The 57,671-nt window shown below is 34.6% G+C and carries 50 protein-coding genes (2 of these 50 running past the window's edge); 29 read left to right on the top strand and 21 right to left on the bottom strand.

What is annotated here, in order from left to right:
• The 6 genes from E0F98_RS09270 to dcm form a co-directional block, all read left to right on the top strand.
• A protein-coding gene (locus E0F98_RS09270) for a quinone-dependent dihydroorotate dehydrogenase (protein WP_132110732.1) crosses the window boundary here: on the top strand, positions 1–129 show its 3' portion. 891 nt of this gene lie to the left of the window's left edge; the window shows 129 of its 1,020 coding nt (coding positions 892–1,020); its start codon lies beyond the left edge, outside the window; it ends in the stop codon at positions 127–129.
• A 127-nt stretch (positions 130–256) separates the two neighbouring features.
• On the top strand, positions 257–1,120 hold the full coding sequence (locus tag E0F98_RS09265; protein ID WP_132110730.1) for a hydroxymethylglutaryl-CoA lyase: 864 nt from the start codon (positions 257–259) through the stop codon (positions 1,118–1,120).
• Positions 1,121–1,232: 112 nt separating this feature from the next.
• On the top strand, positions 1,233–1,784 hold the full coding sequence (locus E0F98_RS09260; protein WP_132110728.1) for a hypothetical protein: 552 nt from the start codon (positions 1,233–1,235) through the stop codon (positions 1,782–1,784).
• On the top strand, positions 1,781–3,181 hold the full coding sequence (locus E0F98_RS09255) for a DUF5723 family protein (RefSeq protein WP_132110726.1): 1,401 nt from the start codon (positions 1,781–1,783) through the stop codon (positions 3,179–3,181). Before E0F98_RS09260 ends, E0F98_RS09255 begins: the two co-directional genes overlap by 4 nt.
• Before the next feature lie 187 nt (positions 3,182–3,368).
• On the top strand, positions 3,369–4,841 hold the full coding sequence (guaB, locus tag E0F98_RS09250) for an IMP dehydrogenase (RefSeq protein ID WP_132110724.1): 1,473 nt from the start codon (positions 3,369–3,371) through the stop codon (positions 4,839–4,841).
• 455 nt (positions 4,842–5,296) lie between these two features.
• Positions 5,297–6,535, top strand: a complete 1,239-nt coding sequence (dcm, locus tag E0F98_RS09240) for a DNA (cytosine-5-)-methyltransferase (RefSeq protein WP_132110722.1) — start codon at positions 5,297–5,299, stop codon at positions 6,533–6,535.
• Here the strand turns inward: dcm and E0F98_RS09235 are convergent.
• The 4 genes from E0F98_RS09235 to E0F98_RS09220 all read right to left on the bottom strand — a co-directional run bounded on the left by E0F98_RS09235 (position 6,511) and on the right by E0F98_RS09220 (position 12,226).
• Positions 6,511–7,275 carry an Eco47II family restriction endonuclease gene (locus E0F98_RS09235; protein ID WP_132110720.1) on the bottom strand — a complete coding sequence of 255 codons (765 nt, stop codon included), beginning with the start codon at positions 7,273–7,275 and terminating at the stop codon, positions 6,511–6,513. The two genes, dcm and E0F98_RS09235, sit on opposite strands and share 25 nt — an antisense overlap.
• 259 nt (positions 7,276–7,534) lie before the next feature.
• The gene (locus E0F98_RS09230) at positions 7,535–9,775 is read right to left on the bottom strand and encodes a cation:proton antiporter (protein WP_132110718.1); all 2,241 of its coding nucleotides are present in this window, start codon (positions 9,773–9,775) and stop codon (positions 7,535–7,537) included.
• Positions 9,776–10,118: 343 nt separating this feature from the next.
• The gene (purB, locus tag E0F98_RS09225; protein WP_132110716.1) at positions 10,119–11,465 is read right to left on the bottom strand and encodes an adenylosuccinate lyase; all 1,347 of its coding nucleotides are present in this window, start codon (positions 11,463–11,465) and stop codon (positions 10,119–10,121) included.
• 68 nt (positions 11,466–11,533) lie between these two features.
• On the bottom strand, positions 11,534–12,226 hold the full coding sequence (locus E0F98_RS09220; RefSeq protein WP_132110714.1) for an SIR2 family NAD-dependent protein deacylase: 693 nt from the start codon (positions 12,224–12,226) through the stop codon (positions 11,534–11,536).
• Between the two features lie 262 nt (positions 12,227–12,488).
• On the opposite strand from E0F98_RS09220, the gene E0F98_RS09215 reads away from it, so the two are divergent.
• Positions 12,489–14,495 (top strand): ATP-binding protein, encoded by a 2,007-nt coding sequence (locus E0F98_RS09215; protein ID WP_132110712.1) that lies wholly within the window; start codon positions 12,489–12,491, stop codon positions 14,493–14,495.
• A 119-nt stretch (positions 14,496–14,614) separates the two neighbouring features.
• On the top strand, positions 14,615–15,277 hold the full coding sequence (locus E0F98_RS09210) for a TrmH family RNA methyltransferase (RefSeq protein ID WP_132110710.1): 663 nt from the start codon (positions 14,615–14,617) through the stop codon (positions 15,275–15,277).
• Between the two features lie 332 nt (positions 15,278–15,609).
• Here E0F98_RS09210 and katG read toward each other — a convergent pair whose 3' ends face one another.
• The 7 genes from katG to E0F98_RS09175 form a co-directional block, all read right to left on the bottom strand.
• Positions 15,610–17,877, bottom strand: a complete 2,268-nt coding sequence (gene katG / locus E0F98_RS09205; RefSeq protein WP_132110708.1) for a catalase/peroxidase HPI — start codon at positions 17,875–17,877, stop codon at positions 15,610–15,612.
• A gap of 439 nt (positions 17,878–18,316) precedes the next feature.
• Entirely contained in the window at positions 18,317–18,835 is a 519-nt protein-coding gene (locus E0F98_RS09200; protein ID WP_243699221.1) for a MepB family protein, read from the bottom strand.
• Between the two features lie 120 nt (positions 18,836–18,955).
• Entirely contained in the window at positions 18,956–22,300 is a 3,345-nt protein-coding gene (gene secA, locus E0F98_RS09195; protein ID WP_132110704.1) for a preprotein translocase subunit SecA, read from the bottom strand.
• 85 nt (positions 22,301–22,385) lie between these two features.
• A complete protein-coding gene (locus tag E0F98_RS09190) occupies positions 22,386–22,607 on the bottom strand; it encodes a DUF2795 domain-containing protein (RefSeq protein ID WP_007138072.1) in 222 nt (73 codons plus the stop codon).
• Between the two features lie 195 nt (positions 22,608–22,802).
• Positions 22,803–23,372 (bottom strand): cob(I)yrinic acid a,c-diamide adenosyltransferase, encoded by a 570-nt coding sequence (locus E0F98_RS09185; protein ID WP_132110702.1) that lies wholly within the window; start codon positions 23,370–23,372, stop codon positions 22,803–22,805.
• A 52-nt stretch (positions 23,373–23,424) separates the two neighbouring features.
• Entirely contained in the window at positions 23,425–24,282 is an 858-nt protein-coding gene (locus E0F98_RS09180) for an ATP-grasp domain-containing protein (RefSeq protein WP_132110700.1), read from the bottom strand.
• A gap of 160 nt (positions 24,283–24,442) precedes the next feature.
• Entirely contained in the window at positions 24,443–25,129 is a 687-nt protein-coding gene (locus tag E0F98_RS09175) for an ABC transporter ATP-binding protein (RefSeq protein ID WP_132110698.1), read from the bottom strand.
• Positions 25,130–25,540: 411 nt separating this feature from the next.
• On the opposite strand from E0F98_RS09175, the gene E0F98_RS09170 reads away from it, so the two are divergent.
• Positions 25,541–26,200 (top strand): BAR domain-containing protein, encoded by a 660-nt coding sequence (locus tag E0F98_RS09170; protein WP_132110696.1) that lies wholly within the window; start codon positions 25,541–25,543, stop codon positions 26,198–26,200.
• 59 nt (positions 26,201–26,259) lie between these two features.
• Here the strand turns inward: E0F98_RS09170 and E0F98_RS09165 are convergent, their stop codons facing one another.
• From E0F98_RS09165 to E0F98_RS09145, 5 genes are all read right to left on the bottom strand, one after another.
• Positions 26,260–27,051, bottom strand: a complete 792-nt coding sequence (locus E0F98_RS09165; RefSeq protein ID WP_132110694.1) for an O-methyltransferase — start codon at positions 27,049–27,051, stop codon at positions 26,260–26,262.
• A 128-nt stretch (positions 27,052–27,179) separates the two neighbouring features.
• Positions 27,180–27,566 carry a hypothetical protein gene (locus tag E0F98_RS09160; RefSeq protein ID WP_132110692.1) on the bottom strand — a complete coding sequence of 129 codons (387 nt, stop codon included), beginning with the start codon at positions 27,564–27,566 and terminating at the stop codon, positions 27,180–27,182.
• A 164-nt stretch (positions 27,567–27,730) separates the two neighbouring features.
• A complete protein-coding gene (locus tag E0F98_RS09155; protein WP_132110690.1) occupies positions 27,731–28,273 on the bottom strand; it encodes a GNAT family N-acetyltransferase in 543 nt (180 codons plus the stop codon).
• Positions 28,274–28,502: 229 nt separating this feature from the next.
• Complete coding sequence (locus E0F98_RS09150; RefSeq protein WP_132110688.1) at positions 28,503–30,365, bottom strand: ABC-F family ATP-binding cassette domain-containing protein; 1,863 nt, start codon at positions 30,363–30,365, stop codon at positions 28,503–28,505.
• A gap of 700 nt (positions 30,366–31,065) precedes the next feature.
• Positions 31,066–32,604, bottom strand: coding sequence for a Fic family protein (locus E0F98_RS09145; RefSeq protein WP_132110686.1), 1,539 nt, complete (start codon positions 32,602–32,604; stop codon positions 31,066–31,068).
• A gap of 335 nt (positions 32,605–32,939) precedes the next feature.
• Here E0F98_RS09145 and E0F98_RS09140 point away from each other — a divergent pair, with 335 nt between their 5' ends.
• Positions 32,940–33,095: a transposase gene (locus E0F98_RS09140; RefSeq protein ID WP_132110684.1), complete on the top strand. Its 156-nt coding sequence runs from the start codon at positions 32,940–32,942 to the stop codon at positions 33,093–33,095.
• Positions 33,096–33,308: 213 nt separating this feature from the next.
• On the opposite strand, the gene E0F98_RS09135 is transcribed toward E0F98_RS09140, so the two are convergent.
• Together E0F98_RS09135 and E0F98_RS09130 are read right to left on the bottom strand one after the other, a co-directional pair.
• Positions 33,309–34,580 (bottom strand): DUF445 domain-containing protein, encoded by a 1,272-nt coding sequence (locus tag E0F98_RS09135; RefSeq protein ID WP_132110682.1) that lies wholly within the window; start codon positions 34,578–34,580, stop codon positions 33,309–33,311.
• Between the two features lie 302 nt (positions 34,581–34,882).
• Positions 34,883–35,854, bottom strand: coding sequence for a T9SS C-terminal target domain-containing protein (locus E0F98_RS09130; RefSeq protein ID WP_243699220.1), 972 nt, complete (start codon positions 35,852–35,854; stop codon positions 34,883–34,885).
• Between the two features lie 162 nt (positions 35,855–36,016).
• On the opposite strand from E0F98_RS09130, the gene E0F98_RS09125 reads away from it, so the two are divergent.
• The 18 genes from E0F98_RS09125 (at position 36,017) to E0F98_RS09040 (ending at position 50,203) form a co-directional block, all read left to right on the top strand.
• Positions 36,017–37,180 (top strand): glycosyltransferase family 2 protein, encoded by a 1,164-nt coding sequence (locus tag E0F98_RS09125; protein ID WP_132110680.1) that lies wholly within the window; start codon positions 36,017–36,019, stop codon positions 37,178–37,180.
• An 84-nt stretch (positions 37,181–37,264) separates the two neighbouring features.
• Positions 37,265–38,575, top strand: coding sequence for a dihydrolipoamide acetyltransferase family protein (locus E0F98_RS09120; protein WP_132110678.1), 1,311 nt, complete (start codon positions 37,265–37,267; stop codon positions 38,573–38,575).
• A 175-nt stretch (positions 38,576–38,750) separates the two neighbouring features.
• Positions 38,751–39,524 carry a 3'-5' exonuclease gene (locus E0F98_RS09115; RefSeq protein ID WP_132110676.1) on the top strand — a complete coding sequence of 258 codons (774 nt, stop codon included), beginning with the start codon at positions 38,751–38,753 and terminating at the stop codon, positions 39,522–39,524.
• A gap of 69 nt (positions 39,525–39,593) precedes the next feature.
• Positions 39,594–40,205, top strand: a complete 612-nt coding sequence (locus E0F98_RS09110; RefSeq protein WP_132110674.1) for a fumarylacetoacetate hydrolase family protein — start codon at positions 39,594–39,596, stop codon at positions 40,203–40,205.
• Positions 40,205–40,549 (top strand): Hpt domain-containing protein, encoded by a 345-nt coding sequence (locus tag E0F98_RS09105; RefSeq protein WP_132110672.1) that lies wholly within the window; start codon positions 40,205–40,207, stop codon positions 40,547–40,549. Before E0F98_RS09110 ends, E0F98_RS09105 begins: the two co-directional genes overlap by 1 nt.
• A gap of 106 nt (positions 40,550–40,655) precedes the next feature.
• A complete protein-coding gene (locus E0F98_RS09100; RefSeq protein ID WP_132110670.1) occupies positions 40,656–41,909 on the top strand; it encodes a CinA family nicotinamide mononucleotide deamidase-related protein in 1,254 nt (417 codons plus the stop codon).
• 72 nt (positions 41,910–41,981) lie between these two features.
• On the top strand, positions 41,982–42,218 hold the full coding sequence (gene rpmB, locus E0F98_RS09095) for a 50S ribosomal protein L28 (RefSeq protein WP_007138096.1): 237 nt from the start codon (positions 41,982–41,984) through the stop codon (positions 42,216–42,218).
• A 30-nt stretch (positions 42,219–42,248) separates the two neighbouring features.
• Positions 42,249–42,431: a 50S ribosomal protein L33 gene (rpmG, locus tag E0F98_RS09090; protein ID WP_016988713.1), complete on the top strand. Its 183-nt coding sequence runs from the start codon at positions 42,249–42,251 to the stop codon at positions 42,429–42,431.
• Between the two features lie 77 nt (positions 42,432–42,508).
• Positions 42,509–42,661: a DUF4295 domain-containing protein gene (locus tag E0F98_RS09085; protein WP_132110668.1), complete on the top strand. Its 153-nt coding sequence runs from the start codon at positions 42,509–42,511 to the stop codon at positions 42,659–42,661.
• A 128-nt stretch (positions 42,662–42,789) separates the two neighbouring features.
• Positions 42,790–43,743: a signal recognition particle-docking protein FtsY gene (ftsY, locus tag E0F98_RS09080; protein ID WP_132110666.1), complete on the top strand. Its 954-nt coding sequence runs from the start codon at positions 42,790–42,792 to the stop codon at positions 43,741–43,743.
• Between the two features lie 282 nt (positions 43,744–44,025).
• Positions 44,026–45,126 carry a sensor histidine kinase gene (locus E0F98_RS09075; RefSeq protein ID WP_165929302.1) on the top strand — a complete coding sequence of 367 codons (1,101 nt, stop codon included), beginning with the start codon at positions 44,026–44,028 and terminating at the stop codon, positions 45,124–45,126.
• Positions 45,126–46,463 (top strand): sigma-54-dependent transcriptional regulator, encoded by a 1,338-nt coding sequence (locus tag E0F98_RS09070; protein ID WP_132110662.1) that lies wholly within the window; start codon positions 45,126–45,128, stop codon positions 46,461–46,463. Before E0F98_RS09075 ends, E0F98_RS09070 begins: the two co-directional genes overlap by 1 nt.
• A gap of 204 nt (positions 46,464–46,667) precedes the next feature.
• Positions 46,668–46,889, top strand: coding sequence for a hypothetical protein (locus E0F98_RS09065; RefSeq protein ID WP_132110660.1), 222 nt, complete (start codon positions 46,668–46,670; stop codon positions 46,887–46,889).
• 7 nt (positions 46,890–46,896) lie between these two features.
• Complete coding sequence (locus tag E0F98_RS09060) at positions 46,897–48,177, top strand: Glu/Leu/Phe/Val family dehydrogenase (RefSeq protein ID WP_132110658.1); 1,281 nt, start codon at positions 46,897–46,899, stop codon at positions 48,175–48,177.
• 90 nt (positions 48,178–48,267) lie between these two features.
• A complete protein-coding gene (locus E0F98_RS09055) occupies positions 48,268–48,684 on the top strand; it encodes a GreA/GreB family elongation factor (RefSeq protein ID WP_132110656.1) in 417 nt (138 codons plus the stop codon).
• The gene (locus E0F98_RS09050) at positions 48,681–49,100 is read left to right on the top strand and encodes a hypothetical protein (RefSeq protein WP_132110654.1); all 420 of its coding nucleotides are present in this window, start codon (positions 48,681–48,683) and stop codon (positions 49,098–49,100) included. Before E0F98_RS09055 ends, E0F98_RS09050 begins: the two co-directional genes overlap by 4 nt.
• A gap of 382 nt (positions 49,101–49,482) precedes the next feature.
• Positions 49,483–49,926, top strand: coding sequence for a hypothetical protein (locus tag E0F98_RS09045; RefSeq protein ID WP_132110652.1), 444 nt, complete (start codon positions 49,483–49,485; stop codon positions 49,924–49,926).
• Positions 49,907–50,203 carry a DUF721 domain-containing protein gene (locus E0F98_RS09040; RefSeq protein WP_132110650.1) on the top strand — a complete coding sequence of 99 codons (297 nt, stop codon included), beginning with the start codon at positions 49,907–49,909 and terminating at the stop codon, positions 50,201–50,203. The genes E0F98_RS09045 and E0F98_RS09040 overlap by 20 nt, the downstream gene beginning before the upstream one ends.
• 151 nt (positions 50,204–50,354) lie before the next feature.
• Here E0F98_RS09040 and E0F98_RS09035 read toward each other — a convergent pair whose 3' ends face one another.
• The 3 genes from E0F98_RS09035 to E0F98_RS09025 form a co-directional block, all read right to left on the bottom strand.
• Positions 50,355–50,774, bottom strand: a complete 420-nt coding sequence (locus E0F98_RS09035) for a nucleoside-diphosphate kinase (RefSeq protein WP_073021421.1) — start codon at positions 50,772–50,774, stop codon at positions 50,355–50,357.
• A gap of 88 nt (positions 50,775–50,862) precedes the next feature.
• Positions 50,863–52,452 (bottom strand): bacillithiol biosynthesis cysteine-adding enzyme BshC, encoded by a 1,590-nt coding sequence (gene bshC, locus E0F98_RS09030; protein WP_132110648.1) that lies wholly within the window; start codon positions 52,450–52,452, stop codon positions 50,863–50,865.
• An 87-nt stretch (positions 52,453–52,539) separates the two neighbouring features.
• Positions 52,540–56,601 carry a T9SS type B sorting domain-containing protein gene (locus tag E0F98_RS09025; protein ID WP_132110646.1) on the bottom strand — a complete coding sequence of 1,354 codons (4,062 nt, stop codon included), beginning with the start codon at positions 56,599–56,601 and terminating at the stop codon, positions 52,540–52,542.
• A 166-nt stretch (positions 56,602–56,767) separates the two neighbouring features.
• Here E0F98_RS09025 and E0F98_RS09020 point away from each other — a divergent pair, with 166 nt between their 5' ends.
• Positions 56,768–57,671: the 5' end (the start) of a B12-binding domain-containing radical SAM protein gene (locus E0F98_RS09020; RefSeq protein WP_132110644.1), read on the top strand. 1,286 nt of this gene lie beyond the right edge of the window; 904 of the gene's 2,190 nt are visible here — the first part of the coding sequence; its start codon is at positions 56,768–56,770; its stop codon lies off the right edge, out of view.

The raw sequence follows: 57,671 nt of genomic DNA, 5'->3' as shown, positions 1-57,671 counted from the left end.
CATTCTGCAGATGATGCAATCGAAAAGCTCGAAGCAGGTGCCAGTTTAGTACAATTGTACACTGGTTTTATTTATGAAGGCCCCGCTTTGGTGAAAGCTATAAATAAAAAAATACTAAGTCGCATGTAAAAACGATTGCTTGCAGTATTATCAAAATGCGTAATTCTCGACTGAGGATTACGCATTTTTATTTGCTATAAAATTTTATAATCATAATCTATTGCCACTTTGCAAGTTTTCTTATCTTTGAAAACCTATGGAGCCAATAAAAATTATAGAATGTCCACGTGATGCCATGCAAGGTATTAAGCCGTTCATTCCCACCGAAAGAAAAGTGGCTTACATTCAATCTTTATTGAGGGTAGGTTTTGATTCGATCGATTTTGGGAGTTTTGTTTCGCCAAAAGCGATTCCGCAAATGCAAGATACCGCCGCTGTTTTGGCGCAATTGGATTTATCACAAACAACAAGTAAATTACTGGCTATTATTGCCAATACTCGAGGAGCCGAAATGGCTTCTGAGCATGCTGAAATTCAATATTTAGGATATCCTTTCTCAATATCTGAGAATTTTCAGATGCGTAATACCCACAAAACTATTGCCGAGTCCTTAGTGACTTTGGAAGAAATCCTAGAAATTGCCGATAAAACAAATAAGGAAGTAGTTGCTTATTTATCAATGGGTTTTGGGAATCCTTACGGTGATCCTTGGAATGTAGAAATTGTTGGTGATTGGACTGAAAAGTTATCAAATATGGGAGTGAAGATTTTGTCGCTTTCGGATACTGTAGGAAGTTCTACTCCAGAAGTAATTAGTTATTTGTTCTCTAATTTGATTCCTAAATACCCTGAAATTGAGTTTGGGGCTCATTTACACACAACTCCAGATAAATGGTTTGAGAAAATTGACGCTGCTTACAAAGCGGGTTGTCGCCGGTATGATGGTGCGATTCAAGGTTTTGGAGGTTGTCCTATGGCTAAAGACGATTTAACGGGAAACATGCCTACAGAGAAGTTGTTGTCTTATTTTACTGCTACTAAAGTAAATACAAATCTAAACCCATTGAGTTTTGAGAGTGCTTATAATGAAGCTTCTAATTTGTTTGGAGAGTTTCATTAAAAATTGCTAAAGGATGAAGTTGTATTAAAAGTAAAGAAAGTAGTGATAAGTTAACAGCAATATCGTTGTTTATTACTACCAAAACTTTATTTTTGTTGCTTACACTTTTAGTATGAATCAATACCACTCGGTTAAAACCATAGGATTATTGCTAGTTACGATGCTATTTTTTTCATGTAGCAGTGATTTAGATTTTAATCAGGCCAATGATTTTAAGTTAGAACCTGTTTTTATTGCCAACCTTACCTCTTTTGATATTCCTGCCAATCAATTTATAGAGAATGGAGTGGAGCAGAATATTTCTGTGGAAGCCCAGGAATTTGATGTTTTCCGGGATTCTTTTTTTCGAAAAAATTTAAGACGAGCCGACTTCCTTTTTGAAATTAACAATACTATTAACAGGTCTTACACCTTTGATATCTTTTTTTTGGATCGAAATGACCAGGCGCTTTTCAATATTCATTTTGATGTTCCTGTTTATACTGGAACGAAAAATGAAGTAACTCGTAAAGTAGAGTTCAAAAATGCCAATCTCGATTTACTGAAAAGTACTAGAAGAATGAGTTTTGTTTTAACTATGAAAGCTGGTCCTGTTTTGGATACCAGTAGTCCGGGGAGTTTAAAATTTACTTCAAGTGCAACTGCTTATTTTTTAATCGAATGAGAAAAACACTTCTATTTTTAATGGTGTTTTTCTCTGTTGCTTGTTTGTCTCAAAACAAACAAATCTTGTACAATTTCACCTCAGTTCCGCAGTCTTTAATGACAAACCCGGGTGCTGATGTTAGCTATAAATTTTATTTTGGAGTTCCTTTACTTTCTGGAATCTCTGCGAATGTTGGTTCTAGCGGTTTTTCGGCCTATGATTTATTTGCTGATAATGGAGTAGATTATAATCAAAAACTACTCGATGTAGTGCATCAATCTTCCCGAAATGACAAACTAATTGTCAATGAACAAATAGAGTTATTCAATGGCGGATTTAAACTGGGAGACTGGTTAGAGAACAAAGGTTATGTTTCGTTTGGAATGTATCAGGAGTTTGATTTTCTAATGTATATGCCAAAGGATATTGCGATACTAGCTTTAGAAGGAAACAGAGATTACATTGGGAAATCATTTAATTTAGGAGATTTAAATCTACGAACAGAGATGCTTTCGGTGCTGCATTTGGGTTATCATAAAAATGTAACTGAAAAACTAATTCTTGGAGCTAGAGGAAAAATTTATTTGAGTTCTTTTAATGCCACTTCTACTAAGAATTCGGGATATATCTATACCGCTCCCGGGACAACTACAGCTTTCGAACAAGTCATTTCTTCCAACTTGCAATTAAACACCTCCGGAATTTCAGAATATATCGCCGAAGATTATGATGGTGATGCAGCCGCTGATTTTAGAAAAAAAGCGTTGTTTGGCGGAGACCTAGGCTTAGGATTTGATTTAGGACTTACTTATTATCCTAAAAAGAATATTCAGTTTACAGCAAGTATTCTTGATGTAGGATTTGTAAAGCACAGCAAAGATGTGGAAACATTTACCTATAAAGGCTACTATAAATATGAAGGGATAAATCCTAATTTTAATGGCACGGATGATCCTGAAGGTGCTTACACACAGTTTAGGAATGCTATCCAGCTCGACACTATTTACAACGGATACAACACTTGGAGGCCTATAAAAATCAATAGTTCGTATCAATATTCTTTTAATGATTCAAGAGGAGGGGAAGACTGTAAATGTCTTTCGACAGAATCGGGTTATAGAAATTCAGTAGGAGCACAGCTGTTTGTAATGACAACTCCTAGAACTCCTTTAATGGCATTAACGGGATATTATAGTAGGAATGTACTAGATAAATTACAAATGAAAGCCACTTATACTGTAGATTCGTTTTCATATAAAAATATAGGTTTAGGAATTTCAAGTACAATAGGGAAGTTCAATTTGTACATGATGGCCGATAATTTATTAGAATATCGGGATTTGGCGAAAGCCAATAGTGTATCCTTTCAGCTAGGTTTTAACGTTATTTTCGAAGACAGTAATGAGCCATACTAATATTGTTTTTCATTTCGAAAAAAATGCAATCTGTTTTTAATTTTTCCGTCTAAATGTTGAAATAGTACGTAAGAGGAGTAGTATAAATTAGGAATATTGAAGTCTGTTTTTCACATGCTTTGGCTATCACTTTTTTAAATTAAAATAATTTGTTATATTTGCACGCAATTCAACTACAAATTGCAACATGATAGCACATAACTCCAAGATTATCGGCGAAGGTTTAACGTACGATGATGTATTATTAGTTCCTAACTACTCTAATGTGCTTCCTCGCGAGGTAAGTATCCAAACAAAATTTTCAAGAAATATAACGCTTAATGTTCCTATTGTATCCGCAGCTATGGATACCGTTACCCAAAGTTCTATGGCAATTGCTATGGCTCAAGAAGGTGGAATAGGTGTTTTGCATAAAAACATGACAATCGAGCAACAAGCTGCCAAAGTGCGTAAAGTAAAACGTGCAGAGTCAGGTATGATTATCGATCCTGTTACTTTACCTCTTACTTCTACAGTAGCAGATGCTAAAAATGCGATGAAAGAATACGGAATTGGTGGTATTCCAATTATCGATGAAGAAAGCCGTTTGAAAGGTATCGTAACTAATAGAGATTTGCGTTTTGAAAAAAACAATGCAAGACCTATTATTGAGGTAATGACAAGTGAAAACTTAGTTACCGTTGCCGAAGGAACTTCATTAGAACAAGCCGAAGTAGTTTTACAAGGTCATAAAATTGAGAAACTTCCCGTTATTAGTAAAGATGGTAAACTTGTAGGTTTAATCACTTTTAGAGATATTACTAAATTAACTCAAAAACCAATTGCTAACAAAGATGTTTTCGGACGTTTGCGTGTAGCAGCAGCTATTGGTGTTACTGGTGATGCAGTAGAAAGAGCAACTGCTCTTGTAAATGCGGGTGTTGATGCTATTATCATTGATACGGCTCACGGGCATACTCAAGGTGTGGTGAACACATTGAAAGAAGTAAAAGCTAAATTCCCTCAAATAGATGTTATTGTAGGTAATATTGCTACTCCTGAAGCGGCAAAATTCCTAGTTGAAAATGGTGCTGATGGTGTGAAAGTAGGAATTGGACCTGGTTCAATTTGTACAACACGTATCGTTGCTGGTGTTGGTTTTCCTCAATTCTCGGCAGTGTTAGAAGTTGCAGCAGCATTAAAAGGAACCGGTGTTCCTGTAATTGCTGATGGTGGAATACGCTACACAGGTGATATTCCTAAAGCAATTGCTGCAGGTGCTGACTGTGTGATGTTAGGTTCACTTCTTGCTGGTACTAAAGAATCTCCTGGAGAAACTATTATTTTTGAAGGAAGAAAATTCAAATCATACCGTGGAATGGGTTCTGTGGAAGCAATGGAAGGTGGTTCTAAAGACCGTTATTTCCAGGATGTAGAAGATGATGTTAAGAAACTAGTTCCAGAAGGAATTGTGGGACGCGTTCCTTACAAAGGAGAGTTGAACGAAAGTATGTTACAATTCATTGGTGGTCTTCGTGCCGGAATGGGATATTGTGGTGCTAAAGACATTCCTACTTTGCAAGAAACAGGTCGTTTTGTTCGTATTACCGCTAGTGGTATCAACGAAAGTCACCCACATAACGTTACAATTACTAAAGAAGCACCAAATTATTCAAGATAATTTCTCGTTTTATTCATATAAAAAGGCTGTCTAAAGTGTTGAAACTTTATGACAGCCTTTTTTTTATTGTATGTATTGAACCGATTATATGCTCGTCCCTTTCTCCAATTTCTCTTTTTCAGCCAGGGATATAGTATTTGGTTTTTCCTTTCGATTTGGCACTTAAAATCTGTCCGTTTTTGGTTTCTATAAATGCTATTTTATCAACTTGTTTCATTTTCTATTTTTGTGAAATGAACTAAGATTCTCGCGCTTAGCGAGGTTGTATACTTTATAACAGAGTGTTTTCTGTCGAAACGCAGATATGAATAAAAGAGCTAATTCCGCTATCATCCCAATCTCGCTTTACATAAGAACGAGTGTTACTCGATGTTCTTTTTCTTTTCTATTCTGTTTGGTTATTCCGTTTTTTCTTTTAAATTTGTAACCATTGTGTAAGGTTAAACAATTTGGTTATGAATGAGTATATGACACTTTCGGAAACTTCCGAATATATTGGTAAAAGTAAGGAAACTTTGAGACGTTGGGACAAAGAAGGTAAATTATCGGCTGTTCGTGAGCCAATAAGTAATTATCGAGTTTACAGAAAAACTGATGTTGATACTTTATTTGCAGATTTTTTGGATGAAGAGATTCAAGAAACAATCTCAAATTATGTTGAGCCACAAAATGAATACACTGTTTTAGAGCTTTTCGCTGGAGCTGGTGGTTTGGCTGTTGGAATGGAAAAAGCTGGTTTAAAATGTGTGGCATTAAATGAAATTGATAAATGGGCTTGTCAAACTTTAAGAAAAAATAGACCAAATTGGAATGTTTTGGAAGGGGACATAAAATCGCATAGTTTTACGGATTATGAAAATAAAGTTGACATTGTAACTGGAGGATTTCCTTGTCAAGCATTTAGTTATGCGGGAAAAAAATTAGGTTTAGCAGATGCAAGAGGAACTTTGTTTTATGAGTTTGCAAGAGTTGTAAAAGAAGTGAACCCTCCAATTTGTATTGGTGAAAATGTTCGTGGTTTATTAAGTCACGAAAACGGTAAAACTTTACAAGGGATGATTTCTATTTTAGATGAAATCGGTTATAATGTAGTTCCTGTACAAGTTCTAAAAGCAATTAATTTCAATGTTCCTCAAAAAAGAGAAAGATTGATTTTAGTTGGAATTAGGAAAGATATTAATTTAAAATACGAATATCCAAAACCTTATAGGGAAATATATAATCTAAAAGATGCTTTGAGAAAAGGAGATTTATTTGATTGTGATGTTCCAAAATCAGATGGTTCAAAATATCCAAAAAGCAAAATAGATGTTTTAGATTTAGTTCCGCCAAAAGGTTATTGGAGAGATTTACCTATAGATATTCAAAAAGAATTTATGGGAGGAAGTTATTACCTTGGCGGAGGAAAAACAGGAATTGCAAGAAGAATAGGGTGGGATGAACCTTGTCTAACTTTAACTTGCAGTCCTGCTCAAAAACAAACAGAAAGATGTCATCCGGAAGAAACGCGACCGTTTACTGTAAGAGAATATGCAAGAATTCAAACTTTTCCTGATGAATGGAAATTTGAAGGCTCTGTCGCACAACAATACAAACAGATTGGAAATGCTGTTCCTGTTAATTTAGGAAAAGAAATTGGATATTCTATTATTAAGTTTTTGAACTGTTATTATAATTCATCAAAACCTAAATAATAGCTATAATTTTCAAAAGTGATTTGGTCTAAGATAGTTCTTTTAGATGTTTCAGTTTCGACTTTTAGTTCGTCAATTGCAGAATTTGCTTTTACTGAATCACTTTTTTCAATTGAATTTAAATAATCTTTTACTACTATTGGAAGGTTTTTATATAATTTCAAAAAAGCATCTTCTTGACCAGAAAGTAAAGCATAGAATTTATCACCAGAAATTTTAAAAACTCTACTGTGCGTGTATTCTTTTCCGTTAATTATTCCTTCCCATTTATTATTGAAGCTTTTTTTAGCTAATATTTGAACTAAATAACAATTTGCTTTTTTGTTATCATCGGCAAATCTTGCTAATTTTTGAAATACGGCTTCAGCAAGGCCACTACTCATAGTATTGTGTTTATTCTTTATCTCTGCAAACATAGTATCATCGTTTGCTTTAATATCAAAACCACTGAAATTCCCAATCTGAAAACCTTGAATTCCACCTAATATTTGTTCGTGAAATGTTCCTATCGAATTGTTTATTGACTTATCGATTTGGCGTAAAATCTCTGCTTGAATTAAGTTCTCTTCATCAATTTCGTTGAATCTGGCGTCAAAAGTTAATTTAATAGTATCAACTTTGTTGCTATAGAAATTCTTTTTTGTAATGTTATTTTTAGCTTTTAAGTATGCATTATGTAGATTTGCTACGCAATTTAAAAAGTGTTCATCTGAAATAAAATCTACATACTTATTTTTCATAATTTTTTGATATTGATTTTTGACTTCTAAATTATGAAATTATTTCATACTATAAAAAGCACTAATTACTGCGATTTTGAGTTAAGGTATCAGGTTACGAACAGATAGTGTCAAATATATATAAAATTTCATCCATCTATTGAATATAAAACGATGTATTTTCTTGCTATTAAGAAATTGAGGTCACTTTCGTTATCGTTCTGAACTTTTGTATAAAACTTAAATAAACCACATTGAGAAAACAGATGACCATGAAAAACTACTCAGCAAAGAACTGATTCATTCGCTTTTTATCACCTACGACCCATAGAATATCGTCTTTCTGTAGTACCAAATCAGATTCTGGATTCAGTAGACGTTTACCATTTCGTTCGATACCTACAACCATACCGTTTGCTTTTTCTCTAAGAAGCGATTGACTGATACTTTTTCCTATCAAATCTACTTTGTTCAATTCCAGTTGTTGCAGTATAATTTCTGGTTTTTCGACATTTTTAGGCGGCTCAAATTCGTGTTGAAGTAAATAGCCCTTGAATTCTTTTACCTGCGCATCCGTACCGATGACACAAATTTCATCACCCGGAAACAAACGTTCATTTTTAGTTGGGATCTTAACCATTATTTCCCCTCTTTTTATAAAGGCAATGTTAATTCCCATTTCCTCTCGCAAGCGCAGTTCTAGTAAAGTTTTTCCAGCGATGTTGGATTCTTTGGCAATTTTAAAGGTGGTCATGTGACCGTCCCAAGGTGTTAAACTGGCGTATTTCCTGTCTATTTTTATTATGTCACGATTGTTAAGATTCTGAAGGAAGTGATTCTCAATTTTAAGGTATTGGCTGTGCAATTTCTTTGGAAAAAATACATAAGCAGCAATAGCTGTAATCAAGGCAAAGAAAGCAATAAGAGGTGAGAAAAAGATATTCAGTAAGAAACCAATGTAAAAGATAGCTAATCCCATTCTAAATAAAACCATCATCATGATAGGTCCTTTGTATTTTCGCTCTTTACGCAGGATTTCCACTTCTTTAACGGCAACACGACGTAAGGAGAGCGCCCATAAAAAGGGAGCTAAAACAATTATTGTAATTAGTGCTGTAATCGCATTTCCAAATTTAGAGTTTTCTACTAACGGCAAGACAAACTTAGCCGAAAGCAATATGATCGCTAATATGATTATGGTGTGAATTACGATTTGTAAAATATAAGCTTTTAACACGACTTGCCAGGTACTTGCCGACTTAATAGCTTGAGTATTTGTGCTGTATCGCGTTATGTTTTTCAACCACTTTTTAGGGAGTTTTCGTTCTAAGTAAGCCGAAAAAGGAGTCGCCATTTTCACCATAAACGGTGTTGTAAAAGTGGTAACGGCTGATACTGCTACGACAACAGGATACAAGAATTTACTGGTGACATTCATTGACATCCCTAAAGTGGCAATAATAAAAGAGAACTCACCTATTTGTGACAAACTCATTCCCGTTTGCACGGATTGTTTTAAAGGCTGGCCTGAAATTAAAGCTCCAATGGTGGAACTTATGGATTGTCCAAAGATGGTTACAAAAGTTAAAATAAGTACAGGAAACGCATATTCATACAGCATTTTTGGGTCGATCAACATACCTACAGATACAAAGAAAACAGCCCCAAATAGATCTTTTATAGGTTTGATGAGGTGTTCAATGTGTTCTGCTTGCGTAGTTTCGGCAATAATAGATCCCATGATAAAGGCTCCTAGAGCAGGCGAGAATCCTGCATTCGATGCTAAAATAACCATCATCAAGCACAGCGCTAAGGAGACAATTAAGGTCATCTCATCAGTCATTAAATTTTTTATTTTTTTTAATAAAGTAGGAATGAAAAATATCCCACCCACAAACCAAGCAATTAAGAAAAAAACAAGTTTCAAGACAGAAAACATTAATTCACTTCCGGAGAACTGCTGACTCACGGCCACAGTAGAGAGTAATACCATCATTAAAATGGCAACAATATCCTGAACGATAAGGGAACCAATAACGATTCCGGCAAATTTTTGCGCCTTGACGCCTAGTTCATCGAAGGTTTTTAAGATAATCGTAGTGGAGGAAATCGATAGAATCACACCTAGAAAAATACTGTCCATTTGTTTCCAGCCTAACCATTGGCCCACTAAAAAACCCATTATTACCATGGTGATAATCTGAGTAATGGCGGTGATAGAGGCGGTCCCGCCCACTTTCATCAACTTCTTGAAACTAAATTCGAGTCCCAAGCTAAAAAGTAAAATAATCACCCCTATTTCTGCCCAGACATCGACACTCTTCGGATCTGTTACAGAGGGGAAAAAATCAATGTGGTTTCCTGCAAGAAATCCGGCTATAAGATAACCTAGCACTAAGGGTTGTTTCAATTTTTTAAATACTAAAACTGCAATACCCGCGGTCATTAGGATTAATCCTAAGTCGCTAATAAGTGGTTTTAAATGCTGTGATGCTTCAGCAACTGTCGCTACGGTACTCATATTTTATTTTTTATTAGGAGCAATTTCCTGCCTTTCATTTTAAGCTTTTGTCTAAAAACCTTTTTTATTAGGCATTTGCAGGAGCTTCTCCCGAAGTGTCGGGATCTGCTCTGCAATTTGCTATAAAAATTGCTTTTCGCCTGCAAGGCTTTCCATTGCAGTCAGGGCTAGACTTTAGATTTCCTCTTCACAATGAGTTGTTATAAGAGGATTGTCAAAAAAAAAGCTACCGATAAAGATAGCTTTTTTTGGAGTTATTTGATTTAAAATAGCATTAGCGCGATCTATTTTTATGAATTTCAAAAAAACAGAAGCTATGAATTACTATTTTATTGTTTTGGTATTAGATTCCAACGAAATTACTTGGTGTGATTTGCATTAATTCTGCTCTCACTTCTTCAGAAACCTCTAGTGTTGCAATAAAGTCATGAATTGCTTTTTTATCAATCGCTTCATTTGTTCTAGTTAATCCTTTTAAGGCTTCATAAGGATTAGGATATGCTTCTCGACGCAAAATGGTTTGGATTGCCTCTGCAACTACCGCCCAGTTTTTCTCTAAATCTTCGTGGAATTTAGGCTCGTTCAACAACAATTTGTTTAAACCTTTCAAAGTCGCTTCAAATGCGATGATCGTATGACCAATTGGTACACCTACGTTTCTTAAGACCGTGCTGTCAGTTAAATCACGTTGTAATCTTGACAAAGGAAGTTTAGCCGAAAGATGTTCGAAAATAGCATTTGCTATTCCTAAATTCCCTTCAGAGTTTTCAAAGTCAATTGGGTTTACCTTATGTGGCATCGCCGATGATCCTATTTCTCCTGCTTTGATTTTTTGTTTGAAATATTCCATCGAAACATAAGTCCAGATGTCTCTGTCTAAATCGATGATGATCGTATTGATTCTTTTTAAAGCATCAAAAAATGCTGCAAAATGATCGTAATGTTCGATTTGAGTTGTTGGGAAAGAATGGTGTAATCCTAGATTTTCTTCTACAAATTTACCTCCAAATTTTCTCCAGTCAACTTGTGGATAAGCCACATGATGTGCGTTGTAATTTCCTGTTGCTCCACCAAATTTAGCAGCAAACGGAATGTTAAACAACAAACGCATTTGCTCTTCTAAACGTTCCACAAAAACGCCAATTTCTTTACCCAAACGAGTAGGAGAAGCGGGTTGTCCGTGAGTACGTGCTAGCATAGGAACTGCAGCCCATTCGATACTTAAATCTTTCAATTTAGAAGTCAAAGTAATTAGTGAAGGCATATATACTTTCTCAAAAGCTTCTTTTGTCGAAAGTGGAATTGCTGTATTGTTAATATCTTGAGAAGTCAACCCAAAATGGATGAACTCTTTGTATTGTGATAGGCCTAATTTCTCAAAGGCATCCTTGATAAAGTATTCAACGGCTTTTACATCGTGGTTCGTTACCTTTTCGGTTTCTTTGATCCAAAGCGCATCTTCAGTTGAGAAGTTTTTGTAAATGTCTCTTAGGGTATCGAATAAATCAGGATTTACCCCGTTTAATTGTGGCAAAGGCACTTCGCACAAAGCAATAAAATATTCAATTTCAACCAATACGCGGTATTTGATTAACGCTTCTTCCGAGAAAAAAGGAGCCAAAGAAAGAGTCTTGTTTCTATATCTTCCGTCAATTGGAGAAATAGCATTCAATTCGTTTAAAGTAGTCATTGTAGTGTTGTTTGTTCGAAAGGCACAAATATAAACCTTTAGAAACAATTTCGAAAAGGATTACTTTTTTAAATACCAGCAATTAGCATCTTTTTTAGTCTTTTCATTCCTTCAGAAGCGACTTCGGGGATTACTTCTAATGGATTTCTGAGATTTGGAATCCGAATCGGTTTTGGATCAATATAAAAAACGGGAACATCAGGATGCGTAAAGTCTATTAATCCCGCTGCCGGATAAACTTGCAGTGAGGTTCCAATAACTGCAAAATAATCGGCAGTTTTTGTAATTGCGATGGCTTCGCCTAAGGCAGGAACGTCTTCACCAAACCAAACAATATGAGGGCGCAACTGGTTTTTTTGTGCATCGAAATCTCCAGTATTAAGATCTTCCGTCCAGTCAAGAATGTAATTAGGGTTTGCCGTGCTTCTCACTTTCAATAATTCTCCATGTAGATGCAATACATTTTTACTTCCTGCACGTTCGTGCAAGTCGTCGACATTTTGCGTGATTACAAAAACATCAAAATGAACTTCTAATTGCGCGAGAATTTCGTGTCCTAAATTTGGTGTTACTTCCTTTAGTTGCTGTCTGCGTTTGTTGTAAAAGTCAAGGACTAACTCAGGATTTCTTAACCAACCTTCGGGCGTGGCCACGTCCATAACGTCATGACCTTCCCAGAGACCATCGCCATCCCTAAAAGTTTTTATGCCACTTTCGGCACTTATTCCAGCTCCGGTTAGAACAACTAATCTTTTTCTCATAATTGGTACAATAGACATTGATACTGCGATATTAAAAATCGCAGATTACTGCTAAATTAATGATTTTTTGTGTTCACTATTGATTTAATAATTTAAGGCATAGACGAGTTTTACACAAGAAATTATTAGAAATAGTAAAATAATATTAGTTGTAGCGTTTAATTTAGTACTTTTAATAGTCTATAAGTTATTGTAAGAGTATAAGTTATAAAAAATACCACGATGTCATTTTTTTAATCTCAGTAAAAAAGCAACTATTGTTATGAAAAATAAATTCGTTGAATTTAACGCAAACGGACTAACGTATAAGTTGGTGTGTTTCTTTTTTCTTGGCTTGTTGAGTGTTGTAGTTTTCTTGTCTTATTTAATGTATACTAACTTTAATGCAATTACAAAAAAGCAAGAAAACCGACATGAATCCTACCTTGTAGCCGATTTATTAAGACAAAGTTCCGACGACTTAACACGGTTTAGTAGATTGTATATTATCACCGAAGATGAGAGATATGAAAAGATGTTTTGGGAGGTTTTGAATATACAAAACGGTAATTTGCCTTTTCCTGAAAATTATAATAGAGTGTATTGGGATGTAGTTATGACCCAAAATAAAACGGGGGATGCAAATTTAAAAACACAGTCTTTAGCAGCTAAAATAAGGGATTTGGGTTTCACAACTGAAGAGCTTGTAAAATTAAAGGAAGCAAAATTAAATTCAGACAATCTGGTTCTTACCGAAGAAAGGGCCATGAATGCTGTAAAAGGACTGTATAAAGATGCAGCTGGCGACTATACAATTATAGCTAAGCCCAATAAAGAGCTAGCTACAGAATTAGTTTTTGGACAGCAATTTCATAAGGAAAAGGCGGAAATCGCGGGGCCAATCAATGATTTTTTTGAAATGATCGATGTCAGAACAAAAAAAGATATTGAGGTAGCTGTAAATCGAGAGAAATTTATCTTGGTCTTAATTTTTGTTTTTGTTACAATTACAATGTTAGTGCTATTTTACATTCTAATCGTTTTAATGAAGAAAACATTTGCTAATAAAGCCTTAATTGAAAAATACAATAAAAGATTGCGAAAGGATAATGAATTATTAGAAAAAAATAAAAAAGAGTTGTCTAAGGCTACTGATATTGCCGAACTAGCAAATAAGGCAAAATCAGATTTCTTGGCAAATATGAGTCATGAAATTCGGACTCCTATGAATGGAATTCTCGGCTTTATCGAGATTTTGTCTGAAATAGAAACAGACGCTGAAAAAAAAGAATATCTGGACATTATCAATACAGCTTCTAATAATTTATTAAATATAATTAATGATATCCTGCATCTCTCTAAGATCGAGTCCGGTTCTTATTCAATTCAAAAAGATGTAGTTGATTTATATAATGTGGTCAAAAAATCCTCTAGACTATTTGAAGAGCAAGCAAAAGCGAAACAGGTCAAATTTGTTTTTGAATTTGATAATAATTTGAAAAAGCATGTATTGCTATGCGAAAATTCGATTTTACACATTTTAAACAATGTGCTTTCAAACGCAGTGAAATTCACTCATAATGGATTTGTTAAACTATCGGTAAAAGAGCTTGAGGGTGGTATATTAGAGTTAGTAGTGGAGGATACTGGAATTGGAATTTGTGAAATTAAACAAAAAAATTTATATAATCCCTTTGATCAAGGCGAGCATTTTCTAACTAAAAAGTATGGTGGCACAGGATTGGGTTTACCCATAGTAAAAAAACTGGTGGATTTAATGGGGGGAGAGGTGCATTACAAATCAGCTGTAGGTGAAGGAACTACGGTTAGCATTTTATTGCCTTTTGAAGATACATCAGTTCCTAAAATTGATGAAATCATTAAAGCTGAAAATATTGAAGTAGAAAGGAATTTAAGAATTGTGTCAGCTGATGATGTAGAAATCAATCAGAAGGTATTAGAGAAAATGTTGAGAGGACAGTTTTTGGAATTCAAAAAAGTGTATAATGGGAATGAACTAATCGCTGAGTTGCAAAAAAATCATTGCGATATTGTTTTTATGGATATACAAATGCCTGAATTGAACGGAATCGACACCACGAAATGGATACGAAATAACAGTAAATTATCTTCTATCGTAATTATTGGTGTGTCAGCGTTTGCATTAGGTGACGATTCACAAAAAGCAATAGATGCGGGAATGGATGATTATATTACTAAACCGTACAATAGGAGAGTTTTAGTAAATATAATTAACAAATGGGGATTTAAGATCTTTGCTGCAAATTAAGAAAATAGGCAGTAAAAAAAATCATTTTAATATCGTTTTAGTAGTAAGAAGCACAGCGATATATTAAGAAACCTTAATGAATTATCATATTTTTGCAAAAAAAAAAAGAATAATTCATAATGATTGATATCGACTACTTAAATTTCCTTGAAAACATTTTAACCGATAACCGTAAAGAAAAATTTCTAAAAGTTTTAGAAAACAGAACAAAACATTTTACTATTGCTGTTGAAGATATTTTCCAGATGCACAATACTAGTGCGGTTATGCGTAGTTGTGAGGTTTTTGGAATTCAGGAGCTGAATGTTATTGAACAACGTTATGGGAAAAGTATCGACAAGGAAATTGCAATGGGTGCCCAGAAATGGGTCGATATAAACACCTTTGACAGTATTACTGATTGCGTGGACACTTTGAAAAACAAAGGCTACCAAATCATTGCGACTACTCCCCATGATAATGATTGTTTATTAGAAGATTTTGACATTTCAAAACCAAGCGCTTTATTTTTCGGAACGGAAAGAGATGGACTATCAGAAGAGATTTTGAAACGTGCCGATGGTTTCCTGAAAATTCCAATGGTGGGTTTTACCGAGAGTTTAAACATCTCTGTTTCGGCTGCTATTATCATTCAAAATTTGACAAATCGACTGCGAAAATCAGATATTGACTGGCACTTATCCGAAGAGGAAATCCTTGTAAAAAGATTAGCCTGGGCAAAGAATTCCATTAAAGATATCAAACGAATAGAGGAGCGGTATTTTACGGATAATCCTGGATAGTGGTGTACATTTTTCCTTAGTCCGATTGTTGCCCCAGATAGAAGCGGCAGCCCCTACTTAAAAAAGGCTATTTTTTACGGGAGTTGCGGAGCGACCGAAGGAAGCTCCTGTAATGAGCTAGTAAAAAAAGCATTTTGAAGGAGGGCTATAGCGGATAGCTGGATTAGGCACTTTAATTAAATTATATAATGGTTCATGATACATTTTTCCTGGGTTACACCTTATGAAAAAAACACTCAAGCTGTTATTTTTAACCAAAAAAAATCCCCAATTACAAACTGTAATTGGGGATTTTGAATATTATATTATTCTGTCTAATAAGTTGGAGAATATTATTTTAAATCGAAACGATCAGCATTCATTACTTTAGCCCATGCTTTTACAAAGTCGACTACAAATTTTTCTTTGTTGTCGTCTTGTGCATAAACTTCAGAGTAAGAACGTAAAATAGAATTAGAGCCAAATACAAGATCCATACGCGTTGCAGTCCATTTTACTACTCCTGTTTTACGGTCGCATATTTCGTAAAGACCTTTTTCTGTTGGTTTCCATGTATTTCCCATATCTGTTAGGTTGACAAAGAAATCGTTTGTTAAAGCACCTATTGTATTAGTGAAAACACCGTGTTTTGTATTTCGATAGTTGGTTCCTAACATTCTCATCCCACCAACAAGAACAGTCATTTCTGGCGCCGTTAATCCCATTAATTGTGTGCGATCTAACATCAATTCTTCAGAGCTTACTACATAATCTTTTTTACTGAAGTTGCGGTAGCCATCAGCTAATGGTTCTAAAGGGTCGAAAGATTCTGCATCTGTCATTTCTGCAGTAGCATCTCCACGACCTGCTGAAAACGGAACAGTAATAGCATAACCTGCAGCTTTTGCAGCTTGTTCTACTCCTAAATTACCTGCTAAGACAATAGTATCAGCGATACTAATACCAAACTCAGCTGCGATAGGCTCAAGAACAGATAAAACATGTGCCAAGCGTTGTGGTTCGTTTCCTTCCCAATCTTTTTGCGGCGCTAAGCGAATACGTGCTCCGTTTGCACCACCACGTTTATCAGATCCACGGAATGTACGCGCGCTATCCCAAGCAGTATTTACCATTTCTGGAATAGATAATCCTGATGCAGCAATTTTATCTTTTACAGCAGTTAGATCATAATCTGTGGTACCTGCAGGAATAGGATCTTGCCAAATTAAATCTTCTTGTGGTACATCTTTACCAAAGTAATTTGCTCTTGGCCCCATATCTCTATGTGTTAACTTAAACCAAGCACGAGCAAAAGTATCTGAAAAATATTCTTGGTCGTTCATAAACCTCAAAGAGATCTCTCTGTAAATAGGATCAACTTTTAAGGCCATATCAGCATCTGTCATCATTGGATTTTGGCGGATACTTGGGTCTTCAACATCTACGGGTCTGTCTTCATCTTTGATGCTCACTGGTTCCCATTGCAATGCACCAGCGGGGCTTTTGCGGGATTCCCATTCGTGATTGAACAACATCTGAAAAAATCCATTATCCCATTTTGTTGGGTGTGTCGTCCATGCACCTTCAAGTCCACTTGTTACAGTATGACGACCTTTCCCAGAATTAGTAGGGTTTTTCCAACCTAATCCTTGTTCTTCTATCCCAGCTGTTTCAGGATCATCACCTAGAATACTAGCATCACCATTACCATGAGTTTTACCTACGGTATGTCCACCTGCAGTTAAAGCAACTGTTTCTTCATCATTCATTGCCATACGTTTAAATGTTTCACGCATTTGCCCAGCAGTTTTCAAAGGATCTTGCTTACCGTTTACTCCTTCCGGATTCACATAAATTAGCCCCATTTGTACGGCAGCAAGAGGATTTTCCATCGTTTTTGGATCTTCGACATTAGCATAACGTTCGTCGCTTGGTGCTAGCCATTCTTTTTCGGCTCCCCAGTAAGTATCTGTTTCAGGGCTCCAAATATCTTCACGTCCAAAAGCGAATCCGAAGGTGTTTAATCCCATATCTTCATAAGCGATGGTACCTGCAAGCGCAATTAAATCGGCCCAGCTTACTTTATTTCCGTATTTTTTCTTGAGAGGCCATAGTAATCTTCTTGCTTTGTCTAAACTAACATTATCAGGCCAAGAATTTAAAGGTGCAAAACGTTGATTTCCTGACGCAGCACCTCCACGACCATCAGATATACGGTATGTTCCCGCTGCGTGCCAAGATAATCGTATCATCAAACCTCCATAATGACCCCAATCTGCAGGCCACCAATCTTGACTATCAGTCATTAGAGCATGCATATCATTTTTTAGAGCTTCTATATCTAGTTTTTTAAGTTCTTCTTGATAATTAAAGGTTTGTCCTAAAGGATTTGTTTTAGTATCATGCTGATGCAAAATGTCAAGGTTTAGGGCATTGGGCCACCATGACATAACGCTTGATTTTGATGAAGTATTTCCTCCGTGCATTACAGGACATTTAGCTGCTAATGAGTCATGATTGCCTTCAACAATAGTCGCGCCTTGATTTACTGGGAGCTGTTCATGATTTACTGGGCATTTACCTTGACCGTTAGTTGGATCTGTATTGTTATTATTTTCCATATTTAATGTTTTAATGAATTTAATGTGTTTCTTGTTTAGTAAAACTAATGATATTGTATTTTATAAATCGACATTGTTCATCTTCATGTTTTATCTTCGTATAGATTTAATTTATCACGATAAAAATAAGCATAGATTATACGTATAATAAGTAGCAAATTAAAGATATATAAACTAATAGCTAGGATATGAAAATTAACTTGTTTTTTTGACTGATTTTTAACCTTAATCTAAGAAAAAAAAATGCTTTCGTTTCTCTCAAAAATAAGGAAAATAGTTGAATTACAGCCAGAATAGTTACGTTTTTAATACTAAAACGCAGCAAAGGAGTGATTTTAATCTATTTTTTTTATAATTTAGAAGATACTGTTTGATCCAGAGGATTCAGGTAGTCTCGCGGATTTCTTTATAAATAAAATGACAGTTCGAGTGCTAAACTTTAAGATAAAAGTAATTTTGCACGTTCTATATCGATTGCACTATCAGACGGGATTTCTAGGAAATAATCCAACTGCCATTTTTGGGTTTTCTGCGCTTGTTTATTGGTTGCTAAGTCCCAAGGAGGATAAACACGAATTGCCCGTTTGCCTTCTTTTTTGCTAGTAGAAAAAATACCATGCTCACAAAGTACTGTTTTTGGAAAAATAAATTGGCCAAGACTATCGCCTTTTCTGGTATTAATAATTACAAAATCAATTGGATCTGCGTCGTCAAAGGGTTGAATAGGGCCTTTCCCAATTCTTTTCCAAAGTGTAACAAATTGCCCTGTTTTAGTAGGGGTGGTTTTAGCAGTACGAAATAGTACAGATTGACCATTCAGATTAAAAGAACAAGCTGTATATTCTGCACTTTCTTTTTCCTTTTGCGGTAGCGAACATTCAAAACCACATTTATCATAAACTTGTTCTTTGGCGATAAGTAAATCATTATGAATTGTAGTAGAATTTGTCCAAGCCAATTGATATAATTTTAAGATTGTTCCAAATATAAAAAAATCCCCAACTACATTACGTAATTGGGGATTGTATTATTTACAGCTATTTTTCAAGTCCTGAAAATAGTAATTTAAAAGGAGTTATTATTTTACAACAACCCATTGGCCAGTAGCGATTAAGCTTTCGGCTTTTTTAAATTTCATTTCTTGAGTTTGACCGTTAGCCACATTTTGAATCGTAACAGTATCATTACGGTTAATTTTTGGCATATCTCTCACTATAGTTTCAGTAACTTGTCGTTGTTGCGTTTCTCCAGCTTCACGATTTGCACTTTCACTATTTGGAATTGCGTCTTTACTTAATTGTAAATTCTCTTTCGGACGTACTACTTCTCTAGCTTCCTGAATTTCTGGAGCACTTTGTTGTGGTAAATCACCTTTGAATAAGAATGAAATCACTTCTTTATTTACACCGTTCAACATAGCGTTGAATAAGTTAAAAGCTTCAAATTTATAGATAAGTAAAGGGTCTTTTTGTTCGTGAACGGCAAGTTGAACTGATTGTTTCAATTCGTCCATTTTACGTAAATGCTTTTTCCATGCTTCATCAACAATAGATAGAGTGATGTTTTTCTCGAAATCGGCAATTAATTGTTTTCCTTCAGTATCATAAGCTTTTTTCAGATCAGTAACCACGTTCAATGATTTTACACCGTCAGTAAATGGCACTACAATGCGTTCAAATTGGCTATTTTTATCTTCGTATACATTCTTGATAATAGGAAAAGCTTCTCTGGCGCTACGCTCTGTTTTCTCTTGATAGTATTTTAAAGCTTCTTTATATACTTTCCCTGTTAGTTCAATTTCAGTTAGTCTTGAGAAATCAGCCTCACTAACTGGAGATGTAATAGAGAAGTAACGAATAAGATCAAATTCAAAGTTTTTGAAATTATTTTCTGCTTTTGCGCTTTGGATAATTAACTCACAAGTATCGTACAACATGTTAGCAATATCCAGTTTTAATCGTTCTCCAAATAAAGCATGACGACGACGTTTGTAGACTACTTCACGTTGTGCATTCATAACATCATCATATTCTAACAAACGCTTACGAACACCAAAGTTGTTTTCTTCCACTTTTTTCTGTGCGCGCTCGATAGATTTGGTCATCATAGAATGTTGAATCACTTCACCTTCTTCAAGCCCCATTCTGTCCATTACTTTGGCTACTTTTTCAGAACCAAATAAACGCATCAAGTTATCTTCAAGAGACACATAAAATTGTGAACTTCCTGGATCTCCTTGACGTCCAGCACGACCTCTTAACTGTCTGTCCACACGACGTGAATCGTGACGCTCTGTACCTACAATTGCAAGTCCACCAGCTGCTTTAACTTCAGCTGATAATTTAATATCCGTTCCACGACCAGCCATATTAGTTGCAATAGTAACCACTCCTGCTTTACCTGCTTCTTCTACGATTTGCGCTTCTTGTTTGTGCATTTTTGCATTCAAGACATTATGAGTAACACCTCTCATTTTAAGCATACGGCTTAATAATTCAGAGATCTCAACAGAAGTAGTACCAATAAGTACAGGTCTTCCTGCATTTGATAATTGAGTTACATCTTCAATAACTGCGTTGAATTTCTCACGAGTTGTTTTATAGATAAAATCCTCTTTGTCTTGTCTTGCCATTGGTCTGTTAGTAGGAATTTCTACTACATCCAATTTGTATATTGTCCATAATTCACCTGCTTCAGTAACGGCAGTACCTGTCATACCAGCAAGTTTGTTGTACATTCTAAAGTAATTCTGTAAAGTAACAGTAGCAAAAGTTTGAGTTGCAGCCTCGATTTTTACATTCTCTTTGGCTTCGATTGCTTGGTGTAATCCATCAGAATAACGACGTCCATCCATGATACGTCCTGTTTGTTCATCGACAATCATGATTTTATTGTCCATGATCACATATTCTACATCTTTTTCGAAAAGGCTATAGGCTTTCAAAAGTTGAGTCAAGGTGTGAATACGCTCGCTTTTTATTCCGAAATCTTGGAATAATTTTTCTTTTTCTTCTGCTTCAGCATCCTTTTCTAAATTTTTCTTTTCGATAGCAGCAATTTCAGTTCCAATATCTGGAAGAACGAAAAAGTCTGGGTCAGTATCTCCTGAAAGGAATTTAATTCCGTTATCAGTTAATTCAACTTGATTGTTCTTTTCTTCAATTACAAAATACAAGGCTTCATCAATCTTATGCATTTCGCGATTGTTGTCTTGCATGTAGCTATTTTCGGTTTTTTGAAGCAATTGACGCATTCCTTCTTCACTTAAAAACTTAATTAAAGCTTTGTTTTTAGGTAAACTTCTATAAGCTCTTAAAAGTAAAAAACCACCTTCTTTAGTTTTTCCTTCTTTCAGTAATTTTTTTGCTTCAGATAAAAAACCGTTTGCTATTTGACGCTGTAAACTAACTAAGTTTTCAATTTTTGGTTTTAATTCGTTGAATTCATGACGATCTCCTTGTGGTACTGGACCTGATATAATCAAAGGGGTTCTTGCGTCATCAATCAATACAGAATCGACCTCATCGACAATAGCATAATTGTGTTTTCTTTGTACTAAATCATCTGGCGAATGCGTCATGTTATCTCTTAGATAATCAAAACCAAATTCGTTGTTTGTTCCGTAAGTTACATCAGCGTTGTATGCTTTTTTTCTTCCTTCAGAGCTTGGTTGGTGATTGTCAATACAGTCAACAGTCATACCGTGAAATTCGAATAAAGGCGCTTTCCAGGTGCTATCACGTTTTGCTAAATAGTCATTCACAGTTACTAAATGCACTCCGTTTCCAGTCAAAGCATTCAAGTATATTGGTAAAGTTGCTACTAATGTTTTTCCTTCACCCGTTTGCATCTCTGCCACTTTTCCTTCGTGAAGTACCATACCACCAATTAATTGAACATCATAGTGAATCATGTCCCAGGTAATTTCTTTTCCGGCAGCATTCCATTTATTTTGCCAAACTGCTTGATCTCCGTTAAGGCTAACATAAGCTTTTGTTCCAGAGAATTCTCTGTCCATTGCCGTTGCTGTAACAGAAATTTCTGAGTTGTCTTTGAAACGTCTTGCTGTTTCCTTTACAACTGCAAAGGCCTCAGGAAGAATGTCTAATAAAGTTTTTTCAGATACTTCATATGCCTCTTTTTCTAAAGCATCGATTTCAAGATAGATGTCTTCTCTTTTGTCAATGTCATCAACACCTTCAACATCAGTTTTAAGCGTTGCTATTTTAGCATCGATTCCAGCACGGTTCTGTTTAATTTTATCTTTAAAGTAGTAGGTGCGATCTCTTAATTCGTCATGTGTTAGGGCGATAAGACTGATTTCAAAAGTCTTGATTTTGTCAAGATAAGGTTGCAAAGCTTTAACATCTTTGTCAGATTTGTCTCCAACAAAGGCTTTGATGATGCTATTTATGAAACTCATAATATATTTGTATTTCTAGTTTATTTTAAAATGTAAATTTAACCAAAAAAAAAGCCTCTTCTGAGACTTTTTCCTTGATTATTTTCTAATATTCATCCTCGTTCCAAAGATAATCTTCGTCTGTAGGGTAATCCGGCCAAATTTCTTCCATCGACTCATATATCTCACCTTCGTCTTCAATAGACTGTAGGTTTTCTACCACTTCTAACGGAGCTCCTGCACGTATAGCGTAATCAATAAGTTCGTCTTTGTTAGCAGGCCACGGTGCATCACTTAAATAAGATGCTAGTTCTAATGTCCAATACATTTTTTGTCGATTTAGTTTTGTGCAAAAATAAAAATTTTACTGAAAAAGACAAGTAAAATTCTATTTATTTTTAAAAAAAGTTAAGAACGTTTTGCTTTTAGTATTCAGTTGTCAGTTTTTAGTGTTCAGTTAATGCTGAAAACGTATCATATATCAGATTTTTTAACTGCGGTCTGAATACTTTCTTACTGATTACTACTTCCTCGGAATCCATTTAACTTCCTCCGCGTTCAAGTCATGAGACAACTTTCGTGCCAATACAAAAAGATAGTCAGAAAGTCGGTTTAGGTATTTAATTGCTATTTCAGCGACTGGTTCATTATGGCTTAGATGAACAGCAAGGCGCTCTGCGCGGCGGCACACGCATCTCGCTATATGACAATATGACACAGTTGTGTGTCCGCCTGGTAAGACAAAATGCGTCATTTGAGGGAGTTCACTCTCCATGTTGTCAATTTCATTTTCTAATAATTCGATGTCAGTTTCTACAATCCCCAAATTTTTCAAGCGAAGTTCTCCGCTTTTTAACACTTCTTTTTCTTGTGGCGTAGCTAGAATTGCTCCAATGGTAAACAAACGATCTTGAATTTCTGCTAGGATTGCTTTGTAATGCGCATTCATATCCTGATCACGAACTAATCCTATATAAGAATTTAGTTCGTCTACAGTTCCATAACTTTCAATTCTAATATGGTCTTTAGGAACTCTTGTTCCTCCAAAAAGTGAGGTTGTTCCTTTGTCACCAGTTTTAGTATATACTTTCATCTCTTTATTTTTTTATTCGTGAATTTTCTTGCTTTTTCAAGGAACTCCAAATTTACTTTATTAATTCCACTATGGCATCAACAAATCGTTCTAAGGAACCTTCGCTTAGATTAAAATACAAATCAGGTTCGATGCATTCTACTTCCATGAGGTGTAACTCATTGTCTATTACAATTCCGTCTACTCTGGCGTACAATAATTTTCCTATAAATTTGTCTACAACTTTTTGCGCTTTAGCGATTAGTTCTGCGTCAGGATGTATCACTCGGTATATTCCGCCAAATTGTACCTGAATCCTGAATTCACCTGGAACTGGTTTTTTATTTACCGCATGGGAGAATTTTTTATTAAAGAATATAAAGGAAGTTTCGCCTACAGTTTGAATTTCGGGCATAAATTGCTGTACTAGCAATTCCTTTTCGGAAGCAATAGTTTGATATTGGGTATTTATTTTGTCTATATCGGCAGTAACAAAGACTTCAGTGAGGTAAGATCCTGCAGAAAAGGCTGGTTTTATGACTGCTTTTTCCCAATGTGTCGGTATAATCTCTTTTAGATTAAAATCAGTAGTTTTATCTATAAATACGGTAGGGATAATTTTAATTCCCTGCTGTTCGATTTTACGCAGATAAAACTTGTGCTTGTTTTGTTTTATGACATCAATGGAATTGAGTGTTTTTATCCCTAATTTTTCTATTTGGTCAAGCCAAAGGTTGAATTCGGTTTCTTTTTCGAAATAATCCCAGGTATTTCGAAAAATCAAATAATCAAAATCATTCCAATTAATGTTTTTATCATCCCAAATTTCAGCGGTTGCAGTAATGTTGTGCCTCGCTAATTCTGGAATTAAAAGTTGGTCTTGTGGCGTTAATTTATGAAGTTTTTGGCAGGTTAGTAAGGCTATTTTCATTTTCGAATAGTTTAATGGGTTATTAGATTCTATTTTGGAAATGATTTCCATAGCCCAGACCTGTCAGCCCACAGCCAGATAGTTCCGAAACTTCGAGAGAAAATCCTTTTTCATCCTGAATTATGGATCGAATAGACTAGAAAACTCCTATAAAAAAAAACTATTTTGTCGTATCACTTTCAATCATACCATCGCGCAAACGGATAATTCTGTTTGCGTAAGCGGCCACTTCCTCCTCGTGAGTCACTAAAATAACGGTATTACCCTGCTGATGAATATCGTTAAAGAGTTTCATGATTTCTTCGGAAGTTTTACTGTCTAAGTTTCCTGTGGGCTCATCAGCAAGAATGATAGACGGTTTATTGACTAAGGCTCTGGCAATGGCCACTCGCTGGCGCTGTCCACCTGATAATTGATTGGGCTGATGGTCCATTCGATCACCAAGGTTGACTTGCTCTAAAACTTCGGTAGCGCGAGCCGTTCTTTCGGATTTTGAATATCCTGCATAAATCATTGGCAAAGCCACGTTAGCAAGTGCTGTAGTACGCGGCAAGAGGTTAAAAGTTTGAAAAACAAAACCAATCTCTTTGTTTCTGATTTCGGCTAATTCATCATCTTTTTGTTTGCTTACATCTTGTCCATTAAGAATATAGGTTCCGGATGTGGGTGTGTCTAAGCAACCTAAAAGATTCATTAAGGTAGATTTTCCAGAACCTGATGGTCCCATAAGTGCTACGTATTCTCCTTTATTAATTTCTAAATCAATACCTTTTAAGACATAAATAATCTCGTTACCAAGGACAAAATCTCTTTTGATATCGGTTATTTTTATTAATGGATTTGACATGTTTATTTGCAATTAATTTATGGTTTCTGAATTTTAAAAGTACAAAACACTTTTTAATTAAAGGTAAGTTGCTTAAAATAGATTTTTGTTACAAAAATTTAAAGGATAGTACTTTTAATCTTTTGGCAGCCACTTTATATATAAGGTGTAAATTTTAAATTGACCTCCACTATTTGATAGTTATAATATATAAAGTGGATGAAATAATCTGTTACAGTGCATTATAATAGTACTGTTTTTATAAATGAATAGTTTAATATAAGCCTTCTCAATTGCTTTATATTTGATGTTGATTCCAATTTATTTCACAATTTCGGGAATTGTTTATATAATTAACATGTTTATATTGAATGCAATACAATGCTATGTACATTTGAATTATAATATTTAACTAATATAAAATCAAACATTATGAAAAGTACAAATTTAGTATTGGGAATGGCGGTTATCGCCTTAGGATTTACATCTTGTAAAGACGAAAAAACAGAAGCAGCAAATAAAACAGTAGAGTCTTATGTTGTTTATGTTGACTCATTAGAAAATGTAGCTGTAGAAGATGCTAAAGCGAACTGGTCTGCAATTGAAGCTACGTATGAAGTAAGAAGCAGTCAAGCTGAAACGGCACTTGTAGATTTAAAAGAAAGTGAAGAGGCTAAAGTGAAAATCGAAGCTAGTAAAGCTAAATATGCTGCATTACAAGCTAGAATGAAAGCGGATATGGAAGCTTCGGCTCCAAATTCAAAACAACAAATGAGAAATTCATTGTTCGGTGAAGGAAAAATCGGGGATGATATGAATTTTGATTGGGTAAATAAAGACAATATCCTTAGTGTATACAGACAATTTATTCACACTGCCGAAGATAATAAAGACAATTACTCTCGTGAAGACTGGGATGAAATTAAATTAATGTATGAAGCATTAGATAGCAGAAAAAATACTGTAGAAAAAGAAGGTCTTTCTTCATCAGATAATAAAGATATTGCGGGTTTAAAATTCAAATTTGCGCCATTGTTAAAAGTTAACAGAATGGGTGCTAAATCTGAAGAAATGCAAGAGGCTAAACAATAAGGGTTTACTAATTGATATAAGAGAAGGCAGTCAGGGATGGCTGTCTTTTTTTGTATTTATTAAACTCGAATGGTAAAATGTTCCTTTGGTTGCTCATATCTAAAGAAAACAAATCCCCATTGAAATGTGTCAATGGTAACCGTTACTTTTGGATGTTTTTTTATCGCTTCCCAAGCTTCATCCATTCCTGGAGACCAGTGTATATCATCAAAAATCCACACGGTATCATTAGTTATTGTGGGTAGCAATAAATCAAAATAGTCTAATGTTGATTGTTTTTGATGGTTGCCGTCGAAGTAGATTAAGGAAAAGTTTTTAGTTTGTATTTTCGATGATAAATTTAATTTTTCTAAATAACTGCTGAATTCACTCACGACAAATTCTACATTGGTTAAACCAAATTTTTCTAATTGCTCTTGGGCAATTTTTGATGTTTCTGGACACCCTTCAAGTGTTGTAATTTGTGCGTTTTTGTATCCCAAAGAAATTGCAGCTGTTGCTAATCCCAAAGAAGTCCCTATTTCTAAAATGGTGTCTGTTTCAAAATAATTACTAATTCGAAACAATAACTCCGCTCTTTTTTGAGATATTCCAGCCGTTCTCGCAATCTTGGAGATTTCTCTGCTATTGGATTTAAAGACTTTGGATCCTGCTCCAAAATCTATAACCTCAATTGTGTTTTTATTTTCTAAAAGCTCCTTTCGGTATTCTTTTAAAAGCTGGTATTCCGGTTTTGGCTTGCTATCATAAAAACATTTTGTAATCAAATTGAATACAAAAGGGGAGTGTACGGCATGCTCGTTCTTAGAGTGCCACAGGAATTTTATGTAAGATTTGATTTGGAATAGCATGGTTTTATTGGCTGTAAGTCTAAAATGGAGTTCTTAAGTGAGTATCAGGGTGTAAATATAGAAGAATTTCGGTGCTTAAAAAAATGGCGGTCGTGCGTCTCCTTGTGCTAATTTTGTTTGCCTAAGATCTATAGAACACAGAAAATAATAAACGAACCAAAAAATATTGAGAAGGGAGAAATCAGCCGAATCAGGGTGGGCGTTAGTAGCTTGGCACAATACACCGCGTAGGCATGATGTGCTTTTCGTGGGATGAGGTAAAGAACAAAAGAGGTAGCGATGATAAACCAACCTAATACTAAGAATACTTCCGGGTATTTTGAAAGATGGGAGTACAAAACCAAAGCCGTAGCGGGGATCATCCGAATTGTAATTTCGGCATAATTAATGAAATTTGTACTTCCTGCTTTGCCTATAATTGTTCTTGTCTTTGAGGGATAGAAAAGCATAAGGAAGCCAGCGCTAATTAAAAAAAAACCAAAGAGGATTACTGTCCATTTTGCAAGTAGTACCATAATCGTATTGCTTAATTGGGTTACAATGTACTTTGTTTTATCTATTTTCCAAATAACAAATGGCAATATATATAAGTTTGTCTCGTCCTAGAATAAGTTTACAGTCAATAGATTTACGTTACTGCTAGAAGCTTTTTATTTCCAGCTTTTAAAAAAAAAAACTGTTATGAGCTCCTGTCATTCAGTTTAGCATAAATTTCAATACTAATAAATTTGCCGTTCTTGATTTCGCATTCTTTCATTGTGCCCTCGTGTTGAAAGTCAAGTTTAGCCATTGCTTTTTTACAATTTGCATTTTCAGGATCTACAAAACCCTCAATACGATGAAGTCCGAGGTTCTCAAAGCCATAATTACAAATTAAGGGCATCGCTTCCTTCATAATTCCTTTTCCCCAAAACTCAGGGAACAACCAGAATCCAATTTCAGCCTTTCTATGTACTGTTGATAAGTCGCAAAACCCGCCCGCACCATAAAATATTTTTTGATCTGGAGAAACAATCGCCCACCAAATTCCAGTCCCATCATTTTCAAGGTTTTTAAAAAATGTCATCTGCTCTTTAGTCGCTTCCAGAGTGTTAAAACTTACGCCATAGTATTTAATAATGTCAGGATGTGAAAGTCCTTTGAATACATTGTCAAGGTCACTTTCAACAAACTGTCGAAGTAAAAGTCTTTCTGTTTTAATAGCGGGGAAGGAAGTTGTCATATTTACAGTGTTTCGGTCTTTTTAAAAGTGCTAAATTGGTATGTGTAGCTTTGTATTTTAAATTGCCAATTGGGGCAATTAGATAGAAGTTGAACAAATATCTAGGTGACTGTACCTAATATAAAAAATAAAACCCCAACAATTCCAGCATTACTGCTAAAAATATTGGGGTTTTAATTTTATAAAACAACTCTTTTCACATCCTCGCCACGGCAGAGGTTAGGGAGATTTATCCTTCCATTTTTGCGCTCAGTTCAAACCATCTTTCCTCTTTAGCTTCCATTTTATTGATGAGATTCTGTAATTCTTTGCCTTTTCTCTCGATATCTGCATCTGCTACCTTTCCTTCTGAGAATAATAGTTCAATCTTAGCTTTTTGTTCTTCCAAATCCTTGATTTCTCTCTCTGTTTTTTGGAATTCTTTTTGCTCGTTGAAAGTTAAATTTCCTGTTGGGTTATTTTGCTTCCAGTCTTTCTTCTCCGCTTTGTTTTCCTCTTTTTGAGCAACATCAGCACTATCTTCATACGCTCTAAAATCAGAATAGTTTCCAGGGAAATTTTCAACAACTCCTTGTCCTCTAAAGATAAATAAGTGGTCCACAATTTTATCCATGAAATAACGGTCGTGAGAAACTACCAATAGACATCCTGGATAATCCAAAAGGAAGCTTTCTAAAACGTTCAAGGTCACGATATCTAAATCGTTTGTTGGCTCATCCAGAATTAAGAAGTTCGGATTTTGAATCAAAACGGTACATAAGTACAAACGTTTTAGTTCTCCACCACTCAAGCGATCTACAAAATCGTATTGTTTTTTAGCATCAAAAAGAAAACGCTCCAATAATTGTGAAGCCGAAATCAATTTCCCTTTCATCAACGGAATAAATTCTCCGTATTCCTTAATGACATCAATTACACGTTGTCCTGGTTTTGGGTTGATTCCACTTTGAGTATAATATCCTAATTTTATAGTCTCACCAATCACCACTTTTCCAGAATCAAGCGGTAAACTTCCGGTCAATAAGTTCAAAAATGTTGATTTTCCTGTTCCGTTTTTTCCAATGATTCCAATGCGTTCTCCTGGTTGAAAGTCAAAACTGAAATTATCCATGATTACATGGTCCTTAAATTTCTTAGAGATTTTGTGAAGCTCGATAATCTTGCTTCCCATACGTTCCATATTGATCTCTAGTTCCACCTTGTTTTCTTTACGACGACTTTGGGCTTTCTCCTTAATGTCGTAAAAATCATCCTGACGCGATTTCGATTTAGTCGTTCTTGCTTTAGGCTGACGTCGCATCCATTCTAATTCTTTTACGAATAGATTTTGTGCTTTGTCAACACTGGCGTTTTCAGAAGCAATGCGTTCTTCTTTTTTCTCTAAATAATAAGAGTAGTTTCCTTTGTAGGAATATAATTTACCGTTGTCTAATTCGATGATTTCATTGCAAACGCGCTCTAAGAAGAAACGGTCGTGAGTTACCATGAACAAGGTAATGTTTTCTTTTGCAAAATAGCTTTCTAACCATTCGATCATCTCTAAATCCAAGTGATTCGTAGGTTCATCTAAGATCAATAAGTCAGGACGGTTGATCAAAATTATAGCTAGAGACAAACGTTTTTTCTGTCCACCCGAAAGATTTTTTACTTTCAGTTTGAAATCTTCCAACTTCAGTTTGAATAAAATTTGCTTGTATTGCGTCTCAAAATCCCAAGCATTGTGTCGGTCCATTCCGTCAAAAGCTTTTTGATAAACCTCTTCATCTTCTGGATTCTCCAATGCTTTTTCGTAGGCTTCAATTACTTTCAAAATCTCATTGTCTGAGGCGAAAATGCTTTCTTCAATGGTGAGTTCGTCTTGTAGATTATTATTTTGAGATAAGAAAGCCATTTTGATTCCTTTTCTCAAAACTACTTGTCCCGAATCAGATTCTTCCAAGCCATTAATGATACTCATTATGGTGGTTTTTCCAGAGCCGTTTTTGGCTATAAATGCAATTTTTTGGTCTTTATTAATCCCAAAAGAGATATTTTCAAAAAGCGTTCTCTCACCAAAAGATTTCGAGATATTTTCAACAGAAAGGTAATTCATGCGTAAAAGGGTTGTATTTGCTGAGTTTTTTATTTTTTTTAATGCTTAGTCTCTAATTTGGTCTTTAATTATTTGAGTACCCCAAAAAAAACTACCGTGCAAAGGTAGTTTATTATTGTCAAGGTTGACATCATTTAGAATTAAGAACTTTCTCGGGTTCGGATACTTTGAATCGTCGTCTGCTGCTATTGAAGGGTGTATAAGCTTTGATTATACCATTAGTAATAAATGACCCCAGTGTTGTCAATGACTTTATGCTGAGGATTTCCATTGCCTCTCTGCTACCTATAAATTTTTTATTGCTTTCCATATAATTTAATATTTATATGTATACTCAAAAGTTCGGTCAAAGTTTAGTTTTTGGTGAGAAATGTTTAACCACTTAGTTGTACTTGCACAAGTGCCTTCGTCTCTTCATTTAGTTGAAATGATTTTACTGTTCCATAAACAGTTGGTGTTTATGGGTTTGTTTGTGTAGCGAAGACGGGAGTTGAACCCGTGACCTCAGGGTTATGAAAATTGCTGTTTATTTTATATTCACCCTAACTTTGCCATCATATAGAACTTTATCGAATCTTGAATGCTTCGAGATTTGTTTTTTTTGACTATTCCTCACTCTTTTTCCTCACTCATTTTTTTGTGGATATATTAACATTATTACGATAGTTAAAGCTCGTTTTATTTAGTGTAGTAAACAAAGTTAGTTTTCAAAAATTGAAATGTAATTTTCTTCAATTTCATTTATCTCAATTTCATTTAAGACATTAAACTCTTTTTCTAGAGCTCTTTTAGAGAGTATCCCATTATTTTGTTCTAGAAACCGAATAAGTAATGCAACTGTTTTGTCAGGCATCTGGAAGATATCATCCAGGTATTTTTTCATAGCATCGTATTTCTGTAGATAGTTTACCTCATTGGGAATTACATTTACTATAGTATCATCAACACAATCAAATAAGAATTCTGCTTGTTTAGTTGCGTCAAAATAGCGGTAATAATCAATTGTCTCGTTCAATACGGCTACATTGTTAGATTCTGTAGTTTTCCATTCTATAAAGTCCAATAATGGATGTGAATAAGATTCTAATACTATTTTATAATCGTCAATATGATTTAAAATAGAAGCAGACACCGGGAAGATTATTCCTTGTTGTGCAAATTGCATTTTGGTTAAAATATGATGTATTATATATCGGTGTATTCTTCCGTTGCCATCTACAAAAGGATGAATAAAAACAAATCCAAAAGCTATTTTTGCAGCTGCCAAAACAGCATTAAAGCCAGTTTCTTCAATGTTTTTATAAGTTGCAATTAATCCGTCCATCAATTTCTCAATATCTTGCCATTTTGCTGAAATATGTTCTGGCATTGGTTCTCCACTAACTCGGTCATGTTCCCCCACAAAGCCCCCTTCGTCCCTATAACCCATTTTTAGGAAACGACTATTTTCTATCACTATTTGTTGTAATCGCAATAGTTCTTCTTTTTCTAATGGTTTTGAACCTGCTTGACCTATGGCTTTTCCCCACCTAATTGCTCTATGATTAGTGGGAGTTTCTCCTTCTATGGTAAAAGATGCTTTGGAATCTTTTAGCAATAAAAATGCTGATGCTCGTTGTAGTACGTCTTTGCGAATTTCGTTTAAATAACTATTTTTCTTATTGGAAAGATCATCAGCTATGTAATCATTCAACTTTTGAGTTTTAAATATTAGCGGACAAAAATTAACAGTGCCAGGCAAGTTGTTTTTTATACGATGTCGGCTGGAATTTGTACTTATAGGTAAAGCAAATTGTATATCTTCATCAATTAGGGTAACGAAATTTCCTTTATTTAAATCTGGAATTGGAAGTGACTTCCCCATAAGCCATTCGTATAAGAACCAAACTTTACGGCTGTATTGTCCTTGCGGTTCTATTTGGACCAATGAAGTTATTGTTTCTTCTGATAGTTGTTCAAATAGTTTCTTAAAAAACAATAAATTTATTCCTTCGTATTTTAAAGCAAATACCAATTGTTTGTAAAGAGTGTCTTCTGGTTCGTGACGCGAAGTAAGCACTTGCCAATGATCAGTTTTATATTGACGTTTTTTAGTACTTATCAATGATAAACGATTAGGTAATGGCATAGCCAAAGCTAAAGTTTCTATTAAAGCACCATAACCTACCAGTATCCCTTCCTCAGGTGCTTTACGACCGTGAAAAACACTTATTTTTAGTGAAAATCGATTAGTATTCATGTGTATTGGTGAAAATTGATTATTCAAAAATAAGTGAAAAATAGTTACATCTGGTGAAAAGAACTTGTTTTTTATCAATTTAGGGAAAAAACACTTATTGTTATGGATGTAATAATATGAAATGAGTAAAAACAAAATTTTAGCAACTGAATGGATGTCTAAGGGTTTAATTGTGTAGTGAAGACGGGCGTTGAACCCGTAAACTCTTGGTTATGAATCGTGAAAAAAACATCTAAAGCACATTACTTTACAGTGTATTATGTTTGTTCAAAGGATGATTGGACATGCTAACTTAGCCATCACCGTAAGTTAAGAGATAATCTTAATTTTAGCCTATGAAAGAAGTCCGCAAAATTTATGATAAAGCTTTTAAAGAAAAAGCCGTTCAATTGAGTTATGATAGAACAAATGTATCAGAACTCGCCAGAGAGTTAAGAGTCACAGCACCACAGTTGTATAAATGGCGCAAAGAGTACGAGGAGTTTGGATAAGGAAGTTTTCCTGGGAAAGGAAATTTAAAACTCACTCCCGAGCAAGAAAAGATTCATGAACTAGAGAAAAGACTCAAAGATGCCGAGTTAGAACGTAATATATTAAAAAAAGCAATCGGCATTTTTTCCAAGAGCGGTCTACATTTATAATAAAGAAATATGAATTTCTGCTTTATTAGATTATTTACTACCGCTTATTACTTGGGATTTTATCTAAAGCATTTTAAGCAAAGCTAATATAATACCTACAATACCGCCTACAACCGCACCATTCAATCGGATGTATTGCAAATCGTTACCAACCTTGTCTTCAATTTGTTCGACTAGTTCTTTATTGTTGAGTTTCATCATGCTGGAGCGAACCATATTCCCAATTTCACTGTGGAACTTAACCAATAGTTCTGAAACAGTTTCTCGAATATAAATGTTGATTTTTTGCTGAGCAGCTGGATCCTCTCGTAAATCAACTAACATACGATTGAGATTAGAAATCAGGAATTGCATTAGCGGAGTGTTATTGTTTTGCAATTGCGCTGTTAGCGTTTCTTTAGAACGAATTAAAAGCGTATGTATCACTTTTTCTTCTTCAACATGCTGCATTACACGTTCTTTTAGATTTTCGATTAAGTTGATTGACTTTTCATCACCAGAAGTGAGTTGTTTTGCAAAATCAAGCAACCAGTCGTCAAACTTAGATCGAATGGGATGATTAGCGTCTGTTTTTGCGTCTGACATCAGCTCTTTTGCTTTCAAAAGAAGGTCATCAGCGATTAGGTTTAAATCAATTCCGCCACTTTTTTCGGCTAAAAACAAGGCTGTCTTTTTGAAAAAACCTTTATCTGAGTATTCCTCTGCAGCCTCTTTAAGCTTAGCAAGAAGCATTGTTTTTGTCTCGGGATTTGTAATAGATTTTCCAGTTTCCTCAATAATTAACTCCCATATTTGATGATGGTCTCCATTCTTGATGGATTTTTCTAACCAAGTTCCCAAAGGGAAAGCTAAATCAATACTGGAAATCTGATCTTTTAGTATTTTTTGTAAGGCGTATGCAAATTTTGGATTGTCTAATTCATCAACTAATTTCAAAACTATATTTTGAATTAAACTAATTGCATTCTGCTGGTTTTTGGGTTGTTGTATGAAATCCAAAATGATTTTAGCCAAGTCCACTTCGTTTAGTTTCTCGGCAATAACATCGGGCGAAAGCCATTTGTTAGTCACTAAGTCGACAATTCCTTCGGTAAGTTTTTCACGATTTTTGGCAATGATATTCGTGTGTTTGCGCACAAATGGAATTGGGATTTCATGAAATAATGCACTGACAGCAAACCAGTCAGCAAATCCACCGATGGTCGCCGCTTCAAAACCTGCTGTGACAATTTTCCAACCTTGATGAGTTAGAATCTCCATGCGAAGCAAGACTTCAAAAAACACTAGTCCGCTGAAGGCAACTAGTAAAGAGATCGATCCGAGGTTATTTTTCATGGGTTTTATTAGTTTATAAAGACTTTTTACTGGTAGAAATGTAAGGAATTATCTTGGAATATTATTTGAGAAAAGGATATTTTTATTGTAGAGAAGTAAAGAAAACAAATATTATTCTAGTGGATTTTTAAAAATATTACAGGAAAACATAACCATAAACTTGTCATCTGAGGAAGGAGGAAACCTAGTTGCTTAAACAGTTTGTGGACATTCCTCCTTCGTCGGAATGAAACTAATATAAAATTTAGGGGGGTATGAAAAATCCGCAGTAATTTCTATGCTTCAATGGTATTATATTCGAATTATCTTTGATCAAGATACTGAGACAAAAAAGGACTCAAATCCAATTGATGTAGCCGCTGAGGCACAGCTAAAAATGGTTTTCGCGTGAAGTTCTCATTGGATAGATAGTACTGTAAACCATTTTTTGTTGTAATACCTTCAATTTGATGAAAAGGTAATGCTATTTTAATTTTTCGTCTATTGCCTGAGAAAAAGCTTGAACGTTCATAGTCGTAGAAAAGATACACAAATGGAGTCAACGATTTCCTATAGCCGCTAAGGGCAAGCAGTTTTTTATCTGGTAGGATCGTAGCCGAAGTAATCAAGCCATTTACATTAAAAGTGTCTTTCAATTGAGCGGTATAATTCCCTGGAGTCTTCGGGATGACATAAACAGTTGTTCTTTTTTGCTTCCATTGTTTTGTAAATAAGTAGATGCTATCATTTACAACAACAAAGGCTTCACAATCAAAATTAGTTGTGTTAGATTTTATTTTAGTAAAATCAGTCTGGTTTGAATATGAAAATGAAATAGTATCGATTTTTTGAGTTTTCCCTTCTAGCGATATTTTTTCGACTCTTAAAATACGCAGGTCTTTTCTATTTCCCGATACATTATTTCCAAAATCACCAATATAAAAATAGCTGCTGTCCTGTGCGATTTCTTCCCAGTCTTTGTTGGTTGCATTTTTGAGAGCTATTTTCTTTTGAATCACACCATTGGTATCGACTCCGTAAATTGTGTTGTCAGTGTCGTCATTCATCGTCCACAATAGATTATCGCTATAAACTAAGCCGGATGTTTCGTGAAGCGCGTCAGTTAATTGTGCAGAGTAAGTAGGTTTTATTTTTGTCGAAGGATATTTACAACTGCCATCATTTACAGTTGCTGATGGATTGAAATTTTTAGACAGTGGATCTGTACATCCCGAAATTTGAGCGTGAATCTGACTAATGATAAACAGGAATACTATTAGAAATGCTTTTTTCAATGACGAGGATTGGTTTTATTATAATTTTTTGTTTCCCAAAAGTAGTTGATTCGCGGGATTAAAATCGGTTTTAGGAATGAATCATTGGGTTTTATTTGGATAATTGTAGCTCTGTTTTACTTTGTCGTTGTGGTTTTAGATCATAAAATATATCTTTGAGAGATGCAATTGTCAGTAATCATTCTCAATTATAACGTCCGTTATTTCCTAGAATTATGTGTTTTAAGCGTGCAAAGTGCTTTAGAACATATTGATGGCGAAATAATCGTCGTTGATAATAATTCAGAAGACGATAGTTGTCAAATGATGAAGCTGCGTTTTCCGAATGTAAAACTTATTGAAAATAGAGATAATTATGGTTTTCCGAAAGGGAATAATATAGGTGTCGCGATCGCTCAAGGCGAATATATTTGCATCCTTAATCCGGATACCGTGGTTGCCGAAGATACTTTTACAAAAGTATTGGCTTTCGCCAAAAAGCAAAAAAACCTAGGAAACGTGGGGGTAAAACTCATTGACGGAGCAGGAAATTTTCTGCCAGAAAGTAAAAGGGGAGTACCTACACCTTTTGTGGCCTTGACAAAAATGCTAGGTTTGTACAAGCTGTTCCCAAAAGTGAAAGTATTTGGGGAATATTATGCGCAACATATATCAGAAAACGAAACAGCTAGAGTCGATATTCTCGTTGGGGCTTTCATGCTGATGAAACGGGATTTGTATCAGGAATTAGGTGGATTTGATGAGGACTGTTTCATGTATTCAGACGACATCGATTTGTCTTTTAGAATGCTGCAAACAGGGAAATGTAACTATTATTATCACGAAACTACTGTAATTCACTATAAAGGCGAAAGCACCGTAAAAGATGGGGTTTATATGAAACGGTTTCAGGAGGCCATGGAGTTTTTCTATAAAAAGCATTTCAAAGTATCGAGGTTCTTTTCATTTTTTATGAAAACAGGAATTCTATTTTTTTCTTTTATAAAAATGTTTCAAGGTCAAGCCAAAGCAAAGAAGATTCCGCAGTCGTATATTTTATATTCTTCTAATGATGAGTTAATTAACAAAATAGCGTCAAAACTTCAAAAAAAAGTGTTTTTACACGATTTGAAAACAGAAAAAATGGTAATTTCGTCAAAGATTTCATTGGAAACCAAGACGGAAGTATTGTTTGATAACAATTATGTTTCTTTTAAAGAATTAATTAATTTTATAGAATCGTTAAAAAACAAGGGGTTATCCTTTAAAGTGTTACCAAAAAACACTGCTTTTTTTATAGGCAGTGATAATTCTAATGAAAGAGGAGCGATTGTAAAATTAGAATGATAAATTACATTAAATGTAATTTATGTTTAGAATATTTAGTAATTTCGCAAACTGAAAACAAAAACGCCTTCTTAGGTTAACAATATGGCAAAATTTGAATTAAAGCTTCCTAAAATGGGAGAAAGCGTCGCAGAAGCAACCATTACAAATTGGTTAAAAGAAGTAGGTGACAGGATTGAAGCAGATGAAGCAGTACTCGAGATTGCAACTGATAAGGTTGATAGCGAGGTACCGAGTGAAGTTTCAGGTATTTTGGTGGAGCAATTATTTGGTAAAGATGATTTAGTTCAAGTGGGTCAAACCATTGCAATTATCGAAACTGAAGGTGGAGAGTTGGTTTCAGTTGTTCAAACAGCTGCAACTCCAGAGGCTGTTGCCGAAGTGTCAAAAACCGTTGATGCTGCTAAAGATAGCGTGGCAATGCCAACTGATTATTCTGATTCGGATAAATTCTTTTCTCCATTGGTGAAAAATATAGCTTCGACAGAAGGTGTTTCAGTTGAGGAATTGGAACAGATAAGCGGAACAGGAAAAGACGGTAGAGTTACGAAAAATGATATTTTAGAGTACGTTAAAAATAGAGGAAGTCAAACAGCGGTTGCTCCGGTAAAAACTGCGGAAGCTCCAAAAGCGGTGCAAGCTGCGACTACAATAGTACAAAAAGCAGCTCCAGTATCAGTAAACGGTGGTGATGAGATTGTTGAAATGGACAGAATGCGCAAGCTTATTGCGGGTTACATGGTCGCTTCAGTTCAAACTTCAGCACACGTACAGTCTTTTATCGAAGTCGATGTGACTAACATTGTGAAATGGAGAGAAAAAAACAAAGGTATTTTCGAAAAGAGAGAAGGGGAGAAATTGACTTACACTCCAATTTTCATGGAAGCAGTTGCTAAAGCTTTGAAAGATTTTCCAGGGTTGAATATTTCTGTAGATGGTGATTATATCATCAAAAAGAAAAATATCAATTTGGGTATGGCTGCCTCATTGCCTAACGGTAATTTAATTGTTCCTGTTATTAAAAATGCAGATCAATTGAACTTAGTAGGAATGGCAAAAGCGGTGAATGATCTTGGTGGACGTGCTAAAGCAGGTAAATTGAAACCGGACGATACGCAAGGTGGAACTTACACAGTAACAAATGTAGGTACTTTTGGAAGTGTTTTTGGAACTCCAATTTTAAATCAGCCGCAGGTGGGAATTTTAGCTCTTGGAGCGATTCGAAAAGTACCAGCAGTTATTGAAACGCCAGAAGGTGATTTTATAGGAATTCGTCAAAAAATGTTTCTTTCTCACAGTTACGACCATCGTGTTGTAGATGGAGCGCTAGGTGGTGGTTTTGTAAAACGAGTTGCTGAATACCTAGAAGCATTTGATGTGAATAGAGATTTTTAATTTCGAAATAAAAACATAAAGAAACCCAACAGATTTATTTTAAATTTGTTGGGTTTTGTTATTTTAGAATAGATTGCCACTTTAAAATGCTTTGTTATTTTGGGCGAAATTAATACCTGATTATTGGTGAAATTCAGCTTTAAAATTTACATTTGTATGATAATAAAAACAAAAAATGGAACTTAAACTTAATAAACCAATTTGCTTTTTTGACCTTGAAACCACTGGAATTGATGTTGGAAAAGACCGAATTGTAGAAATATCAATATTTAAAGTTTTTCCTAACGGAAATAAAGAAAGTAAAACCTGGTTAGTGAATCCTACTATTCCTATTCCGGCGCAAACAACGGCTGTACATGGAATCACAGACGAAAAAGTAGCAAATGAGCCTACGTTTAAGGAGTTAGCTTCGCAAGTTCATGCGATGATAAAAGATTGTGACTTGGCTGGATTTAATTCTGATCGTTTTGACATTCCTTTGTTAGCAGAAGAATTACTTCGCGCAGGAGTCGATTTTGACATGAAAAATAGTGTTTCAGTTGATGTTCAAACCATTTTTCACAAAAAAGAGGAACGTACATTAAGTGCAGCTTTGAAGTTTTATTGTGGTCAAAGTTTAGAAAATGCACATTCGGCAGAAGCAGATACTATGGCGACTTATGAAATTTTGAAAGCGCAGTTAGAACGTTATCCTGATTTACCAAATGATATGAAAGCGCTATCGGAATTTTCGACAAGAAAGAAAATCGCTGATTTTGCAGGAATGATAGCTTTTGACAAAGAAGGAGAAGAGATTTTCTCCTTTGGAAAACACAAAGGAATAAAAGTTGATAAAATTTTAGAACAAGAACCAGGTTACTTTAGTTGGATACAAAATGCAGACTTTCCTTTGTACACTAAAAAAGTGTTGACGGCTATAAAACTTAGAAAACTGAATACTAAAAACTAAGTGTGTAGTGATTAGTGAATAGTGGAATAGACTATTTACTAATTACTATTTACTATTCACTAGAAAAAAATGAAAATAATCTGTATTGGTAGAAACTATGCTAACCACATAGAAGAATTGCAAAATGAGCGACCGACGGAGCCTGTTATTTTTATGAAGCCTGATTCGGCGATTTTATTAAAGCAACATCCTTTTGTAATTCCTGAATTTTCGGAAGATATTCATCACGAAATTGAAATTATTGTAAAAATAAATAAGGTTGGGAAATACATCGAGCCAAAGTTTGCTCATAAGTATTATGATGAAATTAGTGTAGGTATTGACTTTACGGCTAGAGATTTACAGTCGAAGTTAAAAGCCAAAGGATTGCCTTGGGAGAAAGCCAAAGCATTTGATGGTTCTGCTGTAATTGGTGATTTTTTACCAAAAGAGCAATTTAGTTCGTTAGAAAATCTTACTTTTGAGTTAACTAATAACGGTAAAACGGTTCAAATCAGCGATTCCAGCAATATGTTGTGGAAAATTGATGAGCTTATTTCATATGTTTCTCAATTTTTTACATTAAAAATTGGGGATATTATTTTTACAGGTACGCCTGAAGGGGTTGCTGCTGTAAAACCAGACGATGTGTTAGAGGGATTTTTAGAAGGACAAAAACTATTTAGAATACAAGTAAAATAATGGCTTTAAACTACAACCTTGCAAAAGTGTACGCACTTTCAGATAACGATCCAGAATTTGTAAATGAAATTCTAACGTTGTTTGTAACCGAAGTTCCAGCTGATTTAAAGCAAATCAAGGAAGGAATTAAGAAGAAAGATCACAAGCATGCTTATGCTTATGCACATAAAATAAAACCAACTTTAGACCTGCTTGGTTTGAATGTTGCATTCGAAGAAATCCTGCAATTAGAAGCTTGGACAAAAACTGAAGGTAAAAAGAAAGAAATAATTGATACTTTTAAGAGTATAAAGTCGCAGGTTAAAGAGGCGATCAAAGAAATTAAAAAGGATTTTGAGTTGTAAGATTATTTCAATTCCTATTTTTTTACAAAAACACTAAAATTCAACATTCAAGTTATTTGGGTGTTGAATTTTAGGTATAAAGCAAAACCTAAATCCATATAAAAAAATGAAGGCAACCATTGTTACTATTGGGGATGAAATTTTAATTGGGCAAATTGTCGATACAAATTCGGCTTTTATAGCGAAGTCACTCGATAAAATTGGAGTCGAAATCAACGAAATGATATCGATAAGCGACGACAAAAAGCATATCTTAGATACATTTGAAAAGCTTCAAAATAATGTAGATTTGGTTATTATTACTGGTGGTTTAGGGCCAACAAAAGATGATGTTACTAAAATAACTTTTTGTGATTATTTCGAAGATGAATTAATTGTAAATTACGCTGTTTTAGATCATGTTACTGCGTTGATAGAAGGTTTTTATAAACGGGCTATAACGCAAATTAATAAAGATCAGGCGCTTGTTCCTTCAAAATGTACAGTTTTACACAATGCGGTGGGAACTGCTCCGGGAATGTGGATGAAAAAAGAAAACACCGTTTTTATTTCGCTGCCTGGAGTTCCTTACGAAATGAAGTATTTGGTTGAAAACGAAATAATCCCAAAAGTAGTACGAGAGTATAGTCGGCCGTATATTATACATAAAACAATTCTTACTTACGGGCAAGGAGAGAGTATGGTGGCAGAGCGAATTGAAGCTTGGGAAGACAGTCTTCCAGATTTTTTAAAGTTGGCTTATTTGCCGAGTCCGGGGACGGTTCGTTTGCGGATTTCGGCTCGTGGTACAAACAAAGAATTCTTGGAAAATGCATTAGAACAATATGTTAGGTCTTTGGATGCGATTATCAAAGATATTATCGTTGGCTTTGAAGAGGATGAAACTATTGAGTTTTTAGTTGGGAAAATGCTAAAACAACAACATAAAACACTTGCTACAGCTGAAAGTTGTACTGGTGGTAAAATTGCGGCTTTATTAACTGCGATTCCAGGTGCTTCTGAATATTTCAAGGGGAGCGTAGTCTCTTATGCTACGGAGGTTAAAACTGGCGTTTTAGGGGTTTCTGAGAGTGTGATTAATGAATTTTCTGTAGTGAGTGCGGAAGTGGCTTCGGCAATGGCTTTGCGCGTAAAGGAAATTATGAATACTGATTATGCGATCGCTACAACTGGAAATGCAGGCCCGACAAAAGGAGACGAAATTGCCGAAATTGGGACTGTTTTTATTGCATTGGCAACGCCAAATGAAGTTATTGTCGAAGAATATAATTTTGGCCAACCACGTGAGAAAGTGATAGATAGAGCGGTGATAAAAAGTTTAGAGTTATTGAAGAAAGAAATTTTTAAAATTGTATTATAATTTTGTTGGTTTATAGGTTTATTTTTCTTTTCTTTGCACCCTGATTTTGAATAACGATAAAAGATAAGCATAATGTCAAGAGTTTGTGACCTTACAGGTAAAAGAGCGATGGTAGGAAATAACGTTTCTCACGCTATGAATAAAACTAAGAGAAAATTTTCTGTTAACTTAGTGAAAAAGCGTTTTTATCTTCCAGAAGAAGATAGATGGATTACTCTTAGAGTAGCTGCATCTACGGTAAAAACAATTAATAAAAATGGAATTGCTGCAGTTTTGAAAAAAGCGCAAGCACAAGGATTTATCAAATAATCTTTAACTTCCAATAAAAAAAATAGCAAGATGGCAAAGAAAGGTAATAGAATCCAGGTAATTTTAGAATGTACGGAACACAAAACAAGTGGTGTTGCAGGAACTTCAAGATACATAACTACGAAGAACAAAAAAAATACTCCAGATAGATTAGAGATTAAGAAATTTAATCCAGTCTTGAAACGAGTAACTGTTCACAAAGAAATTAAATAATAATTAGAAGTTTTAATACAGATCTCAATATGTTAGCATTTAGAGATTTTATTTAAATTTAAATACACATTTGAATCATGGCAAAGAAAACAGTAGCATCGTTACAAACATCTTCTAAGAGATTATCAAAAGCCATCAAGATGGTGAAATCTCCAAAAACTGGCGCTTATACATTCGTAGAGACTATATTAGCACCTGAACTAGTTGATGAATTCTTGAAAAAGAACTAATTAATAAAAGCACTATATAGAAAAGCTACTTTCATTCGGAAGTAGCTTTTTTATTTTATATCTTTACCCTTCTGAAGAGGGTGTTAGTTCATTGTGTCTAATGCTTTATTCCTAACACTGTTAATACAATGAGTTTTTTTAAAAAATTATTTTCATCAGAAAAAAAAGAGACTTTAGATAAAGGTCTTGAAAAATCAAAAACAACTTTCTTTTCTAAATTAAGTAAAGCTGTTGCAGGAAAGTCTAAAGTTGACGATGCAGTTTTAGATAATTTAGAGGAAATTCTCGTTTCCTCAGATGTTGGAGTTGATACTACCCTAAAAATCATTACTCGAATTGAAAGTCGTGTTGCGGCTGACAAATACCTTGGAATTCAAGAACTCAATAAAATTCTGCAAGAAGAAATTTCAGGATTACTTTCTGAAACTAATACAGGTGAAGCAACTGAATTTGTAATTCCAAAAGATAAAAAACCATACGTTTTAATGGTAGTAGGTGTAAATGGTGTTGGTAAAACAACTACTATTGGAAAGCTTGCGTACCAATTTAAAAAAGCGGGTTATAAAGTGGTTTTAGGTGCAGGAGATACTTTCCGTGCCGCTGCGATTGATCAATTACAAATTTGGGCTGACAGAGTAGGTGTTCCTATTGTTAGACAAAACATGGGTTCTGATCCTGCTTCGGTAGCATTTGATACTTTGCAATCAGCGGTTGCGCAAGATGCTGATGTTGTAATTATTGATACTGCAGGACGTTTACATAATAAAGTTAATTTGATGAACGAATTAACAAAAGTAAAACGTGTGATGCAAAAAGTAATTGTTGATGCTCCGCACGATGTTTTGTTAGTTTTAGATGGTTCAACTGGTCAGAATGCTTTTGAGCAAGCTAAACAGTTTACAGCAGCTACTGAAGTAACTTGTCTAGCGGTAACTAAATTAGATGGTACTGCAAAAGGTGGTGTAGTAATTGGGATTTCAGACCAATTTAAAATCCCCGTAAAATATATTGGTGTTGGTGAAGGAATTGAAGACCTACAAGTTTTTAACAAACATGAGTTTGTGGATTCTTTCTTTAAATAGTTCAACAATATGAATTTCTCTTCAATCAAGAATTTGAACCCAATGGTTTTGTACTTAGTCAGTGTTGTTTGCTTCGTTTTAGCAAATGTTGTCAGAGATAAATACATTACTTTATACTACATATTAATAATTACAGGCGTATTGTTATTTGTTGTTGGTTTATTTAATCGAAGTAAGAAATAAAAGTTTGAATATAAGTCGCTCTTTCTTTTTTAACGAAGTAGGGTTTCTTTAAAACTCGATTTTAAGCTATAATTATTACTTTATATCCCTTTAAGCATCATGAATTCTACTATTTCTACAGAAGAATTACTTCAAGAACGGATCAAGGAATTATCTTGCTTATATGAAGTTTCAGCTATAATTTCAGCGCATCAAGGATCATTATCAACCACTTTAGATAAGATTTGTTTGGTTTTAAAACAGGCTTGGCGATTTTCTGAACATGCACTTATAGAGTTGCAGTTAGAGAGTTATTATTTTACTACAAGTATAATTCCCGAAAATACTGTTTTTCAAAATTCAGCTATTATCATTTTTGATGAAGACAGGGGATTTGTAAAAGTGCATTATCCATCAGATCAATTTACAGAAAAACACTTCTTAGCTGATGAAGAAAAATTGCTTAACAAAGTAGCTTCAGATGTCGGCGTGCTTTATGAACGACATTTGAATAAGGGAAAAGAGGAGTTGTTGAAACGAAGTGTAGAACGTGTAGATCGTCTTTCGATTTTAGGAGAAATCACCGCAGGAATCGCACACGAACTCAATACGCCACTTGGAAATATCCTTGGTTTTGCTGAATTTATACGAGATCGTACTGTTGAAAAACAATCGCAATTAGATAGTGCTAAAATTATTAAAGCTGCGATTTATTCGAGAGAAGTCGTTAAGAAGCTTATGTTTTTTTCCTGCGAAATGCCTCAAAACATGAAGTTTGTCGAAATAGTTCCTATTGTTTCGGATGCATTAAGTTTATTAGGCCCTAATTTTAGTAAAGCAGAAATTAGTTACGAGGTCGATTTTAAAGAATTGCAATTAGAAGCGCAGTTAGATCCTATTCAGCTTACTCAAGTCTTATTTAATATTCTGATCAACGCGATTTATGTGTCTCCAAAAAACACAGTTATTAAGGTGAGTGTTTATTCTGATAATTCTAGTTTTTTTATCGAAATTGCTGATCAAGGTCCTGGTGTAGATGCAGCGCTGAAAACTAAAATATTTGAGCCGTTTTTTACTACGAAACCTATCGGAGAAGGTTCTGGTTTAGGACTGAGCGTAGTCCATGGAATTGTTAAAAGTCATAAGGGAGATATTCGTACTTTTGATAATAGTCCGAAAGGAACCGTTGTTCAAGTTCAATTACCTTTAAAGATGTCCTAATGAAATTAAAGAAAGAAAATATTTTAATTGTAGATGATAATTATGATATGCTTGAGTTGCTTCATCGCAATTTAAAAGCGCAGAATTTCCATACTTATAAAGCTTCTTCGGTAACGGAAGCAATTGAAATATTAAAGTTTAGCACTATTGATTTATTGATTACTGATTTGCAGATGCCTGCTATAAACGGTATGGAGTTGATAAAATATGTGCAAGAACATTTTCCTTCTATTCCTAAACTTGTTGTGACTGGATTTCCTTCGGTAGATAGTGCAGTTGAGGCTGTAAAATCAGGAGCATTAGATTATTTAGCAAAACCGTTTACTAATGATGAACTAAAAAGTGCAGTTCAAAAACTTATAGATTCTAAAGGGAATTCTAAAAATAGTAGTGAAGAACTTATTGATAGCGCTAGTCATAAAATAACGGAGTACGCAGGAATTGTAGGGCAATCTCAGCAGATTGTACAATTAGTAGATTTGATTCAGCGTGTAAAAGACAATAGAGCAACTATATTAATTCAAGGAGAAAGCGGGACTGGAAAGGAATTAGTAGCCAGAGCTATTCATTATAAAGGCGCTTTTGCAGCCCAACCTTTTATTGCTGTAAATTGTGGAGCGATCCCCGAAAACTTAATGGAATCAGAACTCTTTGGTTATGTAAAAGGTGCTTTTACTGGAGCTAATGAAACCCGAGGTGGGTTTTTTCAAGCTGCTGTAGGTGGGACTATTTTTTTAGACGAGATAGGAACAGCTCCTTTGTCTGTGCAAACCCGATTGTTACGGGTATTACAGGAAAAAGAAGTGAGTATGATAGGCTCTCAGAAAACACAAAAAATAGATCTGAGAATTATTGCTGCCACAAATAGTGATTTATATGATATGTCAATCAATGGTAGTTTTCGTGAGGATCTTTATTACCGACTAAATGTTGTAAATATAGAAACACCACCTCTTCGTAATCGAATGAGTGACATAAAGCTATTGATTGTCACTTTTCTTAAAAAGTACGGTCTGGAGTATAACAAACCTAAAATTACTATCTCAGATAAAGCTGTTTCGGTTTTAACGCGTCATTCTTGGCCGGGTAACGTCAGGGAATTAGAAAATGTAATCCAAAGAATGATTATCATGAGTGGTGATCAAATTGAAGTTGCAGATGTGCCTGAATACTTAAAATACCCTATGCCTTCTGAAAAGGAAGAGTTTAAATCGTTAAAAGATATAGAGAAAGCGCATATTCTAAAGGTGCTTTCGGCTGTTGATAATAATAAAACTCGAGCCGCAGAGATTCTTCAAATCGATCGAAAAACACTGCGTCAGAAACTAGAAAAATAAATTGCTTTAAGCTGAGTAATTTTTCCTCTTCTGGGTAGTTTCGCCCCACTTTATTTTGTAACTTTAAAAATTGCATTTTCGTAATCCTTTGTATATTAGGTTTTTTTAATTTGCACTATATCGTTGTAGCTATTTGGCATGTTGTTTGTCTATTATGATCGAAATAATTATTGTTTGATACAAACAATATTAAAATAAGATGAGATGAACATATTTGAGAGCCAAGGAATTGATTCTATTCCTCTAGTCGTTAACAATAAGAATAAAAGCGATAGTATACTCGTTGACTTGAATTTGCCTGTTATTGGAACAGAAAAATCAGTGTTAAATTTAAGTTCAGGTGCGGGATTGTGCATTAATTGTAATAATAATAGCCATTGTACTTGGCAACATAGTAATAAAATGCATTGTGAACATTATCAATAAATAAAATATGACAGTTAAAAAAGAAACTACAAAAAGGAGTATGCTTGACAACGTGATGCAACAGTTTAATAAAACAGCTGATGCCATCCACTTAAATTCAAACATTAGAAGAATTTTATCAATAACTAATAACGAAATTATACTGCATTTTCCAGTAAAGATGGATAATGGTGAGGTAGAGATTTTTACAGGATACCGAGTGCAACATAACAATGCATTAGGGCCTTACAAAGGAGGATTGCGCTACCATCCTACAGTTGATGTAGAAGATGCTAAGGCATTAGCAATGTGGATGACATGGAAAACTTCGTTGGCGGGATTGCCTTATGGTGGTGCTAAAGGAGGAATTCAAATTGACCCCAGAGATTATTCTATTGGCGAATTAGAGCGTATTACAAGACGTTTTACTTATGCTTTAGGAGAGAACATAGGCCCGGAGCATGATATTCCAGCGCCAGATGTTAACACGAATGAACAAACTATGGCTTGGATGGCTGACACTTATATGTCAACTAAGTCCTCTTCCGAGCGTTCTCGTAATCAACATGTTGTAACTGGTAAGCCGGTAGGTTCTGGTGGATTAGAAGGAAGAAATCGTTCAACCGGATACGGAGTGTACTTGACAATTAAATTGTTGTACAAAAGTAGAGGCGAAAGCTTGAAAGATAAAAAGTTTATTGTTCAAGGTTTTGGTAACGTAGGTTATTGGACTTCTCATTTCTTAACAGAAGAAGGAGCAATTTTGCTTGCGGTTCAAGATGCACATGCTACCATAATTAATGAAAAAGGAATTGACGTAGAAGCTTTATTCGAACATTCGAAGCCAAGAAAAGGTTCTATTCAAGGATTTACAGGTGCTGAAGAAATAGATCCTAAATTATTTTTTGGCATGGAGTGCGATATTCTTATTCCAGCAGCTTTAGGAAATCAGATTACAGTTGAGAATGCATCAATGGTAAAAGCAACTATTATTGCTGAAGGTGCAAATGGACCTATTGATACTGATGGAGAACAAATTTTATTAGAGAATGGAATCGTTATTATTCCAGATATTTTATGTAATTCGGGAGGAGTAATAGGAAGTTATTTTGAATGGCTACAAAACAGAAACGGGGAGCTTTGGCAACTTGACGAAGTGATGCAAAAGCTTGATAAAAAGATAACGGAGGTATTCTATAAAGTAGAAGCACTTGTTAAAGCAGATAAGATAGACTGGAGAACAGCGGCTTATATAATAGCAATAAGAAGAATTGAAACTGCTTACATACAAAGAGGTATTTTCCCTTAATCTTTGATTAATTCTTTTTGATTTTAAAAGCCTTTATAGTTACTATCAAGTTCTATAAAGGCTTAAAATTTATATGTTTATACCTAAATTATGAAATACGGTCAATTAATAGTAGATAAGAGAGAGTATGATTTATTAAAAGATAATATTGCAAACTATAAAAGTCAGGATGACAAAATATACCGAGACTCGATTAAGAAATTAAATTTTCAACTAGAGTCAGCTAAAATTGTGGAGGACGGTATGATACCTGAAGATGTGATTAGGTACAATTCTATTGTATCTATCGAAACACCTTCATTTGGGGAACGCAGTTATCAAATTGTAACTCCTGATAAAGGCAATATTCAGCAAAATAAAATTTCTGTTTTATCTCCCATGGCGATAGCTCTATTTGGTTACGCAACCGGAGATGAAATTGAATGGCACTTTCCGTCAGGGATGAATAAGGTTAATATTATTGGCGTAAAGCAACAAGTGGGACCTCTAGAAAATGAAATGGTATGAAAGATTTAATTTATAAGCATGAGACGGTTGACGATATCCAGATGAAGTTTATGGATAAAGATATTGAACTTTGGAAAGAAGATATTTCTATTATTAGAATCGAAATTCTTTTTTTTAAACGAATGCTGTATTCCTCCATTTTTAAAGATTTAGAATCCGATCAGCAAAAAAAAGAGGATTTGATTAAAGACCTGGAGAAGGTGAAGGAAATCAATGAATCGTATCAAGATAAATTAATTGACTTTATTAATAAGTTAGATAACATTAAAGAATGTGACGATGTACAGTGTGAAACCTTCTATTTGAATAATCATACTAAATTTCGAAATGATATCGAAAGTCATTTTTCGGCGTATCGATTTTATAAAACCAATGTTATTTTGTTTTTTGACAATTGTTTAGAAGACATGGTGTAGAAAATAGATTTATACTTTCTATTTAAAGGAACACATTTGAATTCGATTCGGATGTGTTTTTTTGTTTAAAGTTATACTGATTGATAAAATACTTGAAATATTTAAAGTGGTTTTATATATGAAATTGCTGATTGGAAAGTGAGCTAGTGAAATTTTTTTTAATGAGTGTTGCTATTTTTGTTTTCTTTAAAATTTAATAAGGTTAGCTTTGTGGTAAAATAGGAGCGCGCTAATTTATTCGATTTTTACGAGCTATTATTGTCCCGATCTTGGCGAGTTGGGAAGGAAGAAATTCGTTTTGTTGTGCTTTCTTTAAATAAAAATATACAGTAAAAAGAAGAGTAATGTCTTACTGCCGTCTCCTAATAAATATATAATTGATATGAAGAATACATTTAAAATTTTACTGTTTAGTTTCTTATTTGTTAGTTGTCAGCAAAAGATTGAACCTGCTGATATTGCGAAACTCAATGGCTATTGGGAAATCGAGAGAGTCGTTTTTGACAAAGGGGAAGACAAGGCTTATAAAATGAATGAAAGTTATGACTATTTTGAAATTTCTAAGGAAAATAAGGGAATTCGAAAGAAAGTAATGCCGCAATTAAATGGTAGCTTTTTAGTAAATGATGCGTATGAGGATGTCATTGTTAGATTTAAGGATGGCAAAGCGTTCTTAGATTACTCTACTCCTTTTTCTAAATGGAGTGAGGAGTTGATCGCAGTATCCGATCAGGAGTTGGTGGTGCGAAATGAAGAAAAAAAGGAATATCATTATAAGAAAGCAGGACCAATAAATTTGACAAACAATGGCGAAAAGACTAAATAATCAAAGTACGGTAGGGGATGTTTTAAAGCAAATTATCCAAGTCAATAAGTTACAGCCAGGAATGGATCAGATTGATGTAAAAGACGCCTGGAAAAATTTGATGGGGAACGGTGTGAACAGCTATACTAAGAATGTGGTATTGAAAGGAAGTACGTTGTATGTAGAGCTAAGTTCGTCAGTATTGCGCGAAGAATTAAGTCATGGAAGAACTAAAATCGTGACCATGATCAATGAAGAACTGAGAAGAGATGTGGTGAAGGATGTTGTTTTGAGGTAATAAAAAAGTGTTCAGTATTCAGTTCTTTTAGTTTGCAGTAAAAAAAAAATCCCGTCAAGTTTATTAGAACTTGACGGGATTTTTATATGATGGCCCTTTTTTATTAGTTCTGTTATTTTAACTGAATAATAAAAAACGGGAACACTTAATACTAGAACTGCTCTCTTCCTGCAAAATGGAAAGCACCTTCGATAGCTGCATTTTCATCACTGTCAGAACCGTGAACTGCATTCTCTCCAATAGAAGTTGCATATGCTTTACGGATAGTTCCTTCAGCAGCATCAGCTGGATTTGTAGCACCAATTAAAGTTCTAAAGTCTTCAACTGCGTTGTCTTTTTCTAAGATAGCAGCAACAATAGGTCCTCTTGACATAAATTCTACTAATTCACCGTAGAAAGGTCTTGCAGCGTGTACTGAATAAAATGCTTGAGCATCTGCAACAGTAAGTTGAGTTAATTTTAAAGAAACAATTTTGAAACCTGCATTTGTAATCATTGCAAGTATGTTTCCGATGTGTCCGTTAGCAACAGCATCAGGTTTAATCATTGTAAATGTTCTATTAGTAGCCATTTTGTTTATTTTTTTAAATTTTGTGCAAAATTAGTGTTTTTTTATCTAATTAATTTACAAAATCTGCATTATAGTGATAGTTAATAAATTATGTGATAATTATCTCAAATTTGTTATCTAATGGTTTTAGCCTTTCGATTAATTTCGGAATCAAATTATCACCACATTCCAAATAAAACTCTGAAAAATTAGCTTGACGTTCCTGTAGGCTTTTATTAGGGAAAAGTTCGTTTTGTAAATCGGTGATCCGTTCCAGAACAGTGCTTAACTTTCTTTTCTGCGCTTTTAATAATCGTTTTTCTAGATTGTCTAAACCTTTAGTCTGTTTTATTTCCTGGGCTTTTACAGCGCCAATGAAGGATTTATCAGTTAGTTTTGTAATCTCGTACAGCTCTCTAAATTGTTCTTGAAGCTGGTTTTTTAAAGAGGACATATCAATTGGAAATTCTGATAATTGCTTTGTTTTATTATGCAATAAATCGCCTTGTTTTGAAAATAAATCAGTCCAGTTTAATTCTAATTTTTCTGCTTTCTTAAGTTGTTTTTCAGTAGCTAAAAGAACAGAATTTCGAACTAACAACATTGGGAAGCTAATGTTTACCGCCTCAAAAAATGATTTTAATTCTAACCAATAAGCAATTTCTCCACCTCCGCCAATGTAGCAAAGATTAGGTAAAATTACTTCCTGATAAAGTGGACGCATAATTACGTTTGGGCTGAACATTTCTGGATTATTCTCAAGTAATGTCAAGATTTTCTGCTGCGAAAATTCAATTTTGGTATTGTTTACCTTGTATTTACCGTCTTCCAGAATAATACGTTCGCGTAATTTATCTTCGATATAAAATAAATTGATTTCGCGTGGGTTTACTTGAATATTATATTCTTTTAATTGTTCGGTTGTATCAAGTACAGCCTTATGTGAGGTTTGATGTAGCAATTCTTCTTTTGCAAAAGGAATAAAGCTACGCTTCAAATCAGCATGATCTGCATCTAGAATCACCAGACCCTGCGCTCCAAAAAGCACATTCGCTAAATGACGTGTGGCATCGGCTAGATTGTCGTGGTTGAGGTAGGCGTCCTTAAATTGATTCTTTAAGGTTTCAGCATTCGTACTTGAACCCAGTTCCTGGGCATAAAGTTCAAAAACATCCGACAATCCTTCGGTAGATAGTCTCCCTACAGGTCCAGTGCTTTCCTTATTCCATCTGAATTTTTTTCCTTTAAAATTAAAATAATTAATTTCTTCAAAATCATGGTCTTCAGTCGCCATCCAATAAATTGGGACAAAGTTATAGGCCGGATATTTCGCTTTTAATTCCTTGCTAAGATTAATCGTGGAGATAATTTTATAAAGGAAATAGAGAGGGCCAGTAAATAGATTCAATTGATGTCCGGTAGTTATTGTAAAAGTATTTGGCACTTTTAAAGCTTCAATATTCTGAAGTGTTGACTGCGAAGTTTTAATACAAGCATATTGTTTTTGCAGAACCGAAACTAAAGCGACTCTATTTGAATTATCAAAATTGGCCTGCTTTTCAAGGATTTGTCCCTCAAAGTTTTCGAGTGTGGGAAAGCGATTATATAAGGAACTTAAATTGTCGTTTTGATCTAAATAATCATTCATCAACGGAGAGAAATATCCTGATTTTTGATAGCTGATACAGTCGGTAGGCATAGTTATGTAATTTCTAAATGTGATGCTAAAATAGTAAAAGTAAAGTTAACTTTTCAAGGATTATGATATGTTTAGGAAATCTAAAAACTATCGTTTCAAGGTAAAATGCCCTTTGTATACTTTTCCATCTGCTTTGGTCACGACAAACCAATAATCTGTTGAGGGAAGTTCATGACCGTTTAAAGTTCCATTCCAAGTCTGATTTTGATTCAATTCCGTAATTAGTTTACCATAACGATCAAATAATTGCACGGTTAATCCAATCTCAGTATCTGAAAAATGTATGCTCCAAGTGTCATTGTGTCCATCGCCGTTTGGAGTAAAGAATTTAGGGTACATCAGTAGATTGACTTTTTCTGTTATTATTCCGCAACCATTTTTATCTCTCACGTACACGGTATATGCTCCGCTAAAGAGGTTTTGAAATTCATTACTGTCTTGATAGCGAATTCCGTCAACAGAATATTCATAACTACCAGCACCATCTACATATACGCTAATCACATTGTTTTTATCTGTCCAGTCCAATGTTTCAATCGAAGTTATAGTTGCAATAGTAGATTTTATTACACTAAATTTTTTCGAACTAGAGCAGGAAAATTCACCGTAGTTTCTTGTTACTGTTACAGTGTACTCACTAGGGTTTGTTACTATAATTGAAGGTGTTGTAGCTCCAGTAGACCATAAAAATGAATCTGTAGCTGAACCTGCGGTTATGGCAATGCTATTATTTTCGCAAATGGGAACAATATCAGGAATGGGAATAATTGGTTTAACCACGACAGTCAGTTTTAAAACTGCAATCGCATAACAAGGCGTGTTTGAATTGATACGAACGTAAATTATGTTGTCTTCTAAATTTAGTTTGTAGGCAGATGCATTTGTAATTTGATTTGCTGTCAATTGATTTTCAGCAGCAGCTAGAGAGGAGTAATAAGAGAATGTATAATCTGTGGTATTCGAAATTAACATTGAATTGTAGTTATTTAAATTCACGATTTCTTTGCCGTTATTTAAATCATCACAAAGTAATTCTTCATAATTACTTGCAGCTAAAGTATTGATCAATTCTATTTTTACTGCTAAACGAGTAGTACTTTCACAACTGTTTTCTGTTTGTGATGCATAGTAAGTAATTCCATTTTGAAGGGGAGTAGTACTTGGTAAAAGATTTCCATTTGTTGCATTGTCATACCATCTTATGGCTGTTCCCGATAGAATAATAGTGGACAAAGTTGAGTTTTGGCTGCTACAAAATGTTTGCGGACTATTACCGGTTGGCCCAGCGGTATTTATTATGTTAATTAAAACAGGAACTTTTTCGCTTTCACATCCATTGATTGTCTGGGAAGCATAATAGTTGGTCCCATTTTGAAGTGCTGTATTATTTGGTAAAATATTTCCGTTTGTTAAAGCATCGTACCATTTTATGTTTTGTCCCGAAATAACAACAGCAGATAAAGTGGCATTTTGTTGGGTGCAAAATGTTTGAGGAGAAATTACTGTAGGCAAAGACTGTTGATTAATTATAATAGTTTGATTTTGAAAATTTGTATTTCCGTTTCCATCATCATAGTTCCAAATAACAGTATATGTCCCAGGCACGCTATATGAAAGCGGACTAGTCGTCGTTGCTGTAATTGCTCCTGCGCAGACATCAGTTGCTGAGGGAACAGTAGATATTATAGTTGTGCAATCTCCTGTAATAGTAGGTAAGTTTACAAAATCAGGAATTGGAGCGACAAAATCTCCAATCACCACATTGATTTTTTTGGTGTCATCACATCCACCGGTTCCCGTTATTGTACAGCTATATTCACCACTATATAAAGCAGCTGCATTTGGAATTATTGGGTTTTGCTCGATAGAAGCAAATCCGTTTGGACCTGTCCATAAATAATCTGTTCCACCTGAAGCTGTAAGTTTTAAGTCGTTGCCGATGCAGATAGGGGAGTTGCTAGATGCTATAGGATTGGAAAGGCAATCTTGGAACTTGGCAATAAAAGTATTACCGCCTTGAAGTGTTGGATATTCCGTTCCGACAGTGCCAAGATTAGCACTTCCTGTTGTTGTTCCAATTATGTAAATATTTCGATTTTTGTAATAAATATTTTTGATAAAATCTTGATCAGAGCCGCCGTAATAGGTCCCCCATAATAGATTGCCAGAAGTGTCAAACTTTGAAATGAAACCTTCATCAGAACCAGCATTCACTGGTTGAAAACTACCTACGGTTGCAATATCTGTTTGGCTCCTTGTATCTCCTGTGATATACGTGTCTCCATTTTCAGATGTAAAGCTACTTTCACATTTATCATAACCTTGAAAGCTTTCAGAACCATAATAGGTTCCCCATTCCCTGATTCCACTTGTATTAAATTTGACAATAAATGTATCAACACCGCCTATTGCTTGGTTTTCTTTATAAGCACCAGGTGTCGAAATGTTATTCTCGCTATTAGTTACTCCTGTTGCATATATATTATTAAAAGAATCTGTGCCTAAACCTGTTATACGATCGTAATAATCATTAACTGATATGTAAAATGAAGGATCACCTCCATAGTAAGTACACCAAAGTCTTTCCCCAGTTGAATTAAATTTTACAATAAAACCATCCATATGATGAATTTGCGTTTGATGTGCTCCTGGTGTTGAAATATCAGGTTGGTCAGAATCTAAGATCCAATATTGTCCTGCTAGAATTAAATTATTGTTCGTATCAATTATTGAATGATTTACTTTTCCGGGAAAATAACTTCCAGAAATTCTTTCTCCTAAAGGGGAGAATTTTGCAAAGAAACCACAACCATTAAAAGGGTCATTATTAATAGATTGAAAAACACCTGAGGTAGCAATTCCTTCTATACTATGTGTTTCTCCAGCGATTATTAAATTTTCTTGATTATCTAAACTTAAAGTATTAATCGATTCATTAGCTATTCCTCCATATAATGTTCCCCATATTTGTTGTCCATTATCGTTAAATTTTAGGATTAAACCATCTGACGAAAAATCAGAATTAATAGATTTGTATGCTCCAAAAGTAGATAGTCCGTTTCCAGAAGTATAAAAGACTGAACCGCCAATATAAATTTCATTATTGGTGTTTACTGCTAGGTCGAATATTCTCGCAGAATTAATATAAGTCCCCCATATTCTGTTGCCATCAGGAGTAAACTTAGAAAGGAATGACGCATCCAATATAGATGTTTTTGTAGTTTGAAAAGCACCCGATGTTGCAATATTCGTTGCGCTAGAGGTTTCTCCTGTAATAATTACATTTTCTAGCTTATCTGTTTTTATTTTTTTAGTGAGATTTGTGTTTCCCCCACCAAAATAAGTTCCCCAAAGTCTAACCGGTACGGGATCAATAACCAACGTTTTATTCAAAAACTGTTTATCAGCGTTAAAACCATAAACATTATTTTTTATTTTTTTGTAACCAATGTCAATGTCTTTTTTGCCTGTTTTATCTTCTGTCCAGCTTGCTGGTATGGTTTCATCCATTTTACCAAAACGAACATTCATTCGGATTTTATTGTCTATTAATTCTGTTTTGGCACCATTAAATTTGAGTTGGATATCTGATATTTTTCCTTTTGGATGAACTATAAAATTGTATTCGACAGTTTTTAAAGAATCGGCTGGAATAGTGAAAACCACGTCAATATTAGGATAAATATTTTTGTAAGTGATTTTTTTGAAGCTATGAACTCCTAGAATTCCATTGGGTTTGCTTGGAATGTTATAATAATTATCAAAATCTTTTGATTCTTGTTCTTTAATGAATTCAACATTAGAATTTGAATTAACAAAATCGATATCAACTCGATGAAATACATGCTCAATATCATATTCGGGTTCTATTTTTTCTTTTTCAGGAGTATGATTTATTGTTTTTTTTGATGTTTGTAAAGGTAGAACAGGTGTTTTTTTCACTTCATATATATCATAGGAGAAACCATTTTTTCTTAATTGTACATTTAATCCATTTGAATTCAACAGGAACTTTACAGCTGGGTTCGCCTTTCCCTTTTGGTCAATAATTTGCCCTTTGTTTTCAGTAAAACCGGCTAATTTATTATTGTATTGCGCAAATGAAGGAACAATAATTAATAAAAAAAGAAAGAGTAAAGTATATTTCATTCGATTAATTTAACAATTGTAAATGTAATTAATTTTGTACAAATTTTACAACGGCAAAAAAGCATTACTATTAGGATCTAAAACTGGATCCGAATTATAAATCTAGCCCTTGATTTATGTGTAAACTATTGAAATAACCCTTATTTTTGCACAAAACAATTTCCTTTTGAAAACAAAATTATTCCTTATTACGCCTCCGTTTACACAACTGAATACACCATATCCAGCTACTGCTTATATCAAGGGGTTTCTGAATACGATTAATGTCGAATCAGTTCAAGCAGATTTGGGGATTGAAGTGATTTTGAAATTGTTTTCGAAAGTGGGATTGTTAGATTTATTTAAAACAGCAACTATAGATCGTGCTATTTCAGATAATTCCAAACGCATTTTTGCTTTACAAGAGGAATACATCAAAACGATTGATGCGGTAATCCGTTTTCTACAGGGGAAAAATCCAACCTTGGCACTCCAAATCTGTCAGGAAGATTATTTGCCCGAAGCCTCCCGTTTTGCGCAACTAGAAGAACTTGATTGGGCTTTTGGAAGTATGGGAACGCAGGACAAAGCCAAGCATTTGGCGACCTTATATCTTGAAGATATCTCTGATTTTATTGTGGAATGTGTGGATGCTAATTTTGGCTTTAGTCGGTATGCAGAACGTTTAGGACGAAGTGCAAATTCTTTTGACGAATTGTATCAAGCGCTTCAACAAGAAACTACCTATATCGATGAAATACTTCTTTCGATTTTGAAAGAAAAAATTGAAACGATCCAACCTACGATTTTCTTGATTTCTGTTCCCTTTCCGGGGAATTTATACAGTGCTTTTAGATCAGCGCAATGGATTAAAAACCATCATCCTGAAATTAAAATTACCATGGGTGGTGGTTTTCCTAACACCGAATTGCGTTCCCTTTCGGACGAACGTGTTTTTGAGTTTTTCGATTTTATTACTTTAGATGATGGTGAAGTACCTATTGAGGAATTAATCAATAATATCGAAAACCCGAATCACAACTCTTTCAAAAGAACATTTCTTCTAGAAGACGGGAGAGTTATTTACAAAA

Origin of the sequence: Flavobacterium hiemivividum (assembly GCF_004349145.1) — a bacterium.
GTDB classification, from domain to species: Bacteria; Bacteroidota; Bacteroidia; order Flavobacteriales; family Flavobacteriaceae; genus Flavobacterium; species Flavobacterium hiemivividum.
This window is presented reverse-complemented; position numbering and strand designations above follow the sequence as displayed.

What these genes read in the sequence shown, in the direction of transcription:
- dcm (WP_132110722.1), top strand. Translation starts at nt 5,297, where the DNA reads ATGAATGAGTATATGACACTTTCGGAAACTTCCGAATATATTGGTAAA.
- E0F98_RS09045 (WP_132110652.1), top strand. Translation starts at nt 49,483, where the DNA reads ATGAAGAATACATTTAAAATTTTACTGTTTAGTTTCTTATTTGTTAGT.
- E0F98_RS09160 (WP_132110692.1), bottom strand. Translation starts at nt 27,566, where the DNA reads ATGGTACTACTTGCAAAATGGACAGTAATCCTCTTTGGTTTTTTTTTA.
- E0F98_RS09065 (WP_132110660.1), top strand. Translation starts at nt 46,668, where the DNA reads ATGAACATATTTGAGAGCCAAGGAATTGATTCTATTCCTCTAGTCGTT.
- E0F98_RS09125 (WP_132110680.1), top strand. Translation starts at nt 36,017, where the DNA reads ATGCAATTGTCAGTAATCATTCTCAATTATAACGTCCGTTATTTCCTA.
- E0F98_RS09060 (WP_132110658.1), top strand. Translation starts at nt 46,897, where the DNA reads ATGACAGTTAAAAAAGAAACTACAAAAAGGAGTATGCTTGACAACGTG.
- E0F98_RS09220 (WP_132110714.1), bottom strand. Translation starts at nt 12,226, where the DNA reads ATGAGAAAAAGATTAGTTGTTCTAACCGGAGCTGGAATAAGTGCCGAA.
- E0F98_RS09120 (WP_132110678.1), top strand. Translation starts at nt 37,265, where the DNA reads ATGGCAAAATTTGAATTAAAGCTTCCTAAAATGGGAGAAAGCGTCGCA.
- E0F98_RS09145 (WP_132110686.1), bottom strand. Translation starts at nt 32,604, where the DNA reads ATGAATACTAATCGATTTTCACTAAAAATAAGTGTTTTTCACGGTCGT.
- E0F98_RS09100 (WP_132110670.1), top strand. Translation starts at nt 40,656, where the DNA reads ATGAAGGCAACCATTGTTACTATTGGGGATGAAATTTTAATTGGGCAA.
- E0F98_RS09110 (WP_132110674.1), top strand. Translation starts at nt 39,594, where the DNA reads ATGAAAATAATCTGTATTGGTAGAAACTATGCTAACCACATAGAAGAA.
- E0F98_RS09070 (WP_132110662.1), top strand. Translation starts at nt 45,126, where the DNA reads ATGAAATTAAAGAAAGAAAATATTTTAATTGTAGATGATAATTATGAT.
- E0F98_RS09260 (WP_132110728.1), top strand. Translation starts at nt 1,233, where the DNA reads ATGAATCAATACCACTCGGTTAAAACCATAGGATTATTGCTAGTTACG.
- E0F98_RS09115 (WP_132110676.1), top strand. Translation starts at nt 38,751, where the DNA reads ATGGAACTTAAACTTAATAAACCAATTTGCTTTTTTGACCTTGAAACC.
- katG (WP_132110708.1), bottom strand. Translation starts at nt 17,877, where the DNA reads ATGGAAAATAATAACAATACAGATCCAACTAACGGTCAAGGTAAATGC.
- E0F98_RS09040 (WP_132110650.1), top strand. Translation starts at nt 49,907, where the DNA reads ATGGCGAAAAGACTAAATAATCAAAGTACGGTAGGGGATGTTTTAAAG.
- rpmB (WP_007138096.1), top strand. Translation starts at nt 41,982, where the DNA reads ATGTCAAGAGTTTGTGACCTTACAGGTAAAAGAGCGATGGTAGGAAAT.
- E0F98_RS09215 (WP_132110712.1), top strand. Translation starts at nt 12,489, where the DNA reads ATGAAAAATAAATTCGTTGAATTTAACGCAAACGGACTAACGTATAAG.
- E0F98_RS09055 (WP_132110656.1), top strand. Translation starts at nt 48,268, where the DNA reads ATGAAATACGGTCAATTAATAGTAGATAAGAGAGAGTATGATTTATTA.
- E0F98_RS09105 (WP_132110672.1), top strand. Translation starts at nt 40,205, where the DNA reads ATGGCTTTAAACTACAACCTTGCAAAAGTGTACGCACTTTCAGATAAC.
- E0F98_RS09150 (WP_132110688.1), bottom strand. Translation starts at nt 30,365, where the DNA reads ATGAATTACCTTTCTGTTGAAAATATCTCGAAATCTTTTGGTGAGAGA.
- E0F98_RS09190 (WP_007138072.1), bottom strand. Translation starts at nt 22,607, where the DNA reads ATGTATTGGACATTAGAACTAGCATCTTATTTAAGTGATGCACCGTGG.
- purB (WP_132110716.1), bottom strand. Translation starts at nt 11,465, where the DNA reads ATGACTACTTTAAACGAATTGAATGCTATTTCTCCAATTGACGGAAGA.
- rpmG (WP_016988713.1), top strand. Translation starts at nt 42,249, where the DNA reads ATGGCAAAGAAAGGTAATAGAATCCAGGTAATTTTAGAATGTACGGAA.
- E0F98_RS09175 (WP_132110698.1), bottom strand. Translation starts at nt 25,129, where the DNA reads ATGTCAAATCCATTAATAAAAATAACCGATATCAAAAGAGATTTTGTC.
- E0F98_RS09165 (WP_132110694.1), bottom strand. Translation starts at nt 27,051, where the DNA reads ATGCTATTCCAAATCAAATCTTACATAAAATTCCTGTGGCACTCTAAG.
- E0F98_RS09180 (WP_132110700.1), bottom strand. Translation starts at nt 24,282, where the DNA reads ATGAAAATAGCCTTACTAACCTGCCAAAAACTTCATAAATTAACGCCA.
- ftsY (WP_132110666.1), top strand. Translation starts at nt 42,790, where the DNA reads ATGAGTTTTTTTAAAAAATTATTTTCATCAGAAAAAAAAGAGACTTTA.
- E0F98_RS09170 (WP_132110696.1), top strand. Translation starts at nt 25,541, where the DNA reads ATGAAAAGTACAAATTTAGTATTGGGAATGGCGGTTATCGCCTTAGGA.
- E0F98_RS09255 (WP_132110726.1), top strand. Translation starts at nt 1,781, where the DNA reads ATGAGAAAAACACTTCTATTTTTAATGGTGTTTTTCTCTGTTGCTTGT.
- E0F98_RS09265 (WP_132110730.1), top strand. Translation starts at nt 257, where the DNA reads ATGGAGCCAATAAAAATTATAGAATGTCCACGTGATGCCATGCAAGGT.
- E0F98_RS09050 (WP_132110654.1), top strand. Translation starts at nt 48,681, where the DNA reads ATGAAAGATTTAATTTATAAGCATGAGACGGTTGACGATATCCAGATG.
- E0F98_RS09140 (WP_132110684.1), top strand. Translation starts at nt 32,940, where the DNA reads ATGAAAGAAGTCCGCAAAATTTATGATAAAGCTTTTAAAGAAAAAGCC.
- E0F98_RS09230 (WP_132110718.1), bottom strand. Translation starts at nt 9,775, where the DNA reads ATGAGTACCGTAGCGACAGTTGCTGAAGCATCACAGCATTTAAAACCA.
- E0F98_RS09185 (WP_132110702.1), bottom strand. Translation starts at nt 23,372, where the DNA reads ATGAAAGTATATACTAAAACTGGTGACAAAGGAACAACCTCACTTTTT.
- E0F98_RS09155 (WP_132110690.1), bottom strand. Translation starts at nt 28,273, where the DNA reads ATGACAACTTCCTTCCCCGCTATTAAAACAGAAAGACTTTTACTTCGA.
- guaB (WP_132110724.1), top strand. Translation starts at nt 3,369, where the DNA reads ATGATAGCACATAACTCCAAGATTATCGGCGAAGGTTTAACGTACGAT.
- E0F98_RS09035 (WP_073021421.1), bottom strand. Translation starts at nt 50,774, where the DNA reads ATGGCTACTAATAGAACATTTACAATGATTAAACCTGATGCTGTTGCT.
- E0F98_RS09210 (WP_132110710.1), top strand. Translation starts at nt 14,615, where the DNA reads ATGATTGATATCGACTACTTAAATTTCCTTGAAAACATTTTAACCGAT.
- bshC (WP_132110648.1), bottom strand. Translation starts at nt 52,452, where the DNA reads ATGCCTACCGACTGTATCAGCTATCAAAAATCAGGATATTTCTCTCCG.
- E0F98_RS09135 (WP_132110682.1), bottom strand. Translation starts at nt 34,580, where the DNA reads ATGAAAAATAACCTCGGATCGATCTCTTTACTAGTTGCCTTCAGCGGA.
- E0F98_RS09085 (WP_132110668.1), top strand. Translation starts at nt 42,509, where the DNA reads ATGGCAAAGAAAACAGTAGCATCGTTACAAACATCTTCTAAGAGATTA.
- E0F98_RS09235 (WP_132110720.1), bottom strand. Translation starts at nt 7,275, where the DNA reads ATGAAAAATAAGTATGTAGATTTTATTTCAGATGAACACTTTTTAAAT.
- E0F98_RS09075 (WP_165929302.1), top strand. Translation starts at nt 44,026, where the DNA reads ATGAATTCTACTATTTCTACAGAAGAATTACTTCAAGAACGGATCAAG.
- secA (WP_132110704.1), bottom strand. Translation starts at nt 22,300, where the DNA reads ATGAGTTTCATAAATAGCATCATCAAAGCCTTTGTTGGAGACAAATCT.
- E0F98_RS09025 (WP_132110646.1), bottom strand. Translation starts at nt 56,601, where the DNA reads ATGAAATATACTTTACTCTTTCTTTTTTTATTAATTATTGTTCCTTCA.